The sequence below is a fragment of the Ectothiorhodospira marina genome, from assembly GCF_900109495.1.
Lineage (GTDB): Bacteria > Pseudomonadota > Gammaproteobacteria > Ectothiorhodospirales > Ectothiorhodospiraceae > Ectothiorhodospira > Ectothiorhodospira marina.
The window spans coordinates 55,146-110,480 of record NZ_FOAA01000009.1 but is presented as its reverse complement, the minus strand read 5'-3'; the positions used below and the strand labels follow the sequence as shown (position 1 = coordinate 110,480).

Sequence of the window (55,335 nt, the reverse complement as noted above, 5' to 3'; positions counted from 1 at the left end):
CACGGCTGTCCAGGAGACTTCCCGGACCAGGTTGAGGGAGCGTTCAAAGGTGAGTTCACGTGCATCGAACTTACCTTCGAGCACCTCGTTCACGTGGGTATAGCGGGTATAGATTCGATCCACCTGGCTGGCGAGATCCGGCCGCCTTGCCTTGAGCAGGTCACCCTTGGTCTGACACAGGGCGCGCACCAGTTCATCAGCGCCCACCGGCGGTTGCTCCGGGTCCAGGATGGCCAGTCCGGCCTCCCGTGCCTTGCGTTCCAGCGCCGCCCGCTCCCGGGCCGCTGCCGCCTCGCGCTCGGCCTCCCGGCGCCGCTCAGCACGCCGCCTCAGCCAGCCTCGCAAGCCGCGCTCGGCGGGGATGGCCACGAAGATGGCCAGCAGTCCGGCCACCCAGCCGCCCAGGGTGGGCCCAAAGCCGCCAAACAGGGAGGTGGCCCAGAGGATGAAGGCGATGAAGGGGATGATCAGCCAGTAGCGCAACAGCACCTGCCAGCGTGTGGGTGGATCCACGGGCACGGCCAAGCGCGGCTCGATCATGCCAATGATCAGCCATGGCAGGCAGGAGAGAAAAAGCCCGTAGGCAAAACCCTGGAGGAATCCCATCATGACCCTAGTCTACTACCTTCCATACCCAGAACGGAGCCCCTCTAAAAGGTGATCAGAATAAGGGGACAGACCCCTTTTCCCAGACCCCTTTTCCACATAAAGGGGTCTGTCCCCATTTTCCTACAGGATGGGTGAATGATGGTGGGGTGGGGTTTTGTTAGACTCGGCGCAGAGCCATACCCGACGCACTCCTGCGCCGGGGTTACGCAATAGGAGGGAAACCATGGGTTTTGCACCGTCCGACATGCAACTGACCAGCCCGGCTTTTTCCCAGGGCGGCGCCATTCCGACCCGGCACACGGGGGAGGGCGAGGATGTCTCGCCGGCATTGACCTGGAACGGCGCACCCCAGGACACCAAGGCCTTCGCCGTGATCTGCCACGATCCGGACGCCCCGCTGATCTCCCCAGGGGGCACCTATGGGTTCGTCCACTGGGTGCTGTACAACATCCCGGCATCGGTGACCCGACTGCCCGAGGGAGTGGAGGAATACACCAGCGGCGCCACCGATTTTGGCCGTACCGGCTATGGAGGCCCCATGCCGCCCGAAGGCCATGGCATGCATCAGTACTATTTCTGGGTGCTGGCCCTGGATCGGGAGATGGAACTGGCTGAAGGGCTCACCCTGTGGCAATTGCTGGAGAAGATCGAGCCGGCCGTGATCGGCATGAATCGGCTGGTGGGGACCTATCAGCGGGGGTGAGTCGTACCGTTGATGTCTTGGGCGTCATGGAGCGCGCCAACAAAAAAAGGGCCACCCTGGCCGAAGCCGGGATGGCCCTTGGGCGGGTTGGAACCGCTGCCTTAGAACGTCATGAAGCGGGCGTCATCAAACATCAGTTCGCCCATCTGCGGCGGGGTGGCCACGCCAACACCGTCGATCAGGTCGTCTTTGGTGTAGTCGCTGTTCGGCAGGAACAGGGCGCAGACCTGGACACTGGCAGCACCACGCATCACCTTCTGCATGATCTGCTGCGGAGTGGCGTCGGCACCCTTCATGGTGGGGCCTTCATAGGAACGGGTGGCCAGTTCGCCGCCCTTGTCGCACAGCAGCACGTGCAGTTCGGCACCGCGCTCAACAAGCTGGCCGGACAGGATCATGGCCATTGCCTGAGTCTGGGGTTCGTCGGTGGTTACGGTCACGACCACGCGGTTGCTTTCAGCCGCGGCGGCCAGGGGAATCATGGCCAACAGCAGGGCCAGGGAAATGATACCGGTCTTGAGATGCTTCATGGTCAGCAATGCTCCTGTTTGCGAATGACGAGTAACACCATATCATTAAATTCTAATGTTTGTCTTCCGTTGCGCGGGATGGAATTCACAGTTCCGGCCATCGGAGCGACTGGAGCCTGATATCCATGGTTAAATTCCTCACCCTGCTGATCTTGCTGGCCTTTGCCTGGTGGCGTTTAAAGCGCTGGTGGCGGGTGCGGCAATTCAAGGCGCAGGGGCAGCCGGTGCCCGAGGAAACGGGGATTCGTCCGATCACCCTCCTCAGTATTGTCCTGCTGGGGATCTACGGGGGATTTTTGCTCTGGCATCTATTTGGGCAGCCCCAATGATGGCGTGTGATCTCTTGATCAGCGCGAGCGCATCCAGCGCCGCGTGACCTCTGCCCCGGCGCGGGCCGTTTGTTTCAGTACCCGTTTCCATTCCCCCGGCGAGGCCTCGAGGAGAATGCGCATGGCACGTCCCCGCTGCGCCCGATCCAGTTGGCTGGTGATCCGCTCCCATATCGTATCAACGTTGTAGGCCTTGTCCCGGACATCCAGCCGCGCCGGGATGGTCGCTTCCATGGCCACGCCCAGATCCTTGGAGATTGCCTCCATGGCCTGACGCATGGCCTGCGCCTTGGGGCGTGCGGGGGCCTCCAGGTCGTAGGGAGGATCCCATTCCCGGGGCGGTGACAAACGATCCACATGGCTCAGGACGACCAGGATGGGGGGCAGGATCCGGCGTGGATCGGCGGCAAAGCGCTGGCGCAGGTGTTCCAGGGCCCGTCCATCCAGAGCCCGATCGGCCCGGTGGGCGTCCACCACCCAGAGGATGTAGTCACTCTCCCAGAGCGTGTCCACCAGGGCCTCGATGCCTTGCCTGTCCTGGAGCCCCGGGGTGTCCACGAGCACCGCCTCCGGCAGCCCGTTACGTTCAAGCAGGTAACCGTTGGCCTCCTGGGTGGTCGGGAGCACGTCCACACCGGCGGCCAGCCGATCAAGCAGACAATTGATCAGGCTGGATTTGCCCGCGTTGGCCTGACCGGCCACCGTGATGCGGATGGGCCCTGCCTGATCCGCCAGGTTCACGCCCGGTCCCATGGCTTCCATGGCGGCGGCCTCGTCCAGTTGTTCGGTGTCGATGCGCAGTCGCCCGGAATACAGTTCGATGGCCGCGCGGCCCACTTCCTCCACCCAGATACGGGCACCCCGCCGGCGCAGATAATCTCCGGCTTCGCCCATCATCATGGACACCATGCGTTCCCGTGCCTCGGCCATGACGGCCCCCAGGGGGTTCACCAGCCGGGCAGCCCGGTACACGCGCGTGGCGCCGCGGAACCAACGCATGCTCGTACTGGCGGCGGGCTGAAAATCCCATAGTCGCATCAGCTGACTGGCGCGGATCAGATGGGAGCCGGGGACCTTGTCCAGCATCACCCGGCGCAGGCGCACGCTCACCCGTTCCGTGACCAGCAGCGCCTCGGGCACAGTGAAACGCCACATGGGGTGGCGTTCTTCCGGGTGATAGTGTCGAGCCACCTGCTCGATGGTCTGTCGGCCGGCCAGCAGCAGCAGGCGGTAGTCGCCGACGATGTGGGGGTCTGACTCGGCGGCGATCTTCTGCACGCTCTCCCACGCCGCCATGTCCCGGGGCGACCAGTCCGTGTCCGGTGCCGAGACTGCACCCTGGTCTGTGGCATCGGTGCTGGCATCCAAATGCTCTGCCCGGCGCTGCAGCCATACGGATAGGGCATAGCCAACCAACACCAGCCCCGTGGCGATGCCCAGCCAGATCAGTAGCCAGCCCTGTTGCCACAGCCAGAAGGCTCCCAGGGGGATCAGAATCAGGAAGGGCAGGGTGGCGGCGGCCAGGGCTGCGACCAAGGCGCCCCAGCGGGGCCAGAGGGTACCAGGCCGATTCATGCCAGGCCGATTCATGAAGGAGAGCCTCGCGAGGGCGGCGCAGTCTCCGTACTTTGTCGCCGGAACAGGGCGTGGGCTTCCTTGAGGGCTCCGTGGAAGGCCTCGGAGACGCCCTCGGGTGTATCGACCCCTTTACGAACCTGCTCCAGGTAATAGCAGGCGGCGCGGCCCAGGGCATAGGTGACGGCGGCACTGGCGGCACCCGCCACCGCCGCGCCAGCGGCCTGGCCGTACACCGGGATCAGCTTGCCCAGTTGCCGGGCAGCGAACCCGGCACCCAGGCCCAGCAGGGTGCCTGAACCCAGGGACGCCAGAAAGGCCTTGAGTGTGGGCCGATCCCAGTTGAGGGCATAGAATTCCCCGATACTATGCAGCATCTTGCCCTGCAGGGTGGGCACGGTGACCATGCCCATCACCGGCACCATGTCGGTGACCCCTGCGGCCGTGGCATAGCCCAGGATATGCGGGCGGATGCGGGCCTGGCGGCTGTCGCGGGCGTTGCGGGCCAGTTCCCGGATCAGGCCAGCGCGCCCGGCGCTGCAGGCCGCCTCCAGGGCGTCCAGCAGGGCATCAAGGCCGTAGTCCTGTTCGCTGAAATCGTCCTCGGGGCGGGTGAGGTCCACGGCCACCTGGTGGAATGGCCCATGGCCCGGCAGTTCGCGGAAGGCCCGGGCCTGCGTCTCCATGGCGCGTCGCAGGTCTTCCAGGTCGGGGTCGCTGGCCAGGGCGGCGGGGCTGGGGTGGTCCCTGTCGTCCGGATAACCATCATGCAGGCGTGTCTGCACCAGCACGATGGCCCAATCCGGGTGGCGTTGGCGTACCTGCTTGAGTACACGCAGGAGGGTGTCCTGCTGCGGGTCCATGGCCCGCGCCACGGCGATCACTGCGTGGGCACCGCGTTCCACCACGGCCAGATCATCGGTGGGATCATAGCCCGCCTCTTCGAGGCCGCGGGTATCCAGGAAACGCACCACCGGCACGTCCGTCGGGAATTCATGGATGCGCGAGGCCCGGGTGCAGGGTTCAAAAGCGCTGCCAATCTCCACCTGAGGGTCGCCGGTGACGCTGCGCACGATGGAACTCTTGCCCGACTGCACCTTGCCCAGCAGCCAGAGCACGGGCGCCTGGGCACGCGCCTGGGCGCGGATGTTGGCGGCCAGGCCTGGATCCGGCTCGGGTTTGAGCACGGCGTCCATGAAGCGTCGCCATGGGGGGGTGGGTTTCAAGACTTGGGAACCTCCGCGTGCAAGGGGTAGACTGACATTCCACATCCTGACCGGCACGTACCAGGGGAGATTGCATCATGGACGCCCATCCAGGTAACCGTATCCTCCAGCGCCGCATGACCCGGCGCGACTTCCTTTGGCTGATGTCCGCTGCCTCCGCCGGCGCGGTGGTGGTGCCCCAGTTGCAGGGCTGCGCCACTGATCCGGTCACCGGCCAGCAACGCCTCATGCTCATGTCCGAGCAGGAAGAGATCAATATTGACAAACAGCACGCGCCGCACCAGTTCTCCAATGATTATGGGCTATTGCGTGATGCCCGGGTCAACCGCTACGTGAGCGAGGTGGGCACGTCGGTGGCCGAAGTCTCTCACCGTCCCCACATGCCCTACAGCCATAATGTGGTCAATGCCAACTATATCAATGCCTATACGTTCCCCGGCGGCACCATGGCATGCACCCGCGGCATCATGGTGGAGATGGACGACGAGGCACAACTGGCGGCGCTGCTGGGTCATGAAACCGGCCATGTGAATGCCCGACACACGGCACGACGTCAGACCAAGGGCATACTGGCCGCTCTGGCGCTGGGAGGCATCGGCATCGCCGCAGCCCAGTCCGAGCAACTTTCCGGGTACAGCAACCTGATCTACGCCGTGAGCGCGGTGGGTGCCACGGCTCTGCTGGCCCATTACAGCCGCGAGAATGAGCGCGAGGCCGATGACCTGGGCCTTCAGTACATGGCCGAAGCGGGCCAGAATCCTGAGGGGATGGTGGAACTCATGGACATGCTACGGGGCATGTCCGACCGCCAGCCCAATGCCCTGGAGACCATGTTCTCCACCCATCCCATGAGCCAGGAACGCTTTGACACCGCCCAGCGCGAGGCTCAGTCCCGTTATGGCGACTCCCTGGGGCGCAACGTGCGTCGGGAACGGTATATGGATAACACTCACGACCTGCGGCGCATCAAACCGGCCATCAAGGAGATGCAGGCGGGTGAGGAGCGCATGGCCCAGGAGCAACCCCGTCAGGCCGAGGAGCACTTCGCCAAGGCCTTGCGGCAGGTGCCGGACGATTATCCCGGGCTGGTGCTCATGTCCAAGGCCAAATCCGCCCAGGGACAGCACCGGGAGGCGCAGCGTTATCTGGAGCAGGCCCGGGCATCTTATCCCGGGGAGGGGCAGGCGGTTCACCTCAGTGGCATCAATCAGCTGGCGATGAACCGACCGGATGCGGCCCTGGACCATTTCCAGCGCTATGAGCGCATGCTGCCGGGCAACCCGAATACGGTATTTCTGCAGGGTGTGGCCCTTGAGGGCATGCAGAATCGCCAGGCGGCCGCCCAGCAATACCGTCGTTATGTGCAACAGGTGGGCACCCAGACCCAGCAGGGCCAGTACGCCGTTCAGCGTCTGCAGGCCTGGCAGTAGGGGCATGCCATGAGTGCCAATTCCCACGTGTCCTTGTGGTGACCAGGAAACTGGCTTTGGCCTCGCGGGGCTTAGTAGAATCCACCGGCCTTGCAGGATCACAATCACTGAGCCCGGGAGATTCACCCCTTGCCTTCGTACCTTGACGAATTTCATGCCCGTGAAAACGGGGCTGTCCGTGTTACGCCGGATCAGGCCAGCCGTTTTGCCAAGGAGGTGGCCGGGGACTTCAATCCCATCCACAACCCCGACGCCAAGCGCTTCTGCGTCCCCGGGGATCTGCTGTTCTGCCTGGTGCTCAACGAGTATGGGGTGAGTCAGCGCATGAGTTTCCGTTTTACCAATATGGTGGGCGCCGATGTGGCTTTGCGATTCTCGCCTTCCGCCGAGTCCAGCCTGGCGATCCAGGATGAGGCAGGCAAGACTTACCTGGAAGTGGAGCGCGAGGGGGAGCCCGCCATGGACCCTCGGCTGATTGAATCCCTCACACGGGACTATGCCGCGTTTTCAGGTCAGAATTTCCCCCATATTCTGGTACCGCTGATGAAACAGCATGATGTGATGGTCAATCCTCAGCGCCCGCTGGTGTTCTACAACAGCATGTCCTTTGTCTTTGATCAGTGGCCAGCCGTGGCGCCGAGCCTGCGTTTTTCCAACGCGGAACTGGTGGTGGACGGCAAGCGCGGTGATGTCGCCCTGGACTTTGACTTGCTGGCGGACGACAAGGTGGTGGGGAGTGGCCGCAAGAAGCTGGTCATCTCCGGCCTTCGGCCCTTCGAGCAGGCGGTGATGGACGACCTGGTACGTCAGTATGACGGCTGGAAGTCGGACTATCAGGCCACCGCGTAAGGACCGTGTCCGGGCCCGTGGCGGCCGCAACCCTGCGCCGCCACATCTTGCTTTCCTGTCAATCCGAGAGCCAGCTGCGCACCTGGTCTGCCTTGGGCATGGAGCCGCTATGAACCACCTTCCCGTCGATGACGACGGCCGGGGTGGACATGACGTTGTGCTCGACCAGGGCCTCTGGGCGGGTGTCCTTGGCAACGTGGGCCTGCGCGCCCATCTCATTGATGGTGCGCTGGATCAGGTCGGCGGTGTCGGTGCAGCGTGCACAGCCGATGCCGAGTACCTTGATGTCTTTCATCAGTATTCCTCTTCTGGGTGAACGGTTAGAGGTTCAGTGTGAATAGTGGCCCGGCCAGATTCAGTATCCAGCCCGCAAGGGTGAAGGCTACCAGCAGAATCAGGAAGACCATAAGGAGCAGACGCCACTGCATGACCTGCTTGAGCAGGACGAACTCGGGAAAACTGGCGGCCACGGTACTCATGCAGAAGGCCATGGTGGTGCCAATCGGCAGGCCTTGAAGAATCAGGCTCTCCATGACGGGCACCACGCCGGTGATGTTCGTGTACAGCGGGATACCCAGCAGCACCGCAGCCGGCACCTGCCACCACTGCCCCCCACCCAGGTGGGACTCCACCCAGCCATCTGGGACGAAGCCGTAGAGCAGGGCGCCCAGACCCACACCGATGAAGACCCACTTCCACACCCGCCCCAGGATGTCCAGGGTCTCGGTTCGGGCAAAGAGATGCCGATCCTTCAGGGTCATGGACTCGCGCTGCGTGACGTCACCTTCGGGGGCCTGCCCCTTGGCATAGGCCTCGGCAAGGAAGGGCTGCAGATAACGCTGGGCCTGGATGGCATCCAGGAAGGCGCCCGCCAGCATCCCCACGGCAAAGCCTACCAGGATGTAGATGAGGGTGAACTGCCAGCCCAGAAGCCCCCATAGGACCACAACGGCGACCTCGTTGATCATGGGAGAGGTGATGAGAAAGGCCATCGTCACCCCGATGGGGATCCGGGCGGAGGTGAAGCCGATGAATACCGGCACGCTGGAACAGGAGCAGAAAGGGGTCATGGCGCCGAAGGTGGAACCGAAAAAATACCCCACCACCCGGTTGCGCCCGGCCAGGAAGGCACGCACCCGCTCCACGTTCAAGGAGGCGCGGATCAGGGCGATCACATAGATCATCACCACCAGGAGAGTGAAGATGGTGGTGGTGCTTTTGACAAAGAAGTGGACTGCGACCCCGAACGAGGTCTGCGGGTCCAATCCTAACAGGGTGTAGGCCACCCCATTGGCGATTTGGGTGAAGATTTCCAGCATGAGGAGGGTGTCCTGGCTCCCGTTAATATCCGCCTATCTTAATATATGAAGAAACGCATATAAAGAATCGTAAAACGACGCCTCCAACCCCCCCCCTGTGCCTAGAAGGGCTGTCGGCTGCGCCATAGGGCCCAGACGCCCAGCAGGACCACCATGAGATGGCCCACCAAGGCCGCATTGGCAAAGGAGAGGCCCAGGAGCTGTGGCCCCGTCTCGTCACACATCCCCGTGGCCATGAACAGCGTGGGTGACTGCTCCCCAAGCCATTCCACCAGCTGTTCAATCGGGCCTTGCTCAGGGCCTACGCAGGAAAACCCCAGGTCGGTGGGCTGGCGCTCAAGCCAACTCTGATAGCCAGCAAAGCCTAGCCCCGTACCCGCCGTTGCCACCACCAGCGCGCCCATGATCGTTCCTGGCAGGGCGGCACCGAACAGCACGCCACTCAGCGCCAGCACCGCCAGGACCATGAACAACAGGCGCTGGAAGATGCACAAATGACAGGGGTGCAGATTGAAGATCTCGGTCAGGCCGATACTCAGGCCAGCCGCCAGGGCGCAGAACAGGGCTATGGCAAGCCAGATGGGGCGAACCGCCGGTGCAAACATGTCAGATCTCTCGTGGTTGGCGCGCGAATATGTGGTTGATCATATATGCGCTTATACGTATGCTTGCCATGCAATGTCATTCTCATTGAGGCGCTCATCATGACCGAAGTCACCGTTTTCGATCCACCCCAATGCTGCGCCAGCGGCCTCTGTGGGCCCAGTGTGGAGCCCTGGAGCGAGACCTGCGATTGAGGATGGAGAGGCATTGCCGATGCGCATACGAGATCTCATGACTCTGGATCCACAGCCCCAAACCAATAAATAAAACCTTAGGAACCATCCATGCTCCTCACCGCACTGACGATCTTCGTCATCACGATCACCCTGGTCATCTGGCAACCCAAGGGCCTGGGCATCGGCTGGAGTGCGATGGCCGGCGCAGCGCTGGCCCTGGCCACCGGCGTGGTGCAGTTCTCCGATGTGCCCATCGTGGTGGACATCGTCTGGAATGCCACCCTCACCTTCGTCTTCATCATCATCATCTCCCTGTTGCTGGACGAGGCCGGGTTCTTTGAATGGGCGGCGCTGCACGTGGCCCGATGGGGGGCGGGTAGCGGTCCCAGGCTGTATGCCTTCATCATCCTCCTGGGGGCCGCCGTGGCCGCCATGTTCGCCAATGATGGGGCGGCCCTGATGCTCACGCCCATCGTCCTGGAGATGCTGCTGGCCCTGGGATTCTCCGCCGGGGCGGCCTTTGCCTTCGTGATCGCGGCGGGCTTCATCGCCGACACGGCCAGTCTGCCGCTGGTGATCTCCAACCTGGTGAACATCGTCTCCGCCGACTTCTTCGGCATCAGCTTCCGGGAGTACGCCTCGGTGATGGTGGTGGTCAACCTGGTGTCCGTGGCGGCCTCGCTGGGCGTGTTGTACCTGTTCTTTCGCAAGCAGATCCCGCGCACCTATGAACTGGCGGGATTGCGCAAGCCCGAGCAGGCCATCAAGGATCTGGCGGTGTTCAAGGCAGGCTGGGGCGTGCTGGCCTTGCTGCTGTTCTCCTTCCTGGTCATCGAGCCCATGGGCGTGCCCATCTCCGCCATCGTCGGTGTCGGCGCTGCGGTGTTGCTGGGCGTGGCCGCCCGGGGGCGTGTCATCTCCACCCGTCGGGTAGTGGTCAGTGCCCCCTGGCAGATCGTGATCTTCTCCATCGGCATGTACCTGGTGGTCTACGGCCTGCGCAATGCCGGACTCACCGCCGATATTGCCGGGGCCCTGAACTGGATCGGTCAGTACGGGGTGATGGCCTCGGCCGTGGGAGCCGGGTTCATCGCCGCCTTCCTCTCATCGATCATGAACAACATGCCAGCGGTGATGGTGGTGGCCTTGTCCATCGACGAGGCCCAGGTGACCGGTGTCATCAAGGAGGCCATGATCTACGCCAATGTGGTCGGCTCGGACCTGGGGCCCAAGATCACGCCCATTGGTTCTTTGGCCACGCTGCTGTGGTTGCATGTGCTGGCGCGCAGGGGCATCCACATCACCTGGGGGCAGTACTTCAAGATTGGCATCCTGATCACGCCGCCGGTGCTGCTGGTGACCCTGCTGGCCCTGGCTGGCTGGCTGAGCATCATTCGCTGATGCCCCCGGCGGGAGCGACTGCGAGCCGCTCCCGCGTGAGGGCTGTTTCTGTCCCGTCCCATTGGTCAAGAGAGTAACGCTCCATGAACCTGCTGTTTCTGTGTACCGGCAATTCCTGCCGTTCCATCCTGGCCGAGGCCACCTTCAATGCCCTGGCCCCCGAGGGCTGGCAGGCCGTGAGTGCCGGCAGTCAGCCCACCGGAGCGGTCCATCCCCGCTCCCTGGCCCTGCTGGAGCGGGAGGGCATTCCCACCCAGGGCCTGCACAGCAAATCCTGGGAAGACCTGCCTCAAACCCCGGATGTGGTGGTCACGGTCTGTGCCAGTGCGGCGGGGGAGACCTGCCCGGTGTACCTGGGGTCAGCCCTGCGCACCCATTGGGGGGTGGATGACCCGGCCAAGGCCACCGGCACCGAGGAGGCAATCAATGCCTCCTTTGATCAGGCCTACCGCATCCTGCGGCATCGGATCGAGGCCTTCCTGGCCCTGGACCAGGACGATCCGGCGCTGCGGGATCAGGATGCCCTCAAGGCGGTGCTGGATCGCATCGGGGAACAATGCCCCTGAGGTCGGCGGCGACGCTCAGTCGAACGCCTGACTCAATACATCACGGTAATTGCGGACCCGCTGCACGAAATGCACCGGTTCATACCCCCGTGCATAGCCGTACCTCAGTTGCGGGTAATACCGCTCATCCGAGAGCAGTGGCAACACCTCCCGCATGTCTGCCCAGCTGTCCGGGTTCTTCCCCAGATTCCGGGCCAGTTGGCGCGCGTCAAGGAGATGACCGCGACCCACGTTGTAGCTGGCCAGGGCCAGGAAGAGGCGGTCAGGTTCCGGGATATACTCCGGTAGTCGTCGGTGGCGGTCCTCCAGATAACGGGCACCGGCCAGGATGCTCTGCTCCGGGTCCAGGCGATTGGTGACGCCCAGCGAGCGTGCGGTGTTCTGCGTGAGCATCATCATGCCGCGTACGCCGGTGGGGCTGCGGGCATTGGGGTTCCAGTGGGATTCCTGATAGGACAGGGCGGCCAGCAGGTCGGCCGGCATGCCGGTTTCCTCTTCAGCGGTCAGGAAGAGTTCCTTGTACTGGGGCAGGCGTTCCTCGATGCGCCGGTTCAGCGTTCTTAAGTCCACGTAATCGAACTCAGTGATGTAGGCGTAATGCCGCCGCTCCATGCGATCAACAGCCTCATCGCCCTCCCGGCTGTTCATCCAGCTGAACGCCTGTTCCGTCAGTTTCGTGGCCCCTTGAGCCAGATACCAGCCCAGGTTCTGGCCCTCGGTGAGATCCATGGCCACGCTCAGTGATGGCATGAATCGGCGGTTGACCTTGACGATGTTGGCATCGGCCACGGTGCATTGCAGGGCCTTTTCCGCCACTTCCCCCAGCAGCCGCTCGGTGCCCTTGTTCACTTCCCTGAAGTTCAGCCCCTCGTGCTCGCTCGCCAGCGCCCGAAGACGCTCGGTATAGCTGGAGTCCGCCGTCACCGCGATTTCAATGCCCACCAAATCCGGTATCTGGGTGGGCTTGTTGGCCAGGTCGCGATGACAAACCACCTGTTGGGTGACTTCGCTGTGAGCCGGTCCCCGTTCAAAACGCTGGTTACGCGATTCCAGGTGCGTCAGCCCCGAAGCGGCCAGGTGGGCCTGGCCGGCCTCCAGCGCTTCGATCACCTGGGCAGTGGAATCGACCACCATCCAATCGACTTCCCAATCATGGGCCTCGGCAAAATCGGTCACCAGGTCATATTCAGGTCCGCTGGGGCGCTCATGACGGTCCAGGTAATAGGTGGTGGGGCCGTTCCGGGTCACCACGCTCAACACCCCGGATTCGTCCGGATGTATCCGGGAGACTCCCGCTCCCCGGTCGCAACCGGTGATCAGCCCGAGGGGCAGGCACAGGAGTAGCAGAACAGTGGGCAGTTGTCTGATGTGACGGGAATCCATCAACTCACCTCGCTCGAACGGCAGGGATGTCTCGCCAGGCGCCGTGCGGGCCTCAGCTTTTTCGGGGTTAAGACTATACTTAATCTGGAAATTTTGCGTACACCCAGGCCGCATGAGCACCAAACCCGGTATCATCGCGTTCCCTTCCATCCCACTCAGGAACCCCCATGAGCCATCGCATCGCAGTCATTCCCGGAGACGGTATCGGTACCGAGGTGATGCCCGAGGGGCTGCGGGCGCTGGAGGTGGTGGGGCAACGCCTTGGCATTGAGATGGCTTTCGAGCATTTCGACTTTGCCAGTTGCGACTACTACCTGGCCCATGGGGCCATGCTCCCGGACGACTGGTTCGAACAACTCAAGGGTTTTGATGCCATCTTCTTCGGCGCCGTGGGTGATCCCGCCCGGGTGCCGGATCACATCTCCCTGTGGGGCTCCTTGCTACAGTTCCGGCGCGCCTTCGACCAGTACATCAACCTGCGTCCTTGTCGCCTCATGCCCGGCGTACGCAGCCCGCTGGCTGATCGCAAGCCCGGGGACATTGATTTTTACGTGGTGCGGGAAAATACGGAGGGGGAGTATTCCAGCGTGGGCGGGCGCATGTTCGAGGGCTCCGAGCGAGAGGTGGTGATCCAGAACACGGTGATGACCCGCATCGGGATCGACCGTGTGCTCCGTTATGCCTTCGAACTGGCCAAGACCCGTCCGCGCCGCAAGCTCACCTCGGCCACCAAGTCCAATGGGATCTCCATCACCATGCCCTACTGGGACGAGCGGGTGGCGGCCATGGCCGAGGGATATCCCGATGTGGCGGTGGACCAATACCACATCGACATCCTCACGGCGCATTTCGTCCAGCATCCTGACTGGTTCGACGTGGTCGTGGCCAGCAATCTGTTTGGGGACATCCTCTCGGACCTGGGCCCGGCCTGCACCGGCACCATCGGCATCGCCCCCTCTGCGAACATCAACCCGGAGGGGCGTTTCCCCAGTCTGTTTGAACCGGTGCACGGCAGTGCCCCGGACATCGCTGGTCGCGGCATCGCCAACCCCGTCGGCCAGATCTGGTCCGCTGCGATGATGCTGGAACACCTGGGCCACAAGGCGGCAGGCGACGCCATCCTGGCCGCCATCGAGCAGGTACTGGGCCAGGGGGACAAGGCGGTGCTCACCCCGGACCTGGGAGGTCAGGGAGATACCCAGCGTCTCGGCCGCGCCGTCGCCGAGGCGCTGGGTACGTGGGCTTAGGTGCCCATGTCCGGGCCAGAGCCCGGCTTCCTGGCGATTTCCGAGAGTCGGTCGTGAATGCTGAACAGAACCAGCATCAGTTCGCAACTGATGCGCCAGAACACCACGCCCAGCACCAGCATCAATACCCCGGCGAAGAAGTTTTGCCCAAACATGGTCCCCAACGCGCTGACGACAATGGCAGCCACGCCAATCCAGAAAATGATGTGGATGAAGGGTGGCGTGATCATCTTACGAAACAATAGATAGTCATTCATCAGTCTTCGCTCCCCTGAGTTCTTCCTGAAGTGGATCGGCGCGGCAGACGCCGATCGATGAAAACGGCCGGATGTGGCTGGGTAGCCTGGCGCCCGCTCCGACCCAACGTGATGCGCCCCTGAAAGTATAGTGGGTTGACAGGAAGTCGCTGCCAACACAGGGATGACGGTCTATCCTAGGCAAGAGTGCCCATTCATTACGCGACGGCGGCCATGACCGTGAATTCCCCCGCACATCCCCCCGCACATCCCCATGTGGCCCTGTATGCCACCTGTCTGATGGACCTTTATCGACCCAATGTGGGGTTTTCCGCCGTCCATCTGCTGGAGGCGGCGGGCTGCCGGGTGAGCGTACCGCGCGGGCAGACCTGCTGCGGACAGCCAGCCTACAACAGCGGCGATCGAGCCACGGCCCGGGCCCTGGCGTTGCGGGTGTTGCGGGAGTTCGAGGACTTCGACCATGTGGTGCTGCCCTCGGGCACCTGCGGTGCCATGATGCGGGCCTACCCGGCCCTGTTCGCCGATGACCCCGAGCTGCAGGCCCGGGCGCGGGCCCTGGCCGACCGAACCTTCGAGCTGACGGCCTTTCTGGTGGATGTGATGGGGATGACGTCGGTGGATGCGCGCCTGAATGGCGTGGCCACCTACCATGATTCCTGTTCCGGGCTTCGTGAACTGGGGGTGCGGGATCAGCCGCGCCGCCTGCTGTCCACGGTGCAGGGGCTGGAACTCAATGAGATGACCGACGCCCAGGTCTGCTGTGGGTTCGGGGGCTTGTTCAGCGTGAAATACCCGGGCATCTCCGGACGCATGGTGGCTGATAAGGGCCAGCGGGTGAGCGAGAGTGGTGCTCGATTCCTGCTGGGTGGTGACCTGGGGTGCCTGTTGAATATTGCTGGGCGTTTGCGCCATGAGGGTAGCGACGTGCGGGTCTTTCACGTGGCGGAGGTGCTGGCCGGGCGCACCGAGGGGCAAGCCATCGGAGAGGGCTTGGAATGAATCCGTCCACGGGAGATTTCAAGGCCCGGGTCCGGGTGGCACTGAAGGATCGGCATCTGGCGCAGGCACTGGGCCGGGCCCGCGACGGCTTCGTGCTCAAGCGCCGCAAGGCGGTGGACGCCCGGCCCGACTTCGAGGCCCTGCGCGACCGAGGGGTGGCCATCCGCGATCACACCCTGGATCACCTGGAAGATTACCTGGATCAGTTCATTCGGGCCTTCGAGGCCCAGGGTGGCCAGGTGCACCGGGCCGCCGACGCCGAGCAGGCCCGGCGCATCGTTCTGGATATCTGCGCTCAGGCAGACGCCCGGCGCGTGACCAAGGGCAAGTCCATGGTGGCCGAGGAAGTGGGGCTCAATGAGGCCCTGGATGACGACGGTTATGATCGGGTGGAGACCGATCTGGGTGAGTACATCATCCAGCTGGCCCAGGAGACCCCCAGCCACATCATCGCCCCGGCGGTCCATAAGACCCGCGAGCAGATCACGGAACTTTTCCACACGCATCATCAAGAACTGGGTTTCAAGGAGCGGACCACCAGCATCCCGGGACTGGTGAACGAGGCCCGCAGCGTGCTGCGTGAACGCTTTCTCACAGCCGACGTGGGTATCACTGGTGCCAATTTCCTGGTGGCCGAGAACGGCGCCAGTGTGATCGTCACCAACGAGGGCAACGGGGATCTGACCGCCACGCTGCCCCGGGTGCATGTGACGGTGACCGGCATCGAGAAGGTGGTGCCGACCCTGGAGGACATGACGACCCTGCTGCGTCTGCTGGGCCGCAGTGCCACAGGGCAGGCGATGACCAGTTACACCACCCTGTCCACCGGCCCCCGCCGGGGAGATGATCTGGACGGCCCGCTGGCGCACCACGTGGTGCTGGTGGATAACGGCCGCTCCGGTATGCTGACCGATCCCCGTTACCGGGCCATGTTGCGTTGCATCCGGTGCGGCGCCTGCCTGAATCACTGTCCGGTGTATGGGGCCATCGGGGGGCATGCCTATGGCTGGGTGTACCCGGGGCCCATGGGGTCGGTGTTAACACCTTTGAACCGCGGCCTGGCCAATGCCCCTGATCTGCCCCAGGCCTGCACGCTGAATGGTCATTGCGCCGAGGTGTGTCCGGTAAAGATCCCGTTGCCGGAAATGCTCCGGGGGCTCCGGGAGTATCAGTTCGAGCAGCGGGTGGTGGGTCGAGGGTCCCGCTGGGGGGGATGGCTGTGGGGGCAGATGGCAAGCAGGCCGGGATTGTATCGGTCAGTGGCCCGATGGTCGGCGCGGACCCTGGCCTGGCTCGGCAGGGGGAAGGGCGTGCTTCGACGTTTGCCCATGGCGTCCGGGTGGTTTTCGGGCGGGCGATATCTGCCAGTGCCGGAGGGGCGCAGTTTTATGGAGATGTGGGGGAAGGGAGGCGGGGTGCCTGATTCTCCCCTCACCCCAACCCCTCTCCCCGGAGGGGAGAGGGGCTCTGGACCACAGGCTACGGGTTTCAGCGATGATCTCCCTTCTCCCCGTGGGGGAGAAGGGTCGGGGATGAGGGGTGTGGCGGGCCGGGTGCCTGAGTTCCCTCTCACCCGAACCCCTCTCCCCGGAGGGGAGAGGGGCTCCATGGATACAATGGAGGCTTTTCAGGCAGGGTTGGAGCAGGTGGGTGGAACCGTGGAGTGGATCGAACAGCCGGATGACATTCCCCGATACCTGTCCGGGTTCATGCGGCAGCAGGGCCTGCGGGGACCATTGGTCGTGGCCCCGGCGCTGGCCTACCTGGACTGGGCCGGGGCCGGGCTTGAGCCCCGCTTCGGCCCGGCCCAGGGCGATGAGACAGTCGGCCTGAGCCGAGCGGTCTGTGGCGTAGGTGAGACGGGAACCCTGGTCCTCACCTCCGGTGCGGATGACCCCACCACCCTCAACTTTCTGCCCGAATACCATCTCGTGGTGCTGTCGTCGGCGGATGTGGTGGACTGCCTGGAAGATGCCTGGACGCGCCTCAGGGCGCAGGGCCAACCCTGGCCTCGAACCGTCAACCTCATCACCGGCCCCTCGCGAACCGCTGACGTGGAGCAGACCATACAGCTTGGAGCTCACGGACCCCGCAGCCTGCGGGTACTGCTGATACGTTAGGGCCTTCCTGGTGGTTTCGGGCATCGCTTGATCCCGAACCCATTAACAAGGACCATTGAACACCCCTCATCTCAAGAGACGCCCTGGTGAGCCTGGAAAAGGTCTTTTTTGGTTTCTTCATTCTGCTGGCCCTGACACTGAACTTCGGGTTCGTGCTGGGTGAGTTCGACAACCCCGATCATCACAATACGCTTGAATTGCTGGCGGTCATTATCGTGAATCTGGTCGCCACGGTGCTCAAGTTCGGCGATCGCACGCAAACCGGAGCGCTGCTGCTTGCCAGCTCGCTGGTGGCGGATCTGCAGTTATTCGCGGCCGCGGTGGTGTGGACCTACGCCATTCACATACACACAGGCGGCATGGATGCCATGTTCATGGCCAGCATTGTCTCGCTGGCCGCCGGCGCACTGCTAGCCAACATTGTCTCGGTGGTCCTGGTGATCATCGATACCGTGAATCTGCGGCGTTAAGGGTCGGTGGTCCCGCGCTCCCATGGATAAGGTCATCTTTCTCTTCCTGAGACGCATGAGAACCCCCCTCATGGTGCTCATTGGTGCCTATACATTGGCAGGGGGCGGCCTGTTGCTGATCCCCGGGGTGGACGAGCATGGAGAAGTCTGGCGCATGGATATCTTTCATGTGCTGTATTTCCTTAGCTACACCGCCACCACCACCGGGTTCGGCGAGATCCCCCACGATTTCAGCGATGCTCAGCGCCTGTGGGTGATGTTCTCCATCTACCTCACCATCATCGCCTGGCTGTATGCCATCGGGAAGATCCTCGCTCTGGTCCAGGAGCCTGCTTTCAAGCAGGCCATGGGCTATCAGGGCTTTGATCGTCATGTCAGGCGCATGCAGGAGTCTTTTTATATCATTTGTGGCTACGGGGACACCGGGTCCATGCTGGTGAAAGCCTTGGTGCAGCGGGGTCACAGAGTCATCGTGATCGACAAAAACCCGGAGCGAATCAATGATCTGGAACTCATGGACCTGATCAGTCACGTGCCGGCGTTGGTGGGAGATGCCAGCATCTCGGCTCACCTGCGTACTGCCGGGTTGCGTCATGCCCTGTGCCAGGGCGTGGTGGCCGTCACGGATGACGACGATGCCAACCTGAAGATCGCCATTACCGTCAAGTTGCTCAACCCGACGCTGCCCGTGGTCTGTCGAGCCCATACCCGTTCCACCCAGGACAACATGGCCTCGTTTGGCACGGATTACATCGTCAATCCTTTTGATGCCTTCGGCGAACGCCTGACCCTGGCGCTTCAATCTCCGGGGTTGTACCTGTTGCGGGAATGGCTCACCAGCGTGCCCGACGCGCCACTGCCCCGGCCCGTGGAACCCCCCAGGGGCACCTGGATTCTGGTGGGGTTTGGTCGTTTGGGGCAGGCGGTGAAACAGGGCATGAAATCACTGGGCATGGGCACCGTGGTGATCGAGGAGATCCCTGAGCGGGCCGATCCGGATGGCCCCTGTCTGCATGGACGTGGCACGGAGGCCGATACCTTGCAGCAGGCCGGCATTGCCAATGTGGTCGGACTGCTGGCCGGTACCGACGGGGACGCCAATAACCTGTCCTGTCTCATGACGGCGCGGGCCCTGAACCCTGATCTTTTCATCGTGGCCCGCCAGAATCATTGTGATAATCGGGATATTTTCAAGGCAGCCAAACCCGATGTCACCATGCGGCCCAGTGAGATGATCGCCGAGGCCATCCTGGCGCATCTCAGTACCCCCCTGTTAGCCCGTTTTCTGCAATTGTCCCTTGAAATGGATGATGACTGGGCCAACGAACTGCTGAGCCGGATTACCGCTGTCACCGATGAGGTGGTCCCCGAAGTGTGGCTGGTGAATGTGAACGACAAGGCGGCACCAGCCCTCGTCAGGCTGCTGCAGGAGCAGCCGGTCACCTTGGGCGCATTGCTGGATGCCACCCACGCCTGGCGGGACTCCTTCAATTGCGTACCCCTGATGCGGGTGCGCGAGGGGGAGGCCTTGCTGACTCCAGGGCCCGATACCGATATCCGGACGGGCGACCGGCTGCTCCTGTGTGGCCAGTCCCGGGTGGCGGACCGGTTTCATCACTTGTTGCGGGACGTGCAGGCCCTGCGCTACCTGGTGACGGGCTACAATCGGCCCGATGGCTGGGTGTGGCGGACGGGCAGCCGGCGCGCGCCACCTGGCGCCACGGGTCATACGAATTGAAGAGGACAACAGCATGGCAGTGAATTCATCCGGCGGTGGCCGACTGGATCAAGTGGTCGCCAACAGCCACCGCGAACGCGAGGATCGGGAAAAGGGCTACCGGGCCAAGGCCCTGAAGATGTATCCCTGGGTCTGCGGACGCTGTGGACGCACCTTTGATCACAAGAACGTGCGCGAGCTGACAGTGCATCACCGGGACCACAATCATGACAACAACCCGCCCGATGGTTCCAACTGGGAGTTGTTGTGCGTGTATTGTCACGATAACGAGCATCAGCGGCTCACCGAGGCCACGAGCGGCCACGGGGGCGGCGCTGGCGACGGTTCCGGCCCGGGGGCGACGCACAATCCTTTTGCCGCCCTGGGCGATCTGCTCAAGGGGCAGGACGGAGACAAGCGCGGGGATTGACCCGGCCAAGGGCCGCGGCGTAGGTTCAGGCTTGGCCAGTTGAGGAGAAACAGACCATGGGTGAGGGTTCGGACATCAAGGTTCTGGAAGGTCTATTCATCATCGGGGTGGTCGCCGCCTTTGGTATCTGGCAGTTCATCTCCCTGCGCCGCGACCGGGAAGAACGAGAGCGCCGTAAGGCCGAGAAGGCCCGGGAGCATAAGGACCAGTAACATCACGGGTGCGCAGGCGCCCCTCTGACTGCGATGCACACGGAGACCCTATGAGAATACTCATCACCGGTGGGACCGGTTTTGTCGGTTCGCGGCTGATCGCGCGCATGCAGCCCCAGGGCCACGAGTTCGTGGTGCTGACCCGCGATGCCGCCAGTGCCCGGCGCAAGCTGGGCATGGAGACCTTTCGCATTATCGAGTGGGATACCCGCTCCCCCATTCCTCCGGATGCCTTTGAGGGGGTAGAGGCTGCCGTCAATCTGGTGGGGGAGAGCATTGCCAGCAAGCGTTGGACCCCTCAGCAGAAGAAGAGGATCATCAACTCCCGCGTGGAACCCACCCGGGCCCTGGTGGAGGGCATCAATGCGCATGCCCCTCAGTGCCGTGCCCTGGTGTCGGCTTCGGCCATTGGATATTACCCGGTGAATCGTCCGGAACCGCTGGAGGAAGACAGCGAGCCCGCCGCTGGCTTCATGTCAGAGATCTGTCAGCAGTGGGAGGCAGAGGCCGAACGGGTGAATGAGTCCACGCGGTTGGTGATCGTGCGTATCGGTGTTGTTCTGGGGCGGGACGGTGGCGTGGTTGGGCGCTTGATGCCAATTTTCAAGGCTGGCCTGGGTGGGCCCGTCTCCGATGGCTCCCAGATGATGAGCTGGATCCACGTGGATGATCTGGCAGGTATCCTCTCCCGGGCGCTCAAGGAGGACTCGATGCGGGGCGTGTATAACGCTGTGGCGCCGCACCCGGTGACCAACCGGGCGTTCTCCAAGGCCTTTGCCAAGGCACTGGGCCGTCCGGCCCTCTTGCCGGCCCCAGCCTTCATGCTGCGGGCCGCCATGGGAGAGATGGCGGACGTGGTGCTGGACTCCCAAACCATTTCCGGGCGCAAGGTGCAGGAGGAGGGCGGTTACAGTTTCTTGTACCCACGCATTGAACATGCCATGAGCGAGATCGCCGAACGATGAAGTCTGCTGCCACGATGCCAGCACCTGAGCAGAAGCACGGGACGATGAGCGCCGGAGGACCCCATCGGATATGGTAATTCGTCACCCCGATCCTCTGGCCATGCTGTTGCAGGCCATGCCCATGGTGGCACTGGTGGTCTATGGCACCATCTACCTGCGCCAGTTTCTGGATGGCTATCCACCTCCCTTGGCGAACCTTGCCATCCTCATTGCCCTGGCCGGCATGTCAGCTTATGCCTTATGGCGTTTGTCGCCGTTCACTCTCTATCGGTTTCGGCATTCACCGGCTCATGTGGCCATTGAGAAACAGCGCCTTATCGGCCGCAACCCGCTGCTGGAACATGATCTGACCCGGGTGCAGCGCATCAGCATCGAGCGTTACCCCTTCAACCGAGGGTATCGCTACGTGGTCTGCATGCACCTGGGGGATGGTCATCGCATTGTTGAAGGCATGCCGGATGCGCCGCGACCCGAGCCCATCTACGACTTTGCAGTGCGTGTGGCCCGCTTCTATGGCGTGGCCGAGGGGCCCGGGGGCCCGCCCGAGGAGTAATAAGGGGACGGCCCCCTGAAAAGGGGACAGACCCCTTTTTGCTTTTTTGAAAAAGCAGTGAAAAAGGGGTCTGTCCCCTTTTACTCCTGTCCCCTTTGACTAGGCGCCCCGGAAGGCGGCGGTGATGGCAGTGGCGATGTCCACATGGGTGACGCCGGGGATGTCCAGTGACACGTCGGTCATGGCCTGCTGGGTGGCGCCCTGGAGTGAGCCCTGGGTGAGGGGCTGGCCCTTGAGGGCGTCGGCCAGGCGCTGCATGCCATCCTCCGGGAATACCGTGAAATCGCCGCTCAGGGACAGGTCCACGATGTGGCCGTCCTTGGCCAGCAGGCGGCTGCGGATCAGTCCGCCGGGGGCCTTGAAGGCGCCTTCAGCCAGGTGGGTGTCAGCGGAGATCTTCACGCCCCGCTCGATGAATCGTCGTCCCTTCTGATAGGTCCAATCAGGGTCCTGGAGTTCCTTTTCCTGCTCGGCAATGGATGCCTCTTCTGCTGCGCTGGCCTGGTCCATGACCGGTTCCACCCGCAGATGCACCGCAAGCTCTTCCATGAATGTCTTGATCACCACCTCCCGGGTGGGTGGTTCGTCCAGTTCCCGGGTGAGGGTGGTGATGTAGTCCGACATGCCGGCGCGCAACTTGTCGCGGAATTTCTCCGAGGGCACCCTGAGGCATTGTGACATGGTGTCCACGTCAAAATCGAACATGAAACTGCCCACCATGAGGGTGGTATCCCCGATGGAGGCGGCGCCGGTACCACCGATCTTGCGGCCGTCCACGTGGATGTCGTTCACCGGGCGGAACACTGCCTGCACCCCCAGGCGGTGGTAGGTCTGGATCACCGGCTCGATGAAATGGGCATAGATCTCGCTGACCCGCCGTGGGGCCTTCTCGGCGGGATAGATGAAGTGGAAGAAGAGTTGGTTCTGGTCCAGGAGCACGGCCCCGCCGCCCACATGGCGACGGATGATCGGCAATTCATGCGCCTGGCAGTAGTCCTCATCCACTTCCAGCGCCACATCCTGATGCAGGCCCACGCACACATAGGGCGACGAGGGATTCACCAGGGTGAGCACCGGGGTGTCACCGGGGTGCATGTGGTGGGCCATGCCGTGATAGACCGCCTGGGATCGCAGGGCGGGCTGGGAGCCGAAATCGAGCACTCGAAGCTGCATGGGGTCGTGTCCTTCCGGGTTGTGAGCGGTTGGGGGGGGTATCCGGCCCGTCAGGCCTGCTCGATCCGGATGCGCCACTCCTTGGGACCGGTTTCATGCACCGAGGTGCCCTGGCTGTCCACGGCCACCGTGACCGGCATGTCCTTGACCTCGAACTCGTAGATGGCCTCCATGCCCAGGTCCTCGAAGGCCACTACCCGCGAGGCCTTGATGGCCTTGGACACCAGATAGGCGGCGCCGCCCACGGCCATCAGGTACACGGCCTTGTTGTCGCAGATGGCCTCCACGGCGGCGGGGCCGCGCTCGGCCTTGCCCACCATGCCCAAAAGCCCCGTCTGCTCCAGCATCTGGCGGGTGAACTTGTCCATGCGCGTCGCGGTGGTGGGGCCGGCCGGGCCCATGACCTCGTCACGTACCGGGTCCACGGGGCCCACGTAGTAGATGAACCGGTTGGTGAAATCCACCGGCAGCGGCTCGCCGGCATCCAGCATCTGGGTGAGGCGTTTGTGGGCGGCGTCCCGTCCGGTGAGCAGACGGCCATTGAGCAGCAGGACATCACCCGGCTGCCAGCTGGCCACCTCCTCGGGGGTGATGCTGTCCAGATCCACGCGCTTGCCCTGGCTGGGGTCGTAATCCAGTTCCGGCCAGTCTTCCAGGGACGGCGGGGTGAGTTGTGCCGGGCCGCTGCCGTCCAGGTGGAAGTGCACATGACGGGTGGCCGCGCAGTTGGGGATCATGGCCACGGGCAGGGAGGCGGCGTGGGTGGGATAGTCCAGGATCTTCACATCCACCACGGTGGTCAGTCCACCCAGACCCTGGGCGCCGATCCCCAGGGCGTTCACCTTCTCGTACAGTTCCAGGCGCAGCTCCTCCACCCGGTTGGCCGGGCCGCGGGCATTCAGTTCCTGGATGTCCACCGGAGCCATCAGCGATTCCTTGGCCATGAGCATGGCCTTCTCCGGCGTGCCGCCGATGCCCAGTCCCAGGATCCCCGGCGGGCACCAGCCGGCGCCCATGGTGGGCACGGTCTTGAGCACCCAGTCCACAATGGAGTCGGAGGGGTTGAGCATGGCCATCTTGGCCTTGTTCTCCGAGCCGCCGCCCTTGGCGGCGCAGATCACCTCCAGGTGATCGCCGGGCACCACCTCCATGTGCACCACGGCCGGGGTGTTGTCCTTGGAGTTGCGGCGCTCACCGGCCGGATCCAGCAGCACTGAGGCGCGCAGGGTGTTGTCGGGATCGGTGTAGGCGCGGCGCACGCCCTCGTCCACCATCTCCTGAACACTCATCGTCGCCTCCCAGCGCACGTTCATCCCGATCTTGAGGAACACCAGGGCAATGCCGGTGTCCTGACAGATGGGGCGATGGCCCTGGGCGCATAGCCGGGAGTTCACCAGGATCTGCGCCATGGCGTCCTTCGCCGCGGGGGACTGTTCCCGCTCGTAGGCCTGGGTGAGGGCCTGGATGTAATCCTTGGGATGATAATAGCTGATGAACTGGAAGGCGTCGGCGATGCTCTGGATCAGGTCTTCCTGGCGGATGACGGACATGCAATGGCTCCGGCGATATGGCAATGGTTTGGAACCCGCCATCTTACTGAGTTCGCGGTCGGAGTAGAATCGTGACTGCAACAACCACTCACTTTCATGTCATTCTGGCTGCCCATGGTCTCCACGAAATACCGCTTCTTCATTCTCCTGCTGCCGCTGGTGTTGCTCCTGGCTCTGGGGTCATCAAGGGCTGTTGCCGGTCTGCCCCATGCCCTTGTCCAGGTGCTGGAGCGTCATGATGTGCCCCAGGACGCCGTCAGTCTCTGGGTGCAGTCCCCGGGGGCATCTCCCTCGATCGCCCACCGGGTGGACGTGCCCCGTAATCCGGCTTCCACCATGAAGCTGGTGACCACCCTGGCGGCACTGGATATCCTGGGTCCGTCGCACCGCTGGGAAACCCGGTTATACACCTTTGCCCCGGTGGAAAACGGTGTGCTCAAGGGAGATCTTTACGTGCGGGGCGGCGGCGATCCCTTTCTGGTGACCGAGGAGGTCTGGAAGCTGGCGGGTGCGCTCAGGCGCAGTGGGATCGAGCGCATCGAAGGGGACCTGATCTTCGACCTCAGCCATTACGATGTGGTGCCGGAGGATCCGGGAGATTTTGATGGCCGGCCTTTCCGGGCCTACAACCAGCCACCTCATGCCCTGCTGATGAATTTCAATGCCGTGCGTTTCGAATTCCGTCCAGGGGAGGATGGTCGTTCAGTGCGGGTGACCACCGATCCTCCCCTGTCGCACCTGCAACTGGATAACCGTCTGCGCCTTGCGGCGGGGCCCTGCGAGGGGTATCAGCGGGGCGTGGCCTATCACGTGGAGAATCCGGGGCGGGTGCGGCTGGAAGGGCACTTTCCTCAAGGGTGCGAGGAGTACAGCCTGCTGCGCACGGCGCTGGGCCCTGAGGCGTATGCCCACAGCCTCTTCACCGAGCTGTGGGGGCAATGGGGGGGGACGTTTGAGGGAGACTGGCGGACCGGTACCTTGCCGAACGAGGCGGCTGAGCCCCGGGTTGTGCATCAGTCTCCTCCCCTGGGTGAACTGATTCGTCTGATCAACAAGTACAGCAATAATGTCATGGCCAGGCAACTCAAGCTGGCCCTGGGGGTGGCGGTGTACGAGGGCCCGGCCACCGTGGACAAGGGGCATGCGGCCATCCGCGCCATGCTGGCCCGTAACGGAGTGGATACCCAGGGTCTTGAACTGGATAACGCTGCCGGGCTGTCGCGTAGTAACCGCATGACCGCCCGTCAACTGGCCCAAGTGCTGCAGGTGGGGCGCAACAGCCCCTACATGCCTGAATATCTCTCGTCTTTGGCGATTTCCGGCGAGGATGGCACGCTGCGTCGGCGCTTCGTGGATGCTCCGGGTGCCGGCGACATGCGCCTGAAGACCGGGTATCTCAATGGGGTCTCGGCCGTGGCAGGCTATATGCGCACTGCACGGGGCGAGGAACGCATGGTGGTGCTCATGATCAATCACCCGGGGTTGCAGCACTGGCGTGGCACCCGGATACAGGACGGAATCCTCGATTGGCTGTATGCCAATGGATGACGGGAGGGGTTGGCATCCTGCAGTCAAACGGCTCAACTCCTGTCAGAATACAGGAGAGGGAATGCCGGCTTTTAAGGATGGATGGGCCGTAAGAGTGGATGCCTTATCGGCCACCGTGGCTTGAACGACGCTTCGAGGAGCGAACGCATGATTGGCAACATACAGAATTACTATGAGCACCTGGTCTACGACCGGATTCGTCATGAACTGCTGGAGCTGGGGGACGCCCTGGACACCACCCATATGGATGATCTGGCCTGTGTGGCCCTTAATCGCCTGCCGCCCCGGTATCTGCGCTTTTCCGTGGACCTGACCACGCGGCTGACTGACGAGGACTGGGAACTGATCAACACGCAGGTGAACGAAGCCGTGGACTATGCGATGCGTACCACCGGACGGCGTCACGAGATCCGGCTGGGCGAGGACGAGTGACGCCCGCTTGCCCATGATGCCGTTGACTGCGCCGCCCAGGCCCTTGTTCTCCTACCGACCCTACTGGGCCGCGCGCTTTGGCGTGGCCCCCTTCCTGCCCATGTCCCGTGCCGAAATGGACGAACTGGGGTGGGACAGCTGCGATGTGATTCTGGTGACCGGCGATGCCTATGTGGATCACCCCAGCTTCGGGGTGGCCATCATCGGCCGACTGCTGGAGGCCCAGGGCTTTCGGGTGGGAGTGATCGCCCAGCCCGACTGGCGCTCCGCCGACCCCTTCACGGCCCTGGGGCCCCCCAACCTGTTCTTTGGCATCACCGCGGGCAACATGGACTCCATGGTGAACCGCTACACCGCCGACCGGCGCGTGCGTCGCAACGATGCCTACAGCCCCGATGACGAGGGCGGACGGCGCCCGGACCGGGCGGTGATCGTCTACAGCCAGCGGGTGCGCGAGGCCTACCGGGACGTACCCATCCTCATTGGCGGCATCGAGGCCAGCCTGCGGCGGGTGGCCCATTACGACTACTGGTCCGACAAGGTGCGCCGCTCGGTGCTGCTGGACTCCAAGGCGGATCTCCTGCTCTACGGCAATGCCGAGCGCGCCCTGGTGGATGCCGCCCACCGGATCGCTGGTGGCGAGCACCCCCGCAGTCTGCGGGACCTGCGGGGCACCGCGTTTCTCAGCGATGGCCTGCTGGATGGCTGGCAGGAACTGGACTCCACCCTCCTGGATCGGCCGGGCCCCGTGGACCGCCACCGGGACCCCTACTGCGAGGACATCCCCGAGCAGTGTGGTCCGGGTCAGGCCGTGGCCTGGCGGGCGGGCACCGGTGCGCAGGTGGTGCGGGTGCAGCGTCGGGTGGTGGCCGCTCATCCCCGTGAGAGCACCGTCATCCGCCTGCCCCAGTGGGACGCCGTCATGGAGGATCCGGCCCTGTATGCCCACGCCGCCCGCCTGCTGCACCTGGAAACCAACCCGGGCAACGCCCGCGCCCTGGTCCAGGGCCATGGCGACCGGGATCTGTGGATCAATCCGCCCCCCATCCCGCTGACCACGGCGGAACTGGATACCCTGTTCGATCTGCCCTTTGCCCGGGCTCCGCATCCCGCTTATCGGGGGACGCGCATCCCTGCCTGGGAGATGATCCGCTTCTCGGTGAACATCATGCGTGGCTGTTTCGGTGGCTGCACCTTCTGTTCCATCACCGAGCACGAGGGGCGCATCATCCAGTCCCGTTCCGAGGACTCCGTGGTCCGGGAAGTGGATGAGATTCGCGACAAGGTGGAGGGGTTCACGGGCATCATCTCCGACCTGGGTGGCCCCACTGCCAACATGTATCAACTGGGCTGCAAGGACAAGACCATCGAGGCCCGCTGCCGCCGGCTGTCCTGCGTGTATCCCCGCATCTGTTCCCACCTGAACACGGACCATGGCCCCTTGATCAGCCTGTACCGGCGGATCCGCCAGCGCCCGGGGGTGAAAAAGGTCCTGGTGGCCTCAGGGGTGCGTTATGACCTGGCAGTGCTTTCCAGGGAATATGTGAAGGAACTGGTGACCCATCATGTGGGCGGTTATCTCAAGATCGCCCCTGAGCACACCGAGAGTGGCCCGCTATCCAAGATGATGAAACCGGGCATGGACGTCTACGAGCGCTTCAAGGCCCTGTTCGACCACTACACCCGGGAAGCAGGCAAGGAGCAGTACCTGGTGCCATATTTCATAGCTGCCCACCCGGGCACCACGGACCAGGACATGCTGCATCTGGCCGTATGGCTCAAGCGTAATGGCTTTCGTCCGGACCAGGTGCAGGGCTTTCTCCCTGGCCCCATGGCCCTGGCCACCACCATGTATCACACGGGCAGAAACCCCCTCAAGCCCATTCGGCGCGAGGGGGGCGAGGTGGTCAGCAATGCCCGCGGTCTGCGCCAGCGACGGCTGCACAAGGCCTTTTTGCGATACCACGACCCGGAAAACTGGCCGCTGTTGCGCAAGGCCCTGCAGGACATGGGTCGAGCGGACCTCATCGGCAATGGCAAGCGTCACCTGGTGCCCCGCTATCAGCCGGAGGGAACGGGGCAGTCGGGGGAGGGGAGGCGTCGTGGCAGTGGTGTGACGCCCGCTCGGAAGGGCCAGCCCAAGGCCTCAGGGCGCCCTGCAGCAGGCAGGGCGCGCAGGCAGGCTGGGCGAACAAGGCGCCGGTAGGTGATGAAACTCCCTTCTCCCCCCCGGGGGGGGGAGAAGGGCTGGGGATGAGGGGGAGGGCGGCTTCAGCGCCCCGCCTTCGGCCCCAGCAGCAGCCAGAGAATGAAGCCAAGCAGCGGCAGCAGGACGATCAACACGATCCAGAGCACCTTGGTGCCCGTCCCTGCTCGGCTTTGAACGGTACTCACGATCGCCCAGATCACTGCGATAAGCAGTACGAGACCCAGCAGGCCGCCCACTTCGATGCCCATGATGTCACTCCTTGTTGTGTGGAAGTGTGTTCGGTTTGGTACCCTCTCAACATACAGGCAGAGTACCGAGCGTGACCACCCCCGAGCGCCGGGGGCGACACAGAGGCTTTCCCATCATGCCCACCCTGGAGTCCTGATTCATGCCCTATGTCAACATCAAGATCACCCGCGAAGGAGCGACCCCGGAGCAGAAGGCGGAACTCATCCGCGGCGCCACGCAGTTGCTGGTGGATGTGCTGGACAAGAACCCCAACACCACCGTGGTGGTGATCGACGAGGTGGAGACGGACAACTGGGGCGTGGGGGGGGAAACCATCACCGTGCGCCGCCAACGGGAATAAGGGGGAAGAACGCAGATGACACGACGCAAGAAGACCGACACGGGCCTGGTGGTGATTGGTCTGCTGCTCTTGGGCGTGGGCGGCTTCGCCCTGTTTGGCGGCGAGGTCTGGATCAGTCGTCTCACGGTGGGTGAGGGGCAGGGGATCGGCGGTACGGCGGCCCTGGTGATCGGCGGGATCTTCATCGGCCTGGGGCTTTACTTCCTCAAGGAGTCCCGCAAATAGGGCCCCGATGCCCGCCTCAGGCGGGCTCTACGGCCTCACCGTTCAGCAGTCGGTACAGGGCCACATATTCCCCGGTGAGTTTGTGATTGGGTGCCATGTGGATCAGGGGCTCTGACGCCTGATGGGACTCGCGCACCTTCACTGAGGCAGAGAGGTAGCTGCCCAGCACGGGCAGGTCTTCGTTGATGAGTTCTTCCACCACGGTCCGCGGGAGGTTGGCGTTGGACTGGAACTGATTGACGATGATGCCTTCCACCATCAGTCGCTCGTTGTGGTCTTCCTGGATCTCGCGCACGTTGTCCAGCAACTCATACAGGGCGCGTCGGGAAAAGTCATCGCAATCAAAGGGGATCAGGCATCGGTCCGCAGCGATCAGGGCCGAACGGGTGAAGAAGTTCAGGGCCGGAGGCGTGTCGATGAAGACCGCGTCGTAGCGATCCGCAATCCCCTGCAGGGCATCCCGCAGCTTGTAGATCTTGTAGCGGGATTCCAGCTTGCCCTGGAGGTTCTCCAGTTCGCGGTTGGCGGGCACGATGTGCAGATCCTCAAAGGGGGTCTGCAGGGGGATGAGATCCACCGGTTTGCGGGATTTGAAGCTGAAGCCGCTGCCCAGCGTGCCGGCGAAGAAATCCACCACCGTGTGTTCGCATTCGGTGAAGGCAGACCCCAGCAGGTACTGGCTGGAGTTGCCCTGGGGGTCCAGGTCCACCACCAGGGTGCGCAAACCATAGGCCGCGCTGATGGCCGCCAGGTTGCAGGTGATGGTGGACTTGCCCACCCCGCCTTTTTGATTGAATATGACGCGTCTCATGACCTACTCCAAGCCGGGAACCCGGGCCGCAGGTGTGCGGCAGCCTGCTAGTGTATTCAATGCAGGCGGGGCAGGTCGAGCCGGCAGGCCTGTTTTTCGTCAGTTCTCCAGCCAGGCCAGCGCCTGTTCGCGACCCGCTTCAAGCACCTCCGCATCCAGTTCATGCTGCAGCAGCTGAAGCATCTGTGTACCCACGGGATCGCCGGCTGCCGCGGACAGGCTGGCCCATTTCGCGGCCTTGACCCTGTTGGCCTCCACGCCGCGCCCCTGGAGATAGAGCTCGGACAGCCAGGCCTGCAGGGTGGGATGACCGGCCTGGGCTCCCTGGTGAGTAAAGTGGAAGGCCTGGTCCGGGTCGGCCTCCACATCGCCGATGCCCTCCAGATACAATCGGGCCAAAAAATACACGGCGTTGGGCTCGCCCTGTTCGTGGGCCTCGTGCAACAGGGTTTCGGCTTCCAGGGTGCGGTGCGGCTCCAGCCCGCCGGTGGCGTCGGCGATCCAGACTGAGGCCAGTGCGACCCGGGCCGGGGCGTAATCCGCCTTGATCCCACGTCGGAACCAGGCCTCGGAGGCGACCCTGTCCACGGGAATCAACTCACCATTGAGGTGCATCCAGCCCAGGTGCAGCGTATAGCGATGGGCGCCGGTCTCCACTGCTTGGGCATACCAGGCAATGGCCAGGGATGGATCGGGTTCCACGCCATGGCCGTGTTCATACAGCCAGCCCAGGTAGGCGGCCGCCTGCGGAGAACCTTGATTGGCTGCTTGCTCGAACCACAGGTGTGCCTGTGGGTAGTTGGGCGGCGTCTCCTGGAGATGAGCCTGCGCCTCGGCCTCCATTTGTGCCACGCTCATGCCATCGCCCGCCTGTTCCGACCAGGGCTTGGGGGATTCCTGTGCCCAAAGCCCCACGGGCAGGTAGAGTAGGGCGGTCAGCACCAGGCCCGCCAGCGTCTTCAAACCCGCAGCGCACAGCATGCGGTCTGCCGAACCGGGTCGGTGGATGGCTGCCTTTGTCGTCATGAATTGTTCAACCACTGTCCAGAACCATCCGTCAATGTAACTGCCCTTTGTGGCAACTGTGTGAATGTGGAGTCCCTCGATGCCCTTTTTCCTGCTGTCCCTGGCTATTATTGCCGAAGTGGTGGGTACCACCGCCTTGAAATTCTCCGATGGCATGACACGGGTGGTGCCGTCCATCGTGGTGGTCGTGGCTTACATGGTGGCCTTCTATTTGCTGTCATTGGTGCTGCGTTACATCCCCGTGGGCGTGGCCTATGCCATCTGGGCTGGGGGCGGTATTGTGCTCATCACGCTGGTGGGATGGCTGTATCTGCGACAGGGTTTGGACGGGGCAGGCATGCTGGGTATCGGTTTGATCGTCGCGGGGGTGTTGGTACTGCAGTTGTTCTCCAAGTCGGCCAGTCTGCACTGACCCGCCGGTTGGCGCTGACATGGGATCTTCACCCGTCTGTCATCTTGTCACCATGATGTAACAAAGGTTCGCTCTAATGGCGCTCAACAAGCTGACCTTGGACCACAGTCTATGAACGAAAAGACCATCCTGGTCGTGGAAGACGAGCCGGCCATTCGTGAAATGGTCGGCTTCGCACTGACCCGTGCCGGGTTCCAGATGGACGAAGCCGGTGACGCTCACGAGGCGCATGCCCGCCTGGCGGAGCGTGTGCCGGACCTGATCGTGGTGGACTGGATGCTCCCCGGGGCGAGTGGCATCGATCTGGCCCGGCGCCTCAAGCGGGAAGACTACACCCGCGAGGTCCCCATCATCATGCTCACCGCCCGGGGCGAGGAAGACGACAAGGTTGGTGCCCTGGATGCGGGGATTGATGATTACATCACCAAACCCTTTTCGCCTCGGGAACTGGTGGCTCGCATCAAGGCGGTGCTGCGTCGCAGCCTGCCCGAGGAGCAGGCCAAGCCCCTGAGCGTGGACGGTCTCACGCTGGACCCCGCCAGCCATCGGGTGATGGCCAATGAAAAACCCCTGGAAATCGGCCCCACCGAGTTTCGCCTGCTGCATTTTTTCATGACCCATCCGGAGCGTGTTTATTCACGCTCGCAACTCCTGGATCGGGTGTGGGGCCGCAACACCTATGTGGAGGAGCGCACGGTGGATGTTCACATTCTCCGGTTGCGCAAGGCCCTGAGCCCACACGGCTGTGATCGCTACGTGCAGACCGTGCGCGGCGCCGGCTACCGATTCTCCCAGCAGGGGTGATCGTTCGTCTTGTGGAACAAGGAGTGATGCCATGATCCGGGATCCCCACCCCTGGACATTGGAGGCCTGGCGGCTGGGTTCCGTGATGGTGGTCGGGGCCCTGGTGGGCTGGTGGATCGGTTACTTCTTTGCCACCCTGTTCGTGGCATTGCTGGGGTTCATGGGCTGGCATGTCTTCCAGTTGTGGCGGTTCCACCGCTGGGTCCGGCTGGGCAAGCGCAGTGATCCGCCGGAGGCCTCGGGTATCTGGCGTGATCTGATTCATGATCTGTACCGCCTGCATCAGCGCAGCCGCAAGCGCAAGAAGAAGATCGCCAAGCTGCTCAATCGATTCCACGAGTCCAGCGCGGCGATGCCCGATGCCACCATTATTCTGGGCAAGCGCTTCGAGATCGAATGGTTCAATGATGCCGCCGTTGACCTGCTGAGATTGCGACAGCCCCAGGATGTGGGGCGACGCATCACCCATTTGCTGCGCCATCCCCGTTTTCTGGCGTATCTGGAGGGGGGGGTGTACAACCAGCCTCTGGAAATGCCTCGCCTGCCTGACAATCAGGTGCAGCTTTCAGCGCGCATGGTGGCCTATGGAGATGGTCAGTTCCTGTTGACGGTGCGGGATGTCACCCGTCTGCATCGTCTGGAGTCCATGCGTCGTGATTTCGTTGCCAATGTCTCCCATGAACTGCGCACGCCATTGACGGTGATCACCGGCTATGTGGAAACGCTGGTGGATGACGATAGCCTGGATCCGGTTGTCCACCGCACCCTGGAGTCCATGGAATTTCAGGCCGAGCGTATGCGTCGCATCATCGACGACCTCCTCACACTCTCGCACCTGGAGACCCGTGACGATGGCGTGGCCGAGCAGACGGCAGTGCCCGTGCCCGCCCTGATCGGGGCCATTGAGGAGGATGCCCACATGCTGGTGACGGAGCGGGATTTGACGATTCGGGTGGAGGCGGATGCCGGCTTGTGGCTGCGCGGCGCCCGCAATGAGTTGCACAGCGCCTTCTCCAATCTGGTGACCAACGCCATCCGCTATACCCTCGATGGCGGCACCATCACCCTGCGCTGGTACGCCGATGACCAGGGTGCCCACTTCCAGGTGGAGGACACCGGGATCGGGATTCCCCCGGACCATATTCCCCGCCTCACCGAACGCTTCTACCGGGTGGAATCGGATCGCAGTCGCGCCCGCGGCGGCACCGGCTTGGGGCTGGCCATCGTCAAGCATGTGCTGCAACGGCACGACGCCTGCCTGCGCATTGAGAGCGTGCCCGACCAGGGCAGCACCTTCACCTGCGATTTCGGCCAGGCGCGGGTGCTTCGCAAGGTGGCTCCAGTCGCCAGCGACAACTGATCCATCGCATACCGATTGGTTTCAAAAACGGGTCCCCCCCCGATGGGCCCCTGGCGATGGGTCCTGTACCACTGATGGCGTTATGAATAGTCTCCCGCCCCTCTCGCCAAACATGACATTTCCGTTACAATGCCCCCTCATTCGGACCGAGCCGCCATGCCTCCCAAGAGCTATTTCTTCAATCTGTTTGGTCAATCCCCCGTGCGCCCACTGCAGCAGCATGCGGACAAGGTGCTGGCCTGCGTGGCAGAACTGCCAGCCTTCATGGAGGCTGCCATGGCGGAGGACTGGGAGCGGGCACGGGAGCAGCGCGACCGGATTGCCAGTCTTGAGCACGAGGCGGATCTGCTCAAGAAGGATCTACGCATGCACCTGCCCAAGGGACTGATGCTCGCCATGTCGCGCAGGGACGTGCTCGAAACCCTCACGGTGCAGGACCGCATCGCCAATACCACCAAGGACATTGCCGGCCTGATCCTGGGCCGCAGTATGACGTTTCCAAGTGACATGCATCCGGGGCTGCGGGATTTTCTGGCCCGCGGTGTGGACGCCGTGGAACAGGCCGATCGGGCCGTGCACGAACTGGAAGACCTGGTGGAGGCGGGCTTCCGCGGCCACGAGGTGGAGGTCATGGAGGCCCTCCTCAAGGAACTGGACACCATCGAACACGACACCGATCGGATACAGATCCGTGTGCGTGCCGGGCTGTTCGCCATGGAAAAGTCCCTGCACCCGGTGGACGTCATGTTCATGTACCGGATCATCGACGAGATCGGTGAACTGGCCAATCTGGCACAGCGGGTGGGAAGCCGCCTGCAACTGATGCTGGCCCACTAAACCGAAGTCCATTCGACTGGCCTTGAACTGAGTATTCTATGGAATATGCAGCGCTTTTCATCGCCCTTGCGTGCGTGTTTGGGTTCTTCATGGCCTGGGGGGTGGGGGCCAATGACGTAGCCAATGCCATGGGGACCTCGGTAGGCTCCCGGGCACTGACCATCAAGCAGGCGGTGTTTGTTGCCGCCATATTCGAGTTTGCTGGGGCCTGGCTGGCAGGCGGGGAGGTGACCCAGACCATCCGCAGCGGCATGCTGGAAACCGGGCTGCTGGAGGGCTCGCCGGAAGTGTTGGTGTACGGGATGCTGGCCTCGCTACTCGCGGCGGGCACCTGGCTCCTGGTGGCCTCATTCTTCGGTTGGCCCGTGTCCACCACCCATTCCATTGTTGGTGCCATTGTGGGCTTTGCCATCGTGGCTCTGGGCATGGAGGCGGTGCAGTGGGACCGGGTGGGAACCATCGCCATGAGTTGGGTGGTCTCGCCAGCCCTGGCGGGGGTGATCTCCTTTGCGCTGTTCCGCAGTGTTCAGCTCCTCATCCTGGATACTCAGGATCCTTTGGTCAATGCCAGGCGATTCGTGCCCTTCTATATGTTCCTGGCGGCTTTCTTCACGGCCCTGATCACCTTGCTCAAGGGGCTGAAGCACATGGGGCTGGAATTCTCCATGCTGGAGAGTTATGTGCTCGCCGCCGCCATTGGCCTCCTGGTCACGGCCCTGGGGGTGGTGGCCATCCGCCGCCTGCACTTCGAGAAGGTCTCGGATAGGGAATTTCATTTCACCAACGTGGAAAAGGTGTTCGGGGTGCTCATGGTGGTGACCGCCTGTGCCATGGCCTTCGCCCACGGATCCAATGACGTGGCCAATGCAGTCGGACCGCTGGCTGCAGTGGTCAGCGTCTCCCAGTCTGGCGAGGTGAACGCTCATACCCCGATGCCCATGTGGATCCTTCTGCTGGGTGGGGCCGGCATTGTACTGGGCCTGGTCACCTATGGTCACAAGGTGATTGCCACGGTGGGTCGCAATATCACCCAGCTGACCCCCAGCCGAGGCTTTGCTGCTACCCTGGCGGCCGCCATGACGGTGGTGCTGGCCTCTGGTACCGGGTTACCCATCTCCACCACCCATACCCTCGTGGGCGCCATCCTGGGCGTGGGCCTGGCCCGGGGGATCGCCGCCATCAACCTGGGCGTGGTGCGGACCGTGTTCATGTCCTGGATCATTACCCTGCCGGCCGGGGCCTTGCTCTCCATCATCTTCTTCCTGATCATTCGCGCCAGCTTCAGTTGAATGCGGTGCGCCGTCTGTCATGGGCATGAAACACGATTGCGACAAGATGGCGGTTTTGAGTGGTCCGGGTGGGCCAGCACCTGGGGGAGATGGAGCAGGCGATGGACAACGATCTCAAACTCATCCTGGTACGCCATGCTCAGGCCGGTGACGCCGCCGAATTCGCCTGCAGTGGTCAGCCCGACAACCTGCGCCCACTCACCGATCAGGGTGTGACCCGCATGCGCGAGGCGGTCCAGGGGCTGGCCACGTTGCTTAGTGGACCCATGAACCTGGTGTCCAGTCCCCATGTCCGTGCCCGCCAGACCGCGGAGATTCTCGCCGAGATTCTGCCTACGGGTCCGATCCGCACCTGTGATCAACTGGTGCCCGAGGCGCATCCCAGCGCGCTGGTGGGTGGCCTGTTTCAGGAGCAGCCCGAAGGCCTGCTGATACTCGTGGGGCATGAGCCACACCTGTCCCGTCTTGCCGGATGGCTGATGTCCGGACGGCCTGACTCCCTTGTAAGGATGAAAAAAGGCGGGGCCTGTGCGCTGCAACTCAGTGGCCCCCCCCGGGCTGGTTGTGCCATGCTGCACTGGCTGCTCACCCAGCGTCAGTTGCGTCGGCTCTGACCCCCTCATCACCCGGGTTCCTTTCATGTTTCGACGTCGCCAGCCTTTTGACACCATCGCTGCTGTGGACCTGGGGTCCAACAGTTTTCACATGATTGTGGCGCGGATACGCGACGGCCAGGTCCATGTGCTCGATCGCCTGCGTGAGACCGTGCGCCTGGCCAGCGGCCTGGACAACCGGGGCAATATCAGTCCCGAGGCCATTGAGCGGGGGCTGGCCTGCCTGGAGCGTTTCGGTCAACGGGTGCGTGAATTGCCCTTGGGCAGTGTGCGTGCGGTGGGCACCAACACCCTGCGCAAGGCCAGGGATGCAGGCGACTTTCAGGAACGTGCTCGCGCGGCCCTGGGGCATCCCATCGAGATCATTGGTGGGCGCGAGGAGGCGCGTCTGATCTACCTGGGTGTGGCCCACTCCCTGGCGGATGATGGAGGCCGGCGCCTGGTGGTGGATATCGGTGGAGGCAGTACCGAACTCATCATCGGTGAGCGCTTCGAACCCATTCACATGGAGAGCCTGCACATGGGGTGTGTGAGCATGGGTCGCTGGTACTTCCCCAACGGCGAGATCAAGGACACCGCCTGGCGCGCCGCCGAGATTGCCGCCCGGCTGGAGTTGCAGCCTATTGAGGGTCAGTACAAGGGCGTGGGTTGGCAGGAATCCCTGGGGGCTTCGGGCACGTTGCTGGCCGTGGCCAAAATCCTGCGTGAACAGGGCTGGTGTGACAATGGCATTTCCCTGGTGGGCTTGCGGCAATTGCGTGATGCCTTGTTGAAGGCAGGGCACGTGGATCGTGTTGATCTCAAGGGCTTGAGCGAGGATCGGCGCCCGGTGTTGCCGGGTGGTGTCGTGGTGCTGGTATCCATTTTCGAGGCCCTGGAAATCGAGCGCATGCGGGTATCGGATGGTGCGCTGCGTGAAGGGCTGGTCTATGATCTGCTAGGCCGTAACGGTCACGAGGATGTGCGTGGCCGCACCATCGACAGTTTGATGAAGCGCTTTCAGGTGGATGAGGCGCATGCCCTTCGGGTAGAGCACACCAGCCTGCAGTTGGTGGAGCACGTGGGAGAGGGCTGGCAGCTGTCTCAGGATGACGCCGAGAGCCTCGCCTGGGCGGCCCGCCTGCATGAGGTGGGTCTGAGCATCTCCCATAGCCAGTACCACAAGCATGGAGCCTATCTGGTGGAAAACGCTGACCTGGACGGTTTCACTCTGCAGGGGCAGCAGCGCATGGCCCTGCTGGTGCGTGCCCACCGCCGCAAGTTTCCCGCCAAGTTGTTCGACGCGCTGCCCGACCGTGAAGGCCGCGTGCTGCAGCGGTTGGCGGTGCTACTGCGTGTGGCCGCGCTCCTGCACCGGGCCCGCACGGAGATTCAGGTGCCCATCGAGGAGATCAGGGTCAAGGAGCGCAGTCTCAAGTTACGTCTGGCCGAGGGCTGGCTGGACGAACACCCCCTCACCCGGGCGGATCTGGAGCGGGAGGCCGAGTATCTGCGCAATGCGCGGTTCAAACTCAAGTATGAGTAGACCGGCCCGCCGCCTTAACACGAAAGAAGCCAGATTCACCCCCCTTGATGCATGAGAGTCAGGGCCCGGTGAGCAGCTCCAGCAATTCCTGCTGGGCCGAGCGGGGTTTCTGGCTGCTGGTGGGCTTCAGGCGCTGGTAGCTGCCGTCGCTCTGCAGCAGCCAGGTCTGGGTGTTGTCGGCCACATAGGCCAGCAGGGACTCATTCAGCACCCGCTCGCGAAGATCCGGGTGGTCCACCGGAAAGGCAGTCTCCACCCGGCGGAAGAAGTTGCGCTGCATCCAGTCGGCACTGGAGAGGAAGACTTCTGGGGTGTTGCCGTTCTTGAAATAGAACACCCGGGAGTGTTCCAGAAAACGACCCATCACGGAACGCACCTGGATATTCTCCGAGACACCAGGGACCCCGGGGCGCAGGGCGCAAATGCCCCGAACCACCAGATCGATCTTTACGCCCGCCTGGGAGGCCCGATACAGGGCCTGGATGAGGCGAGGTTCAATCAGGGAGTTCATCCGGGCAATGATGCGCCCACCCCGGTTGGCCCTGGCATGGTCGATCTCTCGGTCGATGCGTTCGATCATGGCCGCATGCAGGGTGAAGGGAGATTGCAGCAGCTTGCGCAGCTTGGAGACCTTGCCCAGGCCCGTGAGCTGCTGGAAGATCTTGTGTACATCCTCGCCCACCACCTTGTCGGCGGTCAGCAGGCCCAGGTCGGTATAGGCACGGGCGGTGCCGGCATGGTAGTTGCCGGTGCCCAGATGCACGTATCGCTTGATCTGGCCCTTTTCCCGACGCACCACCATGAGCAGCTTGGCGTGGGTCTTGTACCCCACGACGCCATAGGTGACATGAGCGCCAGCATCCTGAAGGCGGTTGGCCAGCTGAATATTGGCCTCTTCGTCAAAGCGGGCACGCAGTTCGATCACCACGGTCACTTCCTTGCCTGCCTGGGCTGCTTCTACCAGGATATCCACCAATTGGGAACGCACCCCCGTGCGGTACAGGGTCTGCTTGATGGCCAGTACATCCGGGTCGCGGGCAGCCTGGCGGATGAACTCCACCACCGGCACGAAGGACTGGTAAGGATGATGCAGCAGGACATCGCCGCGGCGGATGGTGTGGAAGATGTCCGAAGCGGAGGTGAGCGAGGGGGGCAGGGCAGGCACGAAGGGCGGAAATTTCAGATCCGGACGATCCACCAGTTCGTGCACGGCCATGAGCCGGTTCAGGTTGACCAGTCCATTCACCTGATACAGGTCTTCCCGGCCCAGCTTGAATTGGCGCAGCAGGAAGTCGGCCACCTTGTCGGGACAGTTATCGGCCACTTCCAGACGCACGGCCTCGCCATAATTGCGTTGGGGCAGTTCCCCTTCCAGGGCCATGAGCAGGTCGTCGATCTCCTCCTCGTGAACAAAGAGATCGGAGTTGCGGGTCAGGCGGAACTGATAACAGCCCGTCACCTTCATGCCCTGGAACAGCTCGCCCACATGGGCATGCAGGATGGAGGACAGAAAGACAAAATCATGGTCTCCCTTGGCCAGTTCCCGGGGCAGGCGGGCCAGGCGGGGCAGGGAACGCGGTGCCTGCACGACGGCCATGCGGCTCTCGCGTCCGAAGGCATCCTTGCCCTCCAGGGTGACGATGAAGTTCAGGCTCTTGTTGAGGATGCGCGGGAAGGGGTGGGCCGGGTCCAGTCCCAGGGGGGAGAGTACCGGCAACAGATCCATGTTGAAGAATTCCTTGACCCAGGCAGCCTGTTCCGGCGTCCACTGGGTGCGCCGTACAAAGCGGATGTTGGCCTGGGCCAGCGCAGGAATCAGGATGTCGTTGAGGGTGCTGTACTGGTCATCCACCAACGCGTGGGCGCTCTGGCCGACCCGGGCGAGTTGCTCGGCGGCACTCAGGCCGTCAGGGCCCGGGTTGTTCACGCCCAGGGCGAGTTGCTGCTTGAGCCCGGCCACACGGATCTCGAAAAATTCATCGAGGTTGGTGGAGGAAATGCACAGATAGCGCAGCCGCTCCAGCAGGGGCATGTTCTCCTGCTTGGCCAGCTCCAGAACCCGCTGATTAAAGCCCAGGAGGCTCAACTCGCGGTTGAGGTAGAGTTCCGGGTTGGTCAGGTCAATATCGTTCATCAGTTGTCCAGTCACCTGCTGTTGGCCGGCACACTAGCCCATGTATGTTAACGTTCCATGACAGGGGTACGGACGCCTGAATGCTCAGGACTCCGGCAAGCGCTGCGTGTCCCAGGCCAGCAGGAACTCCAGCAGCGCCTTCTGGGCATGAAGCCGGTTTTCCGCCTCGTCCCAGACCACGCTTTGCGGCCCTTCCAGCACTTCGGTGCTCACTTCTTCCTCCCGGTGTGCCGGCAGGCAGTGCATGAACAGGGCATCCGGAGCGGCACGCGCCATGAGCTCGCTGGTGACGACGTAATCGCCAAAGGCGCGCCGCCGGGCTGACTGTTCCTGTTCCTGCCCCATGCTCGCCCACACGTCAGTGACGATGAGGTGCGCCCCGTCAGCGGCCTCCATGGGGTCGCGCACCATGTGCACTGAGCGTCCACCCGATGCCAGGATCAGCGGATCCGGGTCGTAACCCTCGGGACAGGTGATGCGCAATTCGAATCCCAGGCGTTCGGCGGCGTGGATGTAACTGTGGCACATGTTGTTGCCATCGCCCACCCAGACCACGGTGCGCCCGGCGATGTCGCCGCGCAACTCGAACCAGGTCTGCATGTCCGCCAGCAATTGACAGGGATGTTCCAGGTCGGTGAGGCCGTTGATCACCGGCACTCGGGAGTAGGCGGCAAAGCGCTCCACCTTTTCATGCTCAAAGGTGCGGATCATCACCGCGTCCACCATGCGCGACAGTACCCGGGCCGAGTCCTCGATGGGCTCGCCCCGGCCCAGCTGCGTGTCCTTGGGGGACAGGAACAGGGCATGCCCACCCAGTTGCTGCATGCCCACCTCAAAGGACACCCGGGTACGTGTGGAGGACTTCTCGAAGATCATGGCCAGGGTCTTGCCAGCCAGGGAGGCATGGGGCGTCCCTTCGCGCTGCTGCACCTTCATCTGCATGGCGCGCTGGATCAGGTGACGCAATTCCTCGGTGGACAGGTCCAGCAGGGACAGGAAATGACGAACAGCCATGGGTACTCCTCAGGCGGCCTGGGCCGCGAATCGTTCCACCAGCGTGGCGACGGTATCGATGATTTCATCGGCCTGGGCCTGGTCAATGATCAGGGGGGGCAGCAGGCGGATCACGCGCTCGGCGGTGACGTTGATCAGCAGGCCGGCGGCCAGCGCCTGACCCACCAGTTCAGCGCAGGGCCGGTCCAGTTCAATGCCGATCATCAGACCCTTGCCGCGAATCTGGCGTACCGCTGGGTGCCCGCCCAAGCGCGTAGCGAATCCTGCCATCAGGTACTCACCCATGCGCCTTGCCTGCTCGGGCAGGTCCTGCTGTTCCAGGGTGTCGAGGACTGCCAGCGCGGCAGCACAGACCAGGGGATTGCCGCCGAAGGTGGTACCGTGCGTGCCGGCGGTGAATAAGCCCGTGGCCGGCCCGGCCACCAAGGTGGCGCCGATGGGCACGCCGTTACCCAGGCCCTTGGCGAGACTGAGGACATCCGGCGTGATGTCTTCATGCTGATAGGCGAACAGCTGCCCCGTGCGGCCGATCCCTGCCTGAATCTCGTCCAGCATGAGCAGCCATCCGGTCTGGTTACATAGTTCCCGCAGGCCCTTGAGGTAGTCGGCGGGTGGGATCCGGATGCCGCCCTCCCCGGTGATGGGTTCCACCAGCACAGCCACCACATCCGGATGGTCACTCAGGGCCTGAACCGCTTCCAGATCGCCATGGGGGACACGGACAAAACCTTCCACCAGCGGGGCAAACCCCTTTTGAATGGCGGTATTCCCGGTGGCGGTGAGGGTGGCCAGGGTACGACCGTGAAAACTCCCCTCCATGACCACCACGGTGGGTCGCTTGATGCCCTTGCGGTGACCGTGCAGACGCGCCAGCTTGAGGGCCGCTTCGTTGGCCTCGGCCCCGGAGTTGCAGAAAAACGCCTGCTGCATCCCCGCGGCCTGGGTCAGCCGTTCGGCCAGGCGGGTCTGCAGGGGGATCTCATAGAGGTTGGAGGTATGCACCAGCGTGCGTGCCTGCTCACAAAGGGCCTTGGCCACCGCCGGATGGGCATGGCCCAGCCCGCACACGGCGATGCCCGAGAGGGCGTCCAGATAGCGGCGCCCCTGGCTGTCCCACAGCCACGCGCCTTCACCGCGCTCAAAGGCCACCGGTTGGCGCTTGTAATTCTGCACCAGCGCATCTGACATTGAGTGACTCCCCTCCATAAACGAAAAAAGGCAGCTCGTGGCTGCCGGCTTGCCTCGCGCTCCATGCGCCGGATCATTGTGATGGAACGATCGGCGGTTCCCTACCCTTGGTCGGGATCATACGATGCCCGGGGCCTGCACGCAAAGTCATTGGCCATCAACGTGCCCACCGCCCTCCAGGGGGCGAGGGGGAGGGAAAGGGGTTGCATGGCGGATAGAGCCCCTCTCCCCGAGGGGGAGAGGGGTTGGGGTGAGGGTGAAGGGCGGTAGGTAGCAGGCTACGCCCTGTGTTTACCCGAAATTCTCCGCCACAAAATCCCAGTTCACCACATTGAAGAAGTTTTCAATGTACTTGGGCCGTGCATTGCGCACGTCGATGTAGTAGGCGTGTTCCCATACATCCATGGTCAGCAGGGGCGTCATGCTGCCATCGGTCAGCGGGGTCTGGGCATTGCTGGTGTTCACGATTTCCACCTGACCGCTGGGATTCTTGACCAGCCAGGTCCAGCCGGAACCGAAGTTGCCGGCACCTGAAGCGGCGAATTTTTCCTTGAATTCCGCAAACGAACCAAACGCCTGATGAATGGCGTCCGCCAGGGCGCCGGTGGGTTCGCCGCCCCCATTGGGGCTCAGGCAGTTGAAGTAGAAGGTGTGGTTCCATACCTGGGCAGCGTTGTTGAATATCCCGCCGGCCGGGGCCTTTTTGATGATGTCCTCCAAGGGCAGGTTTTCGAACTCAGTCCCCGCGATCAGCTTGTTGAGGTTTGTTACATAGGTGGCGTGGTGCTTGTCGTGGTGATACTCCAGCGTCTCGGCGGAGATGTGGGGTTCCAGAGCCTGCTTGTCGTAAGGCAGGGGAGGCAGTTCGTGGTTCATGGCTCGTCTCCTTGCTGGCCGCGGCGATCGCGACGTTTAAATTCTGGACTCAGTCTAAGAGATGATCGGCGCTATTGGAATAGCTTCATTGGCGACAGCCCCGGATGATGCTTCCGGAAATGCGTTTTGGCAATGAACTCGTGATAGTCTCACGCCTTCCATCATTGCTTCCAGAATACCCATGCCCCGACCCCGCGGTCCACGCAAGATCAGTTGCAGCCCCCACTCCATGTATTTCAAGCCAGCCGGTGTCCCCCTGCGGGAGCTGGAAGAGTCGGTACTGGAAATGGAGGAAGTGGAGGCCTTGAGGCTGGCCGATCTGGAGGGGCAGTATCAGGAAGAGGCCGCCCGTTCCATGGGCGTATCGCGAACCACGTTCTCGCGCATCCTCGACTCCGGCAGGCGCAAGGTGGCGGATGCCGTACTCAGGGGCAAGGCAATCCGCATCTCGAATGGGCTGCCCGAGCAGGACGCGCCGGAGCTCCCTTGCAAGGTGCTCGGGAGATGCCCCATGTGTGATCAGCCGTTGGAAACCACGGAGACGGGCTGAGGAAGGGCGATCGGAAGCGCCCGATTGCCTGGTTCAAATCAACCGTGGTGATGGTGGTGGTGGTGGTGGTGATGATGGGTATGGTGAGGATCCTCCTCCGCTTCGGGCAGGGTATCCCCCTGGAGCAGGGCCTGGGCTGCCTGTTGAGGGTCCGTGGCACTGGTGACATGCACCGTCACGCCCTGGCGTGCGAGCCGCTGCAGGAATCGAGGCCCCGCACTTTGGGTGATCAGGGCTGAGGGGCGGGCTTGAAACAAGGGATGTTCAGCGTCGAGCCCCTGATATTCGTGCAATGAAAGCTCCCGCGGCAGATCCAGTCGCCCGGTTTCCACCGCCTGACCCTCTGCATTCCCTTCAAAGATGAGAAACCGCCTGGATTTTCCGGCATGGCCGGTGATGGTGCGGAAATTCTGACTGCTGATGACGATGCGCATGGGATGGCCTGCTGTGATGTAATTGGCTGCATTATGAACATATGTGCTTTACCAGGGCAAGGGATGAGTCAACGCCAAGCCCCTGGCTGTGCCCGGCTCGGCAAAACCGAGCCGAGTCCAGGCTCATCCTGGTGTTCAGTGCTCGTTTTCCCAGCCAGTGATCATCGCCTTGATCTTCTCCAGCGGGGTATGGCCCACCGTGGCCAGGTAGACGTGAATGATCACGAAGGCCAGCATCAGGAAGGCTCCAAGGGTGTGCGCTACCGCCACCTGTTGTAATCCAAGAAAGCCCGGCGTAAGACCCTGCAGGCTGCCCCAGAATAGGTAGATCAGCCCGGAGATCCAGATCAGGGGATTGATCAGCAACTTGATGACCAGGTAAGCAAGCCGTTGTAACGGGTTGTGTTTGCGCTCCACCGTGATCTTGTAAGGGTGCTTGGCGCCGGTGAACATGCCGTAGCTGTAATAACGCACCATGCGGTCGATATTGCGCAGCGTGGGGATGTAGTGCTTCCACTGCCCGGTGGTGAAATGCCAGAAGATGGCGAAGATCCACAGCCCGATCAGCAGCCAGGCAGCGATCTCATGTACCTCCACCGCTGCTTGAAACTCCAGCAGACTGTGGCTGCCGTGGATCGCCAAGCCAGAAAACATCAGTATCAGCACCAATGCTGCCTGTGACCAGTGCCAGAAACGCTCAAAACGGGTGAAGAGATAGATCCGCTTAGTCATGGGTGGCCCCTTTTCTGCGCTTGCGGGTGATCAGGCGAGTACCGGCGTGAGCGGCTGACCCCAGCAGCATCAGTCCGGCCAGGCCAAATCCGATACGATCCACCCAGGGATTGCTATCGCGGCCGGGCAGCCAGATGCCAGGGACTTCATCGAGGCGACCACTGGGACGGTGGCAGTCGGCGCAGGCGAGGGCATCCTCCGCCGGTGCCACCATGTGAGTGATGGGCCAGGTCATGCGGGTGTCGACGAAGTCGAATTGGCCGCTGAAAGGTCGGTCGGTGGCGGCCATGCCGGCCTGGATGGCCTTGGCGAAGTCAAAGTTGAACCACAGGGATGTGTCGTTGGGGATGCCCACCTGCATGACCACCAGATTGCCGTTTTCCGTATCGTAGGGTTGGCGACCGCTGAAATTCTTCACGGGCCAGATGCGTGCGTCGGCCGAACCCGGTGTGCCGCGGAAGCGGTTGACATAGAACGTCTCACCCGGTGTCACCGTGGCGTCGGGCTGGATGTAATCCACGCTGCCGTCAAACCACTGGTAATCAGGTACCACATTCTCCTGGGGTTCAAAGCGGCCCTTGCGGCTGTCATACGTGAGGTGACCCTGATCGTTTTTCAGCTTGAAGGGATTGCCGTCGGCATCCAGCTGCGTGGCTTGCGACCAGTCCCAGGCCATTCGCGTGGGAACGCCACCACGGGCAAATGTCGGGATATGGCAGGTCTGGCAGGCCAGGGTATGGGCGTGATGGTTGAGACGTTCACTGTGCAGGAGGTCCCCGTCGTGAGGTTGCTCACCATGGCAGGCCTGACAGGACGCCGGGTTCCGATCGTCCTTGCGGCCCCGCATGATGGGCCCGTGGGCGTCACTGGCGGTCATGGACAAGCGGCTGCCGGGCACCTTGTGATCCCGGGTTTCGTGGCACTCGGCACAACTGAAGTTCAGCCCGTCGCTGGCCATGTGCACGTCCAGTGCTTCGCTGGGGTCCACCAGAGAAGAATCCAGGTCGCCGTGCTTCACGCCATCGCCGCCGCCCCCATAAAAGTGGCAACTGCCGCAGGCTTCACGACTGCTGACCCCCACGCTCCTGGCGGCGGCAACCAGGTCCGTGGGTTCATAGAAGTTGCCTGAATCGGGCGGGTACTCGGTGCGCTCGTAGGCCGGGTGGCCGGCCAGGCCAAAGGGTTTGACGTAGTCTTCCGCCGAATGACAGACAAGGCAGTCCACGTTGCGTTCGGCGGTGAAGTCGAAGCTGTCGTCCTCCCAGCCATAGCCGGCATGGCAGGCGGCGCAGAAGGCCTCGTTGGATTGATGACCGATGCAGAAGGCGTTGAGCATGGTCTTCTTGCCCAGTGGCTCGCCCTTGACCGGATCCTCGTATTCCCATGTCCAGTGCGGGGTTTGCATGAGTTGGGCGGCCGCCTCGGTGTGGCAACTCAGGCAGGCCTCGGTGACCTCCTGTCCCGTCTCGAAGGGCCCCTCCAGTTCTTCGAACTTGGTGTGATCGGCCGTCGAGGCCGACAAGGGGGATGTCACCACCCCCCCCAAAAAACCCAATGCAACGACCAGCAGCCGACATCGACGCCAAGCCGATGCCCTCGCAGGTGACGCATGCGTCAACCTCTCCGCGTGTCTCACCTTCCACCTCCCTTATTATATTTATTTACTTATATTCCAGGATTATGGTGATATGACCAGAATGGATCAAGGATTTTTTAGTGGTTGGCAACGGATGACCGGGAGGCCACGGGGAGAGTCTGAATCGTTGCCTGGGATGATCCCGGCGTGACGCCGTCCTCAGCGACTGGGATAATGTGGATCAACCCTACCCGATTGAACTCGGCCTGGACCAACCAAGGGATCACGCTTCATGTGCGGCATCTGCGGCGAACTGCATTTCAAGGGCACGCGGCCCGACCTGACCTCCATCCGGCGCATGCTGGATCGTCTGGACCGGCGCGGGCCGGATCATGAAGGCAGCTACTCCGATGGTCCTCTGGCCTTTGGGCATCGGCGACTGTCCATCCTGGACCTGTCAGAGCGCTCCAACCAGCCCATGGTGGACCCGGAACTGGGCCTGGCGGTGGTCTTCAACGGCACCCTGTATAACTTCCGGGAACTGCGTGCCGAACTGGCCGGCCGTTACCATTTCTTTTCCACTGGGGACACCGAGGTGATCCTCAAGGCCTACCATGCCTGGGGTGAAGACTGCGTCAAGCGCTTCCACGGCATGTTCGCCTTCGCGGTCTGGGATCTGCGCGAGCAGCGGTTGTTCATGGGGCGCGATCGGATGGGCATCAAGCCCCTGTATTACAGCCTGACCGATCGGTGCCTGCGCTTTGCTTCCAACATCCAGGCCCTGCTGGTGGCCGGGGATGTGGACACCGATTTTGACCCGGTGGCCCTGCATCACCACTTCACCCTGCATGCGGTGGTGCCGGCCCCGCGGACCCTGTTCAAGGGGGTGCGCAAGCTGCGTCCCGGCCACACCCTCACCGTGGAGCGCGATGGCGGCACCCGGCTGCAGCGTTACTGGACCCTGGAGGCCCGCCGCCCCGACACCCCGATGTCACCGGAAGAATGGACCCAGGCCATCCACGACAGTCTGCGCCGGGCGGTGAAAAAGCGGCTGGAGGTGGCGGATGTGCCGGTGGGCGTGCTGCTCTCCGGCGGACTGGACTCCAGCCTGTTGGTGGCGCTGCTGGCCGAGTCCGGCGTGCGCAACCTGCAGACCTTCACCGTGGGCTTTGAAGATCAGCCCGAGGAGAAGGGCAGCGAGTTCGAATTCTCCGATCCGGTGGCCGAGCGTTATGCCACCGTGCACCATCGCTTTCATGTGCCCAACGACCAGGTGCTGGGCCGCCTGCCCGAGGCCGTGGATCAGATGGCCGAGCCCATGGTGGGCCAGGATGCCGTGGCCTTCTACCTGCTTTCCGAACAGGTGTCCCAGCATGTGAAGGTGGTGCAGTCGGGGCAGGGGGCGGATGAGGTCTTCGCCGGCTATTTCTGGTACCCGCAGATGGTGACCGAGACGGAAGGATCACGGGTGGAGCGCTTTGCGCGGCATTATTTCGACCGGGATCACGACGAGTTCCAGCAGATGCTCTCCCCGGATCTGGTCAGCGAGGATCATACCCGTGCCCTCATTGAGGCGGCCCTGAACGAACCGGGGGCCGACACCCTGCTGGACGCGGTATTGCGCCTGGATGTGACCACCCTGGTGGTGGATGATCCTGTCAAGCGGGTGGACAACATGACCATGGCCTGGGGCCTGGAGGCCCGGGTGCCGTTCCTGGATCACGAACTGGTGGAACTGGCTGCGCGCATGCCGCCGGAACTCAAGCTGGCCGAGGGTGGCAAGGGAGTGCTCAAGCACATCTCGCGCGGGTTGTTGCCCGACTCGGTGATTGATCGTCCCAAAGGGTATTTCCCGTTGCCGGCACTGAAATACGTGCGTGGCCCGTTTCTGGACTTCATGCGTGACATCCTGGATTCCCAGGCCTGTCGGGAGCGGGGGTTGTATCAGCGGGATTACGTGCAGCGCTTGCTGGCCGAGCCGGAGAAGCATCTCACCCGCATCCAGGGCAGCAAGCTATGGCATCTGGCCCTACTGGAGTTCTGGCTACAGCGCCAGGGTGTGGGCTAGGGAGGCATGGTACTATACGGAATTAATCAGGTATGAGCCGGTCCCAATGAGACCGGTGTAACCGAACATCAACGCAAGACAATTCGAGGTGATGCAAGTGGACGCTCTTGACCGCATCCGTCAGCAGGTGGAAGAAAACCCGGTGATCATCTACATGAAGGGTACGCCGCAATTCCCCATGTGCGGTTTTTCCAACCGGGCGGTATCGGCGCTCAAGGAATGCGGCAAACCCTTTGCCTATGTGAATGTGCTGGCCGACCAGGATGTGATGCAGAGCTTACCCAGCTTTGCCAACTGGCCCACCTTCCCGCAGGTCTACGTGAAGGGCGAATTGATCGGGGGATGCGATATCACCCTGGAGATGTTCGAGTCGGGCGAGTTGCAGACCCTGGTGGCGGATGCGGCAGGCGAGTAGTCGCGGTTCAACTGACCACCACCTGATTGCCCCCGGCGGCACGGGCCGCTTCCAGGTTGGTGCCGGCCTGCTGCATGAGCTCGCGAATGGTCAGCAGCGGCTGATCATACTCATGGAAATGGGCGCCGATGGACACCCGAATGGGAACCTTGCCCTCTGAAGTGGTGATCCCGTCCTGAGACAGGCTTTGCAGTACACGCCCCAGCAGTTCCCGGTTGAACTGCTGGGGTGAGTGCACGTGCAGGAGCAGGGCGAAGGCCTCGCCCCCCATGCGGGCCACCAGGTCGGTGGGGCGCACGGATAGCCGCAGACGTTTGGCAAACCCCAGCAGCACCTCGTTTCCCAGGTCGTGACCATGCTGCTGGTGTGCCGGGTCGAAATGATCCAGGTCCACCAGTGCCAGGCACAGCCCCCCACCGCGCGCCTGGGTTTCCAGCACCAACACCTCCAGTCGCTGGTTCAGGGCCCGTTGATTGGCCAGGCCAGTGATGGGGTCGGTGGTGGAAAGGTTTTCCATGTGCTGATTGGCCGCCTGCAGCGCAGCAGAGGTTTCCAGCAGACGATTCTGCAGTGTCGCGATGCGCCCCGCCGCGAAAACACGCGCGGCCAACTGTACGTTGTGGATCGGCTTGGTGAGATAGTCGTCCACCCCTTGATGGAAGGCCTCCAGCATGGCCTCATCCCCCTCCTTGGCGGTGAACAGGATGATGGCCGTGTAGCGCTCTTCCTCTTCATCACGCGTGCGGATGGCCGCGGTCAGCTCCAGACCGTTCATCTCCGGCATGACCCAGTCCGCCAATACCACGTCGGCGCGGCGTTCAGTCAGCAGTGACAGGGCCTCGGGTGCGGACGCGGCAAGCCTCACGTCATCGTAGCCCACCCGTTCCAGGGTGTTCTTCAGTACCGTTCGACTGTATTGCATGTCATCGACAATGAGGATGGACAGCGCGGGGGGTGTTGAGGGGGTCATCTCAGCCGATTGGTTGGGGTGAAAAGTGTGATCTCCGTCTCTTTCTTATAAGCAAGCCATCAGGCCTTGTCCAGATTTTCCGTCCCCAGCGGTGTAACCTGGCCGTTCCAGCGGTTCATCACGTCACAAAAGATGTCGGCGGTCTTCTCGGCATCGTAGGTGGCCGAATGGGCCTCGGCATTGTCCCAGGCCAGGCCTGCCTTCTGTACCGCCCGGGCCAGCACCGTCTGACCGTAGGCCATGGCCGATAGGGTGACCGTATCCAGGTTGCTGAAGGGGTGAAAGGGATTGCGCTTGAGCTGGGTGCGCTCGGCGGTGGCGTTCACGAAGGCCAGATCGAAGCCGGCGTTGTGGCCCACCAGGATGGCTCGGGTGCAGTGATTGAGCTTGACCTCCTGCCGCACCTCGCGAAAGACCTCTCGCAGTGCCTCGTCCTCCGGGGTGGCGATGCGCAGGGGATGCCAGGGGTTGATGCCGGTGACCTCCAGGGATTTGGGATCCATGTGCGCTCCCTCAAAGGGCTGCACATGATGGGACAGGGTGCGGTGTCGATGCAGGTTGCCCTGCGCATCCATGCGCAGGATGACCGCGGCAATCTGCAGCAGCGCGTCGGTTTGAGGGTTGAATCCCCCGGTTTCCACGTCCACCACCACGGGTAGAAAGCCACGGAATCGGTTGCCCATGGGGCGAAAGTCAGCATCTTCGGTCATGACCATAGGGTATCAGGTCTCAAGGGGGCAGGGGGTTTCCCTCAGTCCACCAGCCGCCAGCTGACCTCGCCGCCTGCCCGCAGGGGCACCACCTGCTCCCCGCCGAAGGGATACGCCTGGGGTATTGTCCAGGGTTCGCGTTTGAGGGTGATGAAGTCTTCATTGACCGGCAGGCCATAAAAGGCCGGGCCGTTCAGACTGGCAAAGCCTTCCAGCTTGTCCAGCGCGCCGGCCTGTTCGAAGGCCTCTGCATAAAATTCGATGGCCGCCGGGGCGCTGAAGATGCCGGCACAGCCGCAGGCGCTCTCCTTGGCCCCCTGGGGATGCGGGGCGCTGTCGGTGCCCAGGAAGAAGCGAGGGTGCCCCTCGGTCAGGGCCTCCATGATCGCCACCCGGTGGGTTTCCCGCTTGAGTACGGGCAGGCAGAAATGATGCGGGCGCATCCCGCCTTGGAAGAGGGCGTTGCGGTTCATGAGGATGTGCTGTGGGGTGACCGTGGCGCCGACCCGCTCCGGTGCCTGACGCACGAATTCCACCGCCTGGGCCGTGGTGATGTGCTCCAGTACGATCTTCAATCCGGGGAACTGCTCCACCAGCGGGATCAAGGTGTTGTCGATGAACACCTGTTCGCGGTCGAAGATGTCCACCGAGGGGGCCGTGGCCTCCCCATGCACCAGCAGCGGCAGACCCAGATCCTGCATCGCCTGCAGGGTGGGGTAGGTATTGCGGATATCACTCACGCCTGCGTCGGAATGGGTGGTGGCCCCGGCCGGATAGAGTTTCACGCCCAGTATTCGGCCGCTATCCACTGCCTTGCGAATCTCTTCCGGCGAGGTGCTGTCGGTGAGATAGATTGTCATCAATGGGTTGAACGTTGAATCCCGCGGCAATGCCTCAAGAATACGTTGGCGATATTGCAGGGCCTGATCCACGCTCACCACCGGTGGCTTGAGATTCGGCATGATCACCGCGCGTGCAAACTGTTTTGCCGAATGTGGCACCGCATCACTCAGGACATGTCCGTCGCGAACATGTAAATGCCAGTCATCGGGGCGTCTGATGCGCAGTTCTTCGATTGTTGCCATTGTGTGATTTTCCTAAATTAAATAGGGAGTTGGCGTGTTGCAGTGAAGCATTTCACCACCGCGCCCACTTTCTTGACCTGCTGCGTCAAAAGTTCGAACATAGCGGGCAAGGCGGTAGCAACCAGCCTCACCAAAAAGATAACAATAATGTTTCAAAACCACCCCCGCGCTTGTGATGAACCACCCTCTCGTGTGGGGCGATGGCGAGTGTCTAAAGCCGGGCCTAACGGATGGAGAATACGTGATGAACGCGCAGACAATGCCGCAGGATCTGGACGCGCAGGAAACGCAGGAATGGTTGGACGCCCTGGAAGCCGTCATCCAGGCCGACGGCCCGGAACGCGCCCACTACCTGCTGGAAAGGTTGGTGGATCAGTCGCGACGTTCCGGTGCCTTCCTGCCTTATTCCGCCAATACGGCCTACGTCAATACCATTCCCCCGCATCTGGAACCGGAATATCCCGGCGATGCGGAGCTGGAACACCGCATCCGCTCGTACATCCGCTGGAACGCACTGCTGATGGTCGTCAAGGCCAATCGTATCAGTTCGGAACTGGGAGGGCATATTGCCAGCTTCGCCTCGGCGGCCACCTTGTACGATGTGGGATTCAATCATTTCTGGCGTGCCCCCAGCCACGAGCACGGTGGTGATCTGGTCTTCATTCAGGGGCACTCTGCGCCTGGCATCTACGCCCGGTCGTTCCTGGAGGGGCGGCTGAGTGAGCAGCAACTGGATGGTTTTCGCCAGGAGGTCGCGGGTAACGGGCTGCCGTCCTACCCTCATCCCTGGCTGATGCCGGACTACTGGCAGTTCCCGACGGTGAGCATGGGACTGGGGCCCATCACCAGCATCATGCAGGCCCGCTTCATGAAATACATGAACGACCGCGGGCTGGCCAGCAGTCAGGATCGCAAGGTCTGGTCCTTCCTGGGGGACGGCGAGACCGACGAGCCGGAAACCCTCGGGGCCATCAGCCTGGCAGCCCGGGAAAAGCTGGATAACCTCATCTTTGTGGTCAACTGCAATCTGCAGCGTCTGGATGGCCCGGTGCGTGGCAACGGCAAGATCGTGCAGGAACTGGAGGCCGTATTCCGTGGCGCTGGCTGGAACGTGATCAAGGTGCTGTGGGGCAGCTACTGGGATCCGCTGCTGGCCAAGGACACCAAGGGCCTGCTCAAGCAGCGCATGATGGAAGCCGTGGATGGTGACTATCAGAACTACAAGTCCAAGGATGGGGCCTATGTACGCGAGCACTTCTTTGGCAAGTATCCGGAGCTCAGGGCCATGGTGGCCAATATGTCCGACCCGGATGTGTGGCGCCTCAACCGGGGCGGTCACGACCCGTTCAAGGTGTACGCCGCCTACGCCTCGGCGGTGAATCACACCGGTCAGCCCACGGTGATCCTGGCCCAGACGGTGAAGGGTTACGGCATGGGGTCCGCTGGCGAGGGGCAGATGCGAGCCCACCAGCAGAAGAAGATGGGCATCGAGGAGATCCGCGCCTTCCGCGACCGCTTCAGCATCCCTGCCACGGATGATGACGTGGACAATCTGCGCTACCTCAAGCCGGCAGAGGAGGCGCCGGAGATGAAATACATGCGCCAGCGGCGCGAGGGCCTGGGAGGTCATCTGCCGGTGCGCAAGTCCACGGTGGCACCGCTGGAAATCCCGGATCTGTCCCTGTTCTCGGGCTCCCTGGAAGATTCTGGCGACCGGGAGTTGTCCACCACCATGGCGCTGGTGCGCATGCTCACCCAGCTCACCCGCGACAAGAAGGTGGGCCATCATGTGGTGCCTATCGTGCCTGACGAGGCACGCACCTTCGGCATGGAAGGTCTGTTCCGTCAGTTGGGTATCTATTCCTCCGTGGGCCAGCTCTACGAGCCCCAGGACAAGGAAGAGGTCATGTTTTACAAGGAGGCCAAGAAAGGACAGATCCTGGAAGAGGGCATCAACGAGGCGGGGGCCCTGTCGTCCTGGATTGCCGCCGCCACGGCCTACAGCGTGCATGGTGTCAGCATGATCCCCTTCTACATCTTCTACTCCATGTTCGGCTTCCAGCGGGTGGGCGATCTGATCTACGCCGCCGGGGACATGCAGGCCCGAGGGTTTCTCATCGGCGGGACTGCCGGGCGCACCACCCTCTCCGGGGAAGGCCTGCAGCACCAGGACGGCCACAGCCACATGATGGCCGCCAACGTGCCCAACTGCATCAGCTACGACCCCACGTTTGCCTATGAACTGGCGGTGATCCTGCACGATGGCATGCGGCGCATGTACTCGGATCAGGAGAATGTCTTTTATTACATCACCACCATGAACGAGAACTACCATCAGCCCACCATGCCCGAGGGCGCCGAGGAAGGCATCCGCAAGGGGCTTTATCGCTTGCGGACGGGAGATGCAGCCAAGGCCCGGGTGCAGCTCATGGGATCGGGCACCATCCTGAGGGAGGTGATCGCCGCAGCCGATCTGCTGCGTGAGGACTTTGGTGTGGAGTCGGATATCTGGAGTGCGCCCAGCTTCAACGAACTGGCCCGGGATGGCAGTGGTACCGACCGCTGGAACATGCTCAATCCCGAGAAGCCCCCGCGCCAGTGCTGGGTGTCCCGGTGTCTGGCGGATGCCCAGGGCCCGGTGGTGGCCTCCACGGATTATGTGAAGGGTTATGCCGATCAAATCCGCGCCTGGGTGCCCGGTCGCTATGTGACCCTGGGCACGGACGGGTTCGGCCGCAGCGACCTGCGCCAGCGGCTGCGGCACCATTTCGAGGTGGATCGTTACTACGTGGCCGTGGCCGCTCTCAAGGCCCTGGCGGATGAGAGAACGCTGCCGGTGGAAACGGTCGTCGAGGCGATCCGCAAATACGAGATCGACGTGGACAAGGTCAATCCCTTGCACGCCTGAGGCCCCGACCGTGGCCAACCTCAATTTCAGACAGGAGTTGCGTGATGGGCAACGTGGTTGAAGTGAAGGTCCCGGATATTGGGGACTTCAAGGATGTGGAAATCATCGAAGTGCTGGTGTCCGAGGGAGATCGGGTGGAGGCAGAGGATCCCCTCATCACCCTGGAGTCGGATAAGGCGTCCATGGATATCCCCTCGCCCCAGGGCGGCACTGTGAAGGGGGTGAAGCTCAAGGCCGGGGAGCGGGTGTCCCAGGGCACCTCGATCCTGGATCTGGAGGTGGAGGACGCTTCCGTGAACGGGGATGCTGATGCCGCTTCCGGGGCGGCTGAAGAGGCCGGTAAAGGCTCTGGCGATGACGGTGGCAAGGCCTCAGGGCAGGGCGACACAGCGGAATCGGCAAAGCCGGATGACGCACCGCGCCGTGGTGAGCAGGCATCACCGCCATCGGCTGCTCCCGCATCCGCGCCACGTCAGTCGCCCACCGCCGGCATGGTGAATGAAGAGGGCTTCCGCAAGGCCCATGCCTCGCCGGCGGTGCGTCGTTTTGCCCGGGAGCTGGGCGTGGACCTGGGGCGCGTGGAGGGTTCGGGGCGCAAGGGG

At 62.8% G+C, this 55,335-nt stretch carries 57 protein-coding genes (2 of these 57 running past the window's edge); 33 read left to right on the top strand and 24 right to left on the bottom strand.

The window, feature by feature from the left end; genetic code table 11:
- Positions 1–609, bottom strand: the 5' portion of a protein-coding gene (locus tag BMY52_RS09300) for a cobyrinic acid a,c-diamide synthase (protein WP_090253708.1). The gene continues 333 nt to the left of window position 1, outside the view; the window shows 609 of its 942 coding nt (coding positions 1–609); it begins with the start codon at positions 607–609; its stop codon lies off the left edge, out of view.
- 223 nt (positions 610–832) lie between these two features.
- Here BMY52_RS09300 and BMY52_RS09295 point away from each other — a divergent pair, with 223 nt between their 5' ends.
- On the top strand, positions 833–1,312 hold the full coding sequence (locus tag BMY52_RS09295; RefSeq protein WP_090253706.1) for a YbhB/YbcL family Raf kinase inhibitor-like protein: 480 nt from the start codon (positions 833–835) through the stop codon (positions 1,310–1,312).
- 101 nt (positions 1,313–1,413) lie between these two features.
- Here the strand turns inward: BMY52_RS09295 and BMY52_RS09290 are convergent, their stop codons facing one another.
- Positions 1,414–1,842, bottom strand: a complete 429-nt coding sequence (locus BMY52_RS09290; RefSeq protein WP_090253704.1) for a DsrE family protein — start codon at positions 1,840–1,842, stop codon at positions 1,414–1,416.
- Positions 1,843–1,967: 125 nt separating this feature from the next.
- On the opposite strand from BMY52_RS09290, the gene BMY52_RS09285 reads away from it, so the two are divergent.
- On the top strand, positions 1,968–2,171 hold the full coding sequence (locus tag BMY52_RS09285; RefSeq protein ID WP_090253702.1) for a hypothetical protein: 204 nt from the start codon (positions 1,968–1,970) through the stop codon (positions 2,169–2,171).
- Positions 2,172–2,189: 18 nt separating this feature from the next.
- Here the strand turns inward: BMY52_RS09285 and BMY52_RS09280 are convergent, their stop codons facing one another.
- Together BMY52_RS09280 and BMY52_RS09275 are read right to left on the bottom strand one after the other, a co-directional pair.
- Positions 2,190–3,746, bottom strand: coding sequence for a GTPase family protein (locus BMY52_RS09280; RefSeq protein ID WP_090253700.1), 1,557 nt, complete (start codon positions 3,744–3,746; stop codon positions 2,190–2,192).
- Positions 3,747–3,757: 11 nt separating this feature from the next.
- The gene (locus tag BMY52_RS09275) at positions 3,758–4,942 is read right to left on the bottom strand and encodes a YcjF family protein (RefSeq protein WP_090253698.1); all 1,185 of its coding nucleotides are present in this window, start codon (positions 4,940–4,942) and stop codon (positions 3,758–3,760) included.
- A 107-nt stretch (positions 4,943–5,049) separates the two neighbouring features.
- On the opposite strand from BMY52_RS09275, the gene BMY52_RS09270 reads away from it, so the two are divergent.
- Both BMY52_RS09270 and BMY52_RS09265 read left to right on the top strand, forming a co-directional pair.
- Positions 5,050–6,402, top strand: coding sequence for a M48 family metalloprotease (locus BMY52_RS09270; protein WP_090253696.1), 1,353 nt, complete (start codon positions 5,050–5,052; stop codon positions 6,400–6,402).
- A gap of 129 nt (positions 6,403–6,531) precedes the next feature.
- Positions 6,532–7,251: a DUF3581 domain-containing protein gene (locus BMY52_RS09265; protein WP_090253694.1), complete on the top strand. Its 720-nt coding sequence runs from the start codon at positions 6,532–6,534 to the stop codon at positions 7,249–7,251.
- Positions 7,252–7,309: 58 nt separating this feature from the next.
- Here the strand turns inward: BMY52_RS09265 and BMY52_RS09260 are convergent, their stop codons facing one another.
- The 3 genes from BMY52_RS09260 to BMY52_RS09250 form a co-directional block, all read right to left on the bottom strand.
- Positions 7,310–7,546, bottom strand: coding sequence for a thioredoxin family protein (locus BMY52_RS09260; protein WP_090253693.1), 237 nt, complete (start codon positions 7,544–7,546; stop codon positions 7,310–7,312).
- Between the two features lie 25 nt (positions 7,547–7,571).
- Positions 7,572–8,570: a permease gene (locus BMY52_RS09255; RefSeq protein ID WP_090253691.1), complete on the bottom strand. Its 999-nt coding sequence runs from the start codon at positions 8,568–8,570 to the stop codon at positions 7,572–7,574.
- A 101-nt stretch (positions 8,571–8,671) separates the two neighbouring features.
- The gene (locus BMY52_RS09250; RefSeq protein ID WP_090253689.1) at positions 8,672–9,175 is read right to left on the bottom strand and encodes a disulfide bond formation protein B; all 504 of its coding nucleotides are present in this window, start codon (positions 9,173–9,175) and stop codon (positions 8,672–8,674) included.
- A 45-nt stretch (positions 9,176–9,220) separates the two neighbouring features.
- On the opposite strand from BMY52_RS09250, the gene BMY52_RS15945 reads away from it, so the two are divergent.
- From BMY52_RS15945 to BMY52_RS09235, 3 genes are all read left to right on the top strand, one after another.
- A complete protein-coding gene (locus BMY52_RS15945; protein ID WP_342707694.1) occupies positions 9,221–9,367 on the top strand; it encodes an arsenic metallochaperone ArsD family protein in 147 nt (48 codons plus the stop codon).
- Positions 9,368–9,457: 90 nt separating this feature from the next.
- The gene (locus tag BMY52_RS09240) at positions 9,458–10,750 is read left to right on the top strand and encodes an arsenic transporter (protein WP_090253687.1); all 1,293 of its coding nucleotides are present in this window, start codon (positions 9,458–9,460) and stop codon (positions 10,748–10,750) included.
- A gap of 83 nt (positions 10,751–10,833) precedes the next feature.
- Positions 10,834–11,316, top strand: a complete 483-nt coding sequence (locus BMY52_RS09235) for an arsenate reductase ArsC (RefSeq protein ID WP_090253684.1) — start codon at positions 10,834–10,836, stop codon at positions 11,314–11,316.
- Positions 11,317–11,331: 15 nt separating this feature from the next.
- Here BMY52_RS09235 and mltF read toward each other — a convergent pair whose 3' ends face one another.
- Positions 11,332–12,699 (bottom strand): membrane-bound lytic murein transglycosylase MltF, encoded by a 1,368-nt coding sequence (gene mltF / locus BMY52_RS09230; protein WP_090253682.1) that lies wholly within the window; start codon positions 12,697–12,699, stop codon positions 11,332–11,334.
- Between the two features lie 167 nt (positions 12,700–12,866).
- On the opposite strand from mltF, the gene BMY52_RS09225 reads away from it, so the two are divergent.
- Complete coding sequence (locus BMY52_RS09225) at positions 12,867–13,946, top strand: tartrate dehydrogenase (protein ID WP_090253681.1); 1,080 nt, start codon at positions 12,867–12,869, stop codon at positions 13,944–13,946.
- Here the strand turns inward: BMY52_RS09225 and BMY52_RS09220 are convergent.
- Positions 13,943–14,203, bottom strand: a complete 261-nt coding sequence (locus tag BMY52_RS09220; RefSeq protein ID WP_090253679.1) for a DUF4282 domain-containing protein — start codon at positions 14,201–14,203, stop codon at positions 13,943–13,945. The two genes, BMY52_RS09225 and BMY52_RS09220, sit on opposite strands and share 4 nt — an antisense overlap.
- Before the next feature lie 213 nt (positions 14,204–14,416).
- Between BMY52_RS09220 and BMY52_RS09215 the strand changes: the two genes are divergently transcribed.
- From BMY52_RS09215 to BMY52_RS09185, 8 genes are all read left to right on the top strand, one after another.
- Entirely contained in the window at positions 14,417–15,202 is a 786-nt protein-coding gene (locus BMY52_RS09215) for a (Fe-S)-binding protein (RefSeq protein WP_090253677.1), read from the top strand.
- Positions 15,199–17,322 (top strand): LUD domain-containing protein, encoded by a 2,124-nt coding sequence (locus BMY52_RS09210; protein ID WP_090253675.1) that lies wholly within the window; start codon positions 15,199–15,201, stop codon positions 17,320–17,322. Before BMY52_RS09215 ends, BMY52_RS09210 begins: the two co-directional genes overlap by 4 nt.
- Before the next feature lie 86 nt (positions 17,323–17,408).
- The gene (locus tag BMY52_RS09205) at positions 17,409–17,792 is read left to right on the top strand and encodes a DUF6394 family protein (RefSeq protein WP_090253673.1); all 384 of its coding nucleotides are present in this window, start codon (positions 17,409–17,411) and stop codon (positions 17,790–17,792) included.
- 22 nt (positions 17,793–17,814) lie between these two features.
- Positions 17,815–19,530 (top strand): potassium channel family protein, encoded by a 1,716-nt coding sequence (locus BMY52_RS09200; RefSeq protein WP_090253670.1) that lies wholly within the window; start codon positions 17,815–17,817, stop codon positions 19,528–19,530.
- A gap of 13 nt (positions 19,531–19,543) precedes the next feature.
- Positions 19,544–19,939 carry a YajD family HNH nuclease gene (locus BMY52_RS09195; protein ID WP_090253668.1) on the top strand — a complete coding sequence of 132 codons (396 nt, stop codon included), beginning with the start codon at positions 19,544–19,546 and terminating at the stop codon, positions 19,937–19,939.
- A gap of 56 nt (positions 19,940–19,995) precedes the next feature.
- Positions 19,996–20,151 (top strand): hypothetical protein, encoded by a 156-nt coding sequence (locus tag BMY52_RS15415; RefSeq protein WP_177169918.1) that lies wholly within the window; start codon positions 19,996–19,998, stop codon positions 20,149–20,151.
- 50 nt (positions 20,152–20,201) lie between these two features.
- On the top strand, positions 20,202–21,116 hold the full coding sequence (locus tag BMY52_RS09190) for a TIGR01777 family oxidoreductase (RefSeq protein ID WP_090253666.1): 915 nt from the start codon (positions 20,202–20,204) through the stop codon (positions 21,114–21,116).
- 70 nt (positions 21,117–21,186) lie between these two features.
- Positions 21,187–21,669 (top strand): hypothetical protein, encoded by a 483-nt coding sequence (locus BMY52_RS09185; RefSeq protein ID WP_090253664.1) that lies wholly within the window; start codon positions 21,187–21,189, stop codon positions 21,667–21,669.
- Positions 21,670–21,768: 99 nt separating this feature from the next.
- On the opposite strand, the gene BMY52_RS09180 is transcribed toward BMY52_RS09185, so the two are convergent.
- Together BMY52_RS09180 and BMY52_RS09175 are read right to left on the bottom strand one after the other, a co-directional pair.
- On the bottom strand, positions 21,769–22,842 hold the full coding sequence (locus tag BMY52_RS09180) for a lipoate--protein ligase (RefSeq protein ID WP_090253662.1): 1,074 nt from the start codon (positions 22,840–22,842) through the stop codon (positions 21,769–21,771).
- 50 nt (positions 22,843–22,892) lie between these two features.
- On the bottom strand, positions 22,893–24,392 hold the full coding sequence (locus BMY52_RS09175; RefSeq protein ID WP_090253660.1) for a fumarate hydratase: 1,500 nt from the start codon (positions 24,390–24,392) through the stop codon (positions 22,893–22,895).
- Positions 24,393–24,488: 96 nt separating this feature from the next.
- On the opposite strand from BMY52_RS09175, the gene dacB reads away from it, so the two are divergent.
- The 3 genes from dacB to BMY52_RS09160 all read left to right on the top strand — a co-directional run bounded on the left by dacB (position 24,489) and on the right by BMY52_RS09160 (position 28,578).
- Positions 24,489–25,940: a D-alanyl-D-alanine carboxypeptidase/D-alanyl-D-alanine endopeptidase gene (gene dacB, locus BMY52_RS09170; RefSeq protein ID WP_245740750.1), complete on the top strand. Its 1,452-nt coding sequence runs from the start codon at positions 24,489–24,491 to the stop codon at positions 25,938–25,940.
- Between the two features lie 147 nt (positions 25,941–26,087).
- Positions 26,088–26,372, top strand: a complete 285-nt coding sequence (locus tag BMY52_RS09165) for a late competence development ComFB family protein (RefSeq protein WP_090253658.1) — start codon at positions 26,088–26,090, stop codon at positions 26,370–26,372.
- A 13-nt stretch (positions 26,373–26,385) separates the two neighbouring features.
- Positions 26,386–28,578, top strand: a complete 2,193-nt coding sequence (locus tag BMY52_RS09160) for a YgiQ family radical SAM protein (RefSeq protein WP_090253656.1) — start codon at positions 26,386–26,388, stop codon at positions 28,576–28,578.
- Between the two features lie 65 nt (positions 28,579–28,643).
- Here the strand turns inward: BMY52_RS09160 and BMY52_RS09155 are convergent, their stop codons facing one another.
- The gene (locus BMY52_RS09155) at positions 28,644–28,829 is read right to left on the bottom strand and encodes a PLDc N-terminal domain-containing protein (RefSeq protein ID WP_090253653.1); all 186 of its coding nucleotides are present in this window, start codon (positions 28,827–28,829) and stop codon (positions 28,644–28,646) included.
- 140 nt (positions 28,830–28,969) lie between these two features.
- Between BMY52_RS09155 and BMY52_RS09150 the strand changes: the two genes are divergently transcribed.
- Entirely contained in the window at positions 28,970–29,170 is a 201-nt protein-coding gene (locus BMY52_RS09150) for a tautomerase family protein (protein WP_025282353.1), read from the top strand.
- A 15-nt stretch (positions 29,171–29,185) separates the two neighbouring features.
- Complete coding sequence (locus tag BMY52_RS09145; protein ID WP_090253652.1) at positions 29,186–29,395, top strand: hypothetical protein; 210 nt, start codon at positions 29,186–29,188, stop codon at positions 29,393–29,395.
- Positions 29,396–29,411: 16 nt separating this feature from the next.
- Here the strand turns inward: BMY52_RS09145 and BMY52_RS09140 are convergent, their stop codons facing one another.
- Both BMY52_RS09140 and BMY52_RS09135 read right to left on the bottom strand, forming a co-directional pair.
- On the bottom strand, positions 29,412–30,206 hold the full coding sequence (locus BMY52_RS09140) for a ParA family protein (protein WP_090253650.1): 795 nt from the start codon (positions 30,204–30,206) through the stop codon (positions 29,412–29,414).
- A 99-nt stretch (positions 30,207–30,305) separates the two neighbouring features.
- A complete protein-coding gene (locus BMY52_RS09135) occupies positions 30,306–31,232 on the bottom strand; it encodes a tetratricopeptide repeat protein (protein ID WP_177169917.1) in 927 nt (308 codons plus the stop codon).
- A gap of 79 nt (positions 31,233–31,311) precedes the next feature.
- Here BMY52_RS09135 and BMY52_RS09130 point away from each other — a divergent pair, with 79 nt between their 5' ends.
- The 7 genes from BMY52_RS09130 to ppx all read left to right on the top strand — a co-directional run bounded on the left by BMY52_RS09130 (position 31,312) and on the right by ppx (position 38,073).
- A complete protein-coding gene (locus tag BMY52_RS09130; RefSeq protein WP_090253759.1) occupies positions 31,312–31,644 on the top strand; it encodes an SMR family transporter in 333 nt (110 codons plus the stop codon).
- A gap of 111 nt (positions 31,645–31,755) precedes the next feature.
- Positions 31,756–32,448 carry a phosphate regulon transcriptional regulator PhoB gene (phoB, locus tag BMY52_RS09125; protein ID WP_090253646.1) on the top strand — a complete coding sequence of 231 codons (693 nt, stop codon included), beginning with the start codon at positions 31,756–31,758 and terminating at the stop codon, positions 32,446–32,448.
- 31 nt (positions 32,449–32,479) lie between these two features.
- The gene (gene phoR, locus BMY52_RS09120) at positions 32,480–33,808 is read left to right on the top strand and encodes a phosphate regulon sensor histidine kinase PhoR (protein WP_090253644.1); all 1,329 of its coding nucleotides are present in this window, start codon (positions 32,480–32,482) and stop codon (positions 33,806–33,808) included.
- A 156-nt stretch (positions 33,809–33,964) separates the two neighbouring features.
- Positions 33,965–34,645 carry a TIGR00153 family protein gene (locus BMY52_RS09115; RefSeq protein WP_090253757.1) on the top strand — a complete coding sequence of 227 codons (681 nt, stop codon included), beginning with the start codon at positions 33,965–33,967 and terminating at the stop codon, positions 34,643–34,645.
- A gap of 38 nt (positions 34,646–34,683) precedes the next feature.
- Complete coding sequence (locus BMY52_RS09110) at positions 34,684–35,934, top strand: inorganic phosphate transporter (protein WP_090253642.1); 1,251 nt, start codon at positions 34,684–34,686, stop codon at positions 35,932–35,934.
- 101 nt (positions 35,935–36,035) lie between these two features.
- Positions 36,036–36,548, top strand: a complete 513-nt coding sequence (locus BMY52_RS09105; RefSeq protein WP_177169916.1) for a SixA phosphatase family protein — start codon at positions 36,036–36,038, stop codon at positions 36,546–36,548.
- Positions 36,549–36,573: 25 nt separating this feature from the next.
- Positions 36,574–38,073: an exopolyphosphatase gene (ppx, locus tag BMY52_RS09100; RefSeq protein ID WP_090253637.1), complete on the top strand. Its 1,500-nt coding sequence runs from the start codon at positions 36,574–36,576 to the stop codon at positions 38,071–38,073.
- A gap of 58 nt (positions 38,074–38,131) precedes the next feature.
- Here the strand turns inward: ppx and ppk1 are convergent, their stop codons facing one another.
- The 4 genes from ppk1 to BMY52_RS09080 all read right to left on the bottom strand — a co-directional run bounded on the left by ppk1 (position 38,132) and on the right by BMY52_RS09080 (position 43,285).
- Positions 38,132–40,222 (bottom strand): polyphosphate kinase 1, encoded by a 2,091-nt coding sequence (gene ppk1 / locus BMY52_RS09095; protein ID WP_338018666.1) that lies wholly within the window; start codon positions 40,220–40,222, stop codon positions 38,132–38,134.
- 69 nt (positions 40,223–40,291) lie between these two features.
- Positions 40,292–41,221 (bottom strand): ornithine carbamoyltransferase, encoded by a 930-nt coding sequence (argF, locus tag BMY52_RS09090; protein ID WP_090253634.1) that lies wholly within the window; start codon positions 41,219–41,221, stop codon positions 40,292–40,294.
- A gap of 9 nt (positions 41,222–41,230) precedes the next feature.
- Positions 41,231–42,409, bottom strand: coding sequence for an acetylornithine transaminase (locus BMY52_RS09085; RefSeq protein WP_090253633.1), 1,179 nt, complete (start codon positions 42,407–42,409; stop codon positions 41,231–41,233).
- Between the two features lie 291 nt (positions 42,410–42,700).
- Complete coding sequence (locus tag BMY52_RS09080) at positions 42,701–43,285, bottom strand: superoxide dismutase (RefSeq protein WP_090253631.1); 585 nt, start codon at positions 43,283–43,285, stop codon at positions 42,701–42,703.
- A 181-nt stretch (positions 43,286–43,466) separates the two neighbouring features.
- Between BMY52_RS09080 and BMY52_RS09075 the strand changes: the two genes are divergently transcribed.
- The gene (locus tag BMY52_RS09075; RefSeq protein ID WP_090253629.1) at positions 43,467–43,835 is read left to right on the top strand and encodes a DUF134 domain-containing protein; all 369 of its coding nucleotides are present in this window, start codon (positions 43,467–43,469) and stop codon (positions 43,833–43,835) included.
- Positions 43,836–43,873: 38 nt separating this feature from the next.
- On the opposite strand, the gene BMY52_RS09070 is transcribed toward BMY52_RS09075, so the two are convergent.
- From BMY52_RS09070 to BMY52_RS09060, 3 genes are all read right to left on the bottom strand, one after another.
- A complete protein-coding gene (locus tag BMY52_RS09070) occupies positions 43,874–44,269 on the bottom strand; it encodes a NifB/NifX family molybdenum-iron cluster-binding protein (RefSeq protein ID WP_090253627.1) in 396 nt (131 codons plus the stop codon).
- A gap of 135 nt (positions 44,270–44,404) precedes the next feature.
- Positions 44,405–45,001 (bottom strand): cytochrome b/b6 domain-containing protein, encoded by a 597-nt coding sequence (locus BMY52_RS09065; protein WP_090253624.1) that lies wholly within the window; start codon positions 44,999–45,001, stop codon positions 44,405–44,407.
- Positions 44,994–46,523: a tetrathionate reductase family octaheme c-type cytochrome gene (locus BMY52_RS09060; RefSeq protein ID WP_245740749.1), complete on the bottom strand. Its 1,530-nt coding sequence runs from the start codon at positions 46,521–46,523 to the stop codon at positions 44,994–44,996. Before BMY52_RS09060 ends, BMY52_RS09065 begins: the two co-directional genes overlap by 8 nt.
- Positions 46,524–46,869: 346 nt before the next feature.
- On the opposite strand from BMY52_RS09060, the gene BMY52_RS09055 reads away from it, so the two are divergent.
- Together BMY52_RS09055 and grxD are read left to right on the top strand one after the other, a co-directional pair.
- On the top strand, positions 46,870–48,645 hold the full coding sequence (locus BMY52_RS09055) for an N-acetylglutaminylglutamine amidotransferase (RefSeq protein WP_090253623.1): 1,776 nt from the start codon (positions 46,870–46,872) through the stop codon (positions 48,643–48,645).
- A gap of 97 nt (positions 48,646–48,742) precedes the next feature.
- Positions 48,743–49,060, top strand: coding sequence for a Grx4 family monothiol glutaredoxin (gene grxD, locus BMY52_RS09050; protein WP_090253752.1), 318 nt, complete (start codon positions 48,743–48,745; stop codon positions 49,058–49,060).
- A 7-nt stretch (positions 49,061–49,067) separates the two neighbouring features.
- On the opposite strand, the gene BMY52_RS09045 is transcribed toward grxD, so the two are convergent.
- Genes BMY52_RS09045 through pyrC form a run of 3 tightly spaced genes read right to left on the bottom strand, consistent with a single transcriptional unit; the run spans position 49,068 to position 51,816 of the window.
- Complete coding sequence (locus BMY52_RS09045) at positions 49,068–50,030, bottom strand: diguanylate cyclase domain-containing protein (protein WP_090253621.1); 963 nt, start codon at positions 50,028–50,030, stop codon at positions 49,068–49,070.
- A gap of 59 nt (positions 50,031–50,089) precedes the next feature.
- On the bottom strand, positions 50,090–50,740 hold the full coding sequence (gene rnt / locus BMY52_RS09040) for a ribonuclease T (protein WP_090253750.1): 651 nt from the start codon (positions 50,738–50,740) through the stop codon (positions 50,090–50,092).
- A gap of 41 nt (positions 50,741–50,781) precedes the next feature.
- The gene (pyrC, locus tag BMY52_RS09035) at positions 50,782–51,816 is read right to left on the bottom strand and encodes a dihydroorotase (RefSeq protein WP_090253748.1); all 1,035 of its coding nucleotides are present in this window, start codon (positions 51,814–51,816) and stop codon (positions 50,782–50,784) included.
- 253 nt (positions 51,817–52,069) lie between these two features.
- Between pyrC and aceE the strand changes: the two genes are divergently transcribed.
- Positions 52,070–54,733: a pyruvate dehydrogenase (acetyl-transferring), homodimeric type gene (gene aceE / locus BMY52_RS09030; RefSeq protein ID WP_090253620.1), complete on the top strand. Its 2,664-nt coding sequence runs from the start codon at positions 52,070–52,072 to the stop codon at positions 54,731–54,733.
- A gap of 44 nt (positions 54,734–54,777) precedes the next feature.
- Positions 54,778–55,335, top strand: the 5' portion of a protein-coding gene (locus tag BMY52_RS09025; RefSeq protein WP_090253618.1) for a dihydrolipoyllysine-residue acetyltransferase. The gene runs 804 nt beyond the window's last position; the window shows 558 of its 1,362 coding nt (coding positions 1–558); the start codon lies at positions 54,778–54,780; its stop codon lies beyond the right edge, outside the window.

Bases quoted from the DNA above. Each gene is read 5' to 3' on its own strand.
- BMY52_RS09295 (WP_090253706.1), top strand. From the start codon at position 833: ATGGGTTTTGCACCGTCCGACATGCAACTGACCAGCCCGGCTTTTTCC.
- BMY52_RS09290 (WP_090253704.1), bottom strand. From the start codon at position 1,842: ATGAAGCATCTCAAGACCGGTATCATTTCCCTGGCCCTGCTGTTGGCC.
- BMY52_RS09285 (WP_090253702.1), top strand. From the start codon at position 1,968: ATGGTTAAATTCCTCACCCTGCTGATCTTGCTGGCCTTTGCCTGGTGG.
- BMY52_RS09280 (WP_090253700.1), bottom strand. From the start codon at position 3,746: ATGAATCGGCCTGGTACCCTCTGGCCCCGCTGGGGCGCCTTGGTCGCA.
- BMY52_RS09275 (WP_090253698.1), bottom strand. From the start codon at position 4,942: ATGGACGCCGTGCTCAAACCCGAGCCGGATCCAGGCCTGGCCGCCAAC.
- BMY52_RS09270 (WP_090253696.1), top strand. From the start codon at position 5,050: ATGGACGCCCATCCAGGTAACCGTATCCTCCAGCGCCGCATGACCCGG.
- BMY52_RS09260 (WP_090253693.1), bottom strand. From the start codon at position 7,546: ATGAAAGACATCAAGGTACTCGGCATCGGCTGTGCACGCTGCACCGAC.
- BMY52_RS09255 (WP_090253691.1), bottom strand. From the start codon at position 8,570: ATGCTGGAAATCTTCACCCAAATCGCCAATGGGGTGGCCTACACCCTG.
- BMY52_RS09250 (WP_090253689.1), bottom strand. From the start codon at position 9,175: ATGTTTGCACCGGCGGTTCGCCCCATCTGGCTTGCCATAGCCCTGTTC.
- BMY52_RS15945 (WP_342707694.1), top strand. From the start codon at position 9,221: ATGCGCTTATACGTATGCTTGCCATGCAATGTCATTCTCATTGAGGCG.
- BMY52_RS09240 (WP_090253687.1), top strand. From the start codon at position 9,458: ATGCTCCTCACCGCACTGACGATCTTCGTCATCACGATCACCCTGGTC.
- BMY52_RS09235 (WP_090253684.1), top strand. From the start codon at position 10,834: ATGAACCTGCTGTTTCTGTGTACCGGCAATTCCTGCCGTTCCATCCTG.
- mltF (WP_090253682.1), bottom strand. From the start codon at position 12,699: ATGGATTCCCGTCACATCAGACAACTGCCCACTGTTCTGCTACTCCTG.
- BMY52_RS09225 (WP_090253681.1), top strand. From the start codon at position 12,867: ATGAGCCATCGCATCGCAGTCATTCCCGGAGACGGTATCGGTACCGAG.
- BMY52_RS09220 (WP_090253679.1), bottom strand. From the start codon at position 14,203: ATGAATGACTATCTATTGTTTCGTAAGATGATCACGCCACCCTTCATC.
- BMY52_RS09215 (WP_090253677.1), top strand. From the start codon at position 14,417: ATGACCGTGAATTCCCCCGCACATCCCCCCGCACATCCCCATGTGGCC.
- BMY52_RS09210 (WP_090253675.1), top strand. From the start codon at position 15,199: ATGAATCCGTCCACGGGAGATTTCAAGGCCCGGGTCCGGGTGGCACTG.
- BMY52_RS09200 (WP_090253670.1), top strand. From the start codon at position 17,815: ATGGATAAGGTCATCTTTCTCTTCCTGAGACGCATGAGAACCCCCCTC.
- BMY52_RS09195 (WP_090253668.1), top strand. From the start codon at position 19,544: ATGGCAGTGAATTCATCCGGCGGTGGCCGACTGGATCAAGTGGTCGCC.
- BMY52_RS15415 (WP_177169918.1), top strand. From the start codon at position 19,996: ATGGGTGAGGGTTCGGACATCAAGGTTCTGGAAGGTCTATTCATCATC.
- BMY52_RS09190 (WP_090253666.1), top strand. From the start codon at position 20,202: ATGAGAATACTCATCACCGGTGGGACCGGTTTTGTCGGTTCGCGGCTG.
- BMY52_RS09185 (WP_090253664.1), top strand. From the start codon at position 21,187: ATGGTAATTCGTCACCCCGATCCTCTGGCCATGCTGTTGCAGGCCATG.
- BMY52_RS09180 (WP_090253662.1), bottom strand. From the start codon at position 22,842: ATGCAGCTTCGAGTGCTCGATTTCGGCTCCCAGCCCGCCCTGCGATCC.
- BMY52_RS09175 (WP_090253660.1), bottom strand. From the start codon at position 24,392: ATGTCCGTCATCCGCCAGGAAGACCTGATCCAGAGCATCGCCGACGCC.
- dacB (WP_245740750.1), top strand. From the start codon at position 24,489: ATGTCATTCTGGCTGCCCATGGTCTCCACGAAATACCGCTTCTTCATT.
- BMY52_RS09165 (WP_090253658.1), top strand. From the start codon at position 26,088: ATGATTGGCAACATACAGAATTACTATGAGCACCTGGTCTACGACCGG.
- BMY52_RS09160 (WP_090253656.1), top strand. From the start codon at position 26,386: ATGATGCCGTTGACTGCGCCGCCCAGGCCCTTGTTCTCCTACCGACCC.
- BMY52_RS09155 (WP_090253653.1), bottom strand. From the start codon at position 28,829: ATGGGCATCGAAGTGGGCGGCCTGCTGGGTCTCGTACTGCTTATCGCA.
- BMY52_RS09150 (WP_025282353.1), top strand. From the start codon at position 28,970: ATGCCCTATGTCAACATCAAGATCACCCGCGAAGGAGCGACCCCGGAG.
- BMY52_RS09145 (WP_090253652.1), top strand. From the start codon at position 29,186: ATGACACGACGCAAGAAGACCGACACGGGCCTGGTGGTGATTGGTCTG.
- BMY52_RS09140 (WP_090253650.1), bottom strand. From the start codon at position 30,206: ATGAGACGCGTCATATTCAATCAAAAAGGCGGGGTGGGCAAGTCCACC.
- BMY52_RS09135 (WP_177169917.1), bottom strand. From the start codon at position 31,232: ATGACGACAAAGGCAGCCATCCACCGACCCGGTTCGGCAGACCGCATG.
- BMY52_RS09130 (WP_090253759.1), top strand. From the start codon at position 31,312: ATGCCCTTTTTCCTGCTGTCCCTGGCTATTATTGCCGAAGTGGTGGGT.
- phoB (WP_090253646.1), top strand. From the start codon at position 31,756: ATGAACGAAAAGACCATCCTGGTCGTGGAAGACGAGCCGGCCATTCGT.
- phoR (WP_090253644.1), top strand. From the start codon at position 32,480: ATGATCCGGGATCCCCACCCCTGGACATTGGAGGCCTGGCGGCTGGGT.
- BMY52_RS09115 (WP_090253757.1), top strand. From the start codon at position 33,965: ATGCCTCCCAAGAGCTATTTCTTCAATCTGTTTGGTCAATCCCCCGTG.
- BMY52_RS09110 (WP_090253642.1), top strand. From the start codon at position 34,684: ATGGAATATGCAGCGCTTTTCATCGCCCTTGCGTGCGTGTTTGGGTTC.
- BMY52_RS09105 (WP_177169916.1), top strand. From the start codon at position 36,036: ATGGACAACGATCTCAAACTCATCCTGGTACGCCATGCTCAGGCCGGT.
- ppx (WP_090253637.1), top strand. From the start codon at position 36,574: ATGTTTCGACGTCGCCAGCCTTTTGACACCATCGCTGCTGTGGACCTG.
- argF (WP_090253634.1), bottom strand. From the start codon at position 41,221: ATGGCTGTTCGTCATTTCCTGTCCCTGCTGGACCTGTCCACCGAGGAA.
- BMY52_RS09085 (WP_090253633.1), bottom strand. From the start codon at position 42,409: ATGTCAGATGCGCTGGTGCAGAATTACAAGCGCCAACCGGTGGCCTTT.
- BMY52_RS09080 (WP_090253631.1), bottom strand. From the start codon at position 43,285: ATGAACCACGAACTGCCTCCCCTGCCTTACGACAAGCAGGCTCTGGAA.
- BMY52_RS09075 (WP_090253629.1), top strand. From the start codon at position 43,467: ATGCCCCGACCCCGCGGTCCACGCAAGATCAGTTGCAGCCCCCACTCC.
- BMY52_RS09070 (WP_090253627.1), bottom strand. From the start codon at position 44,269: ATGCGCATCGTCATCAGCAGTCAGAATTTCCGCACCATCACCGGCCAT.
- BMY52_RS09065 (WP_090253624.1), bottom strand. From the start codon at position 45,001: ATGACTAAGCGGATCTATCTCTTCACCCGTTTTGAGCGTTTCTGGCAC.
- BMY52_RS09055 (WP_090253623.1), top strand. From the start codon at position 46,870: ATGTGCGGCATCTGCGGCGAACTGCATTTCAAGGGCACGCGGCCCGAC.
- BMY52_RS09045 (WP_090253621.1), bottom strand. From the start codon at position 50,030: ATGACCCCCTCAACACCCCCCGCGCTGTCCATCCTCATTGTCGATGAC.
- rnt (WP_090253750.1), bottom strand. From the start codon at position 50,740: ATGACCGAAGATGCTGACTTTCGCCCCATGGGCAACCGATTCCGTGGC.
- aceE (WP_090253620.1), top strand. From the start codon at position 52,070: ATGAACGCGCAGACAATGCCGCAGGATCTGGACGCGCAGGAAACGCAG.